The organism is Streptomyces sp. PL-25, from assembly GCF_058344915.1.
Genome location: NZ_CP136997.1, coordinates 2,165,853 through 2,222,912, shown reverse-complemented (window position 1 = coordinate 2,222,912; position 57,060 = coordinate 2,165,853). Strand labels below are relative to the sequence as shown.

46 protein-coding genes and 3 tRNA genes (1 of these 49 cut by a window edge) are annotated in these 57,060 nt (G+C 73.7%); 19 read left to right on the top strand and 30 right to left on the bottom strand.

Translation table 11 applies throughout. The features are described 5' to 3' along the window. The 3 genes in view from R4Z62_RS09900 to R4Z62_RS09890 are tightly spaced (each overlapping or abutting the next) and all read left to right on the top strand, a layout consistent with a single transcriptional unit that may run on beyond the window. A protein-coding gene (locus tag R4Z62_RS09900) for an ABC transporter substrate-binding protein (protein ID WP_491519598.1) crosses the window boundary here: on the top strand, nt 1-36 show its final stretch. It extends 1,221 nt beyond the left edge of the window; only the last 36 of its 1,257 coding nucleotides appear in the window; its start codon lies off the left edge, out of view; it ends in the stop codon at nt 34-36. After that, the gene (locus R4Z62_RS09895) at nt 33-1,028 is read left to right on the top strand and encodes a carbohydrate ABC transporter permease (protein WP_382851424.1); all 996 of its coding nucleotides are present in this window, start codon (nt 33-35) and stop codon (nt 1,026-1,028) included. The genes R4Z62_RS09900 and R4Z62_RS09895 overlap by 4 nt, the downstream gene beginning before the upstream one ends. Then, nucleotides 1,021-1,854, top strand: coding sequence for a carbohydrate ABC transporter permease (locus R4Z62_RS09890; RefSeq protein WP_385490141.1), 834 nt, complete (start codon nt 1,021-1,023; stop codon nt 1,852-1,854). Before R4Z62_RS09895 ends, R4Z62_RS09890 begins: the two co-directional genes overlap by 8 nt. Nucleotides 1,855-1,880: 26 nt before the next feature. On the opposite strand, the gene R4Z62_RS09885 is transcribed toward R4Z62_RS09890, so the two are convergent. Next, on the bottom strand, nt 1,881-2,666 hold the full coding sequence (locus R4Z62_RS09885; protein ID WP_064533044.1) for an SDR family NAD(P)-dependent oxidoreductase: 786 nt from the start codon (nt 2,664-2,666) through the stop codon (nt 1,881-1,883). Between the two features lie 101 nt (nt 2,667-2,767). Next, nucleotides 2,768-3,349 (bottom strand): TetR/AcrR family transcriptional regulator, encoded by a 582-nt coding sequence (locus R4Z62_RS09880; RefSeq protein WP_355483874.1) that lies wholly within the window; start codon nt 3,347-3,349, stop codon nt 2,768-2,770. A gap of 123 nt (nt 3,350-3,472) precedes the next feature. Between R4Z62_RS09880 and R4Z62_RS09875 the strand changes: the two genes are divergently transcribed. Next, complete coding sequence (locus R4Z62_RS09875) at nt 3,473-4,255, top strand: sulfite exporter TauE/SafE family protein (protein ID WP_491519597.1); 783 nt, start codon at nt 3,473-3,475, stop codon at nt 4,253-4,255. A 25-nt stretch (nt 4,256-4,280) separates the two neighbouring features. Here R4Z62_RS09875 and R4Z62_RS09870 read toward each other — a convergent pair whose 3' ends face one another. Next, nucleotides 4,281-4,901, bottom strand: a complete 621-nt coding sequence (locus R4Z62_RS09870) for a class F sortase (RefSeq protein WP_491519596.1) — start codon at nt 4,899-4,901, stop codon at nt 4,281-4,283. A gap of 138 nt (nt 4,902-5,039) precedes the next feature. After that, nucleotides 5,040-5,609 (bottom strand): GVDTG sorting domain-containing protein, encoded by a 570-nt coding sequence (locus R4Z62_RS09865; protein ID WP_064533041.1) that lies wholly within the window; start codon nt 5,607-5,609, stop codon nt 5,040-5,042. A 334-nt stretch (nt 5,610-5,943) separates the two neighbouring features. Between R4Z62_RS09865 and R4Z62_RS09860 the strand changes: the two genes are divergently transcribed. Continuing rightward, complete coding sequence (locus tag R4Z62_RS09860) at nt 5,944-6,540, top strand: NADPH-dependent FMN reductase (protein ID WP_491519595.1); 597 nt, start codon at nt 5,944-5,946, stop codon at nt 6,538-6,540. 84 nt (nt 6,541-6,624) lie between these two features. Here the strand turns inward: R4Z62_RS09860 and R4Z62_RS09855 are convergent, their stop codons facing one another. The 3 genes from R4Z62_RS09855 to R4Z62_RS09845 all read right to left on the bottom strand — a co-directional run bounded on the left by R4Z62_RS09855 (nt 6,625) and on the right by R4Z62_RS09845 (nt 10,264). Then, nucleotides 6,625-8,271 carry a M4 family metallopeptidase gene (locus R4Z62_RS09855; protein ID WP_491519594.1) on the bottom strand — a complete coding sequence of 549 codons (1,647 nt, stop codon included), beginning with the start codon at nt 8,269-8,271 and terminating at the stop codon, nt 6,625-6,627. Between the two features lie 216 nt (nt 8,272-8,487). Beyond that, entirely contained in the window at nt 8,488-9,459 is a 972-nt protein-coding gene (locus R4Z62_RS09850; RefSeq protein ID WP_491519593.1) for an arylamine N-acetyltransferase family protein, read from the bottom strand. Between the two features lie 109 nt (nt 9,460-9,568). Continuing rightward, nucleotides 9,569-10,264, bottom strand: a complete 696-nt coding sequence (locus R4Z62_RS09845; protein ID WP_385490128.1) for a SanA/YdcF family protein — start codon at nt 10,262-10,264, stop codon at nt 9,569-9,571. A 690-nt stretch (nt 10,265-10,954) separates the two neighbouring features. Here R4Z62_RS09845 and R4Z62_RS09840 point away from each other — a divergent pair. The 4 genes from R4Z62_RS09840 to R4Z62_RS09825 all read left to right on the top strand — a co-directional run bounded on the left by R4Z62_RS09840 (nt 10,955) and on the right by R4Z62_RS09825 (nt 17,189). Further along, nucleotides 10,955-12,301 carry a deoxyguanosinetriphosphate triphosphohydrolase gene (locus R4Z62_RS09840; protein ID WP_385490125.1) on the top strand — a complete coding sequence of 449 codons (1,347 nt, stop codon included), beginning with the start codon at nt 10,955-10,957 and terminating at the stop codon, nt 12,299-12,301. Between the two features lie 223 nt (nt 12,302-12,524). Next, nucleotides 12,525-13,790 carry an NAD(P)/FAD-dependent oxidoreductase gene (locus R4Z62_RS09835; protein ID WP_064533037.1) on the top strand — a complete coding sequence of 422 codons (1,266 nt, stop codon included), beginning with the start codon at nt 12,525-12,527 and terminating at the stop codon, nt 13,788-13,790. Between the two features lie 46 nt (nt 13,791-13,836). Beyond that, nucleotides 13,837-15,747, top strand: a complete 1,911-nt coding sequence (gene dnaG / locus R4Z62_RS09830) for a DNA primase (protein WP_491519592.1) — start codon at nt 13,837-13,839, stop codon at nt 15,745-15,747. Nucleotides 15,748-15,917: 170 nt separating this feature from the next. Beyond that, a complete protein-coding gene (locus tag R4Z62_RS09825; protein ID WP_491519591.1) occupies nt 15,918-17,189 on the top strand; it encodes an RNA polymerase sigma factor in 1,272 nt (423 codons plus the stop codon). A gap of 56 nt (nt 17,190-17,245) precedes the next feature. Here the strand turns inward: R4Z62_RS09825 and R4Z62_RS09820 are convergent, their stop codons facing one another. From R4Z62_RS09820 to R4Z62_RS09805, 4 genes are all read right to left on the bottom strand, one after another. Further along, nucleotides 17,246-19,174: an ABC transporter ATP-binding protein gene (locus tag R4Z62_RS09820; protein ID WP_491519590.1), complete on the bottom strand. Its 1,929-nt coding sequence runs from the start codon at nt 19,172-19,174 to the stop codon at nt 17,246-17,248. Beyond that, on the bottom strand, nt 19,174-20,907 hold the full coding sequence (locus R4Z62_RS09815) for an ABC transporter ATP-binding protein (protein ID WP_491519589.1): 1,734 nt from the start codon (nt 20,905-20,907) through the stop codon (nt 19,174-19,176). The genes R4Z62_RS09820 and R4Z62_RS09815 overlap by 1 nt, the downstream gene beginning before the upstream one ends. Before the next feature lie 197 nt (nt 20,908-21,104). Beyond that, nucleotides 21,105-22,559 carry a xylulokinase gene (locus tag R4Z62_RS09810; protein ID WP_064533032.1) on the bottom strand — a complete coding sequence of 485 codons (1,455 nt, stop codon included), beginning with the start codon at nt 22,557-22,559 and terminating at the stop codon, nt 21,105-21,107. 61 nt (nt 22,560-22,620) lie between these two features. Beyond that, nucleotides 22,621-22,923 carry a hypothetical protein gene (locus R4Z62_RS09805; RefSeq protein ID WP_018570679.1) on the bottom strand — a complete coding sequence of 101 codons (303 nt, stop codon included), beginning with the start codon at nt 22,921-22,923 and terminating at the stop codon, nt 22,621-22,623. Between the two features lie 145 nt (nt 22,924-23,068). Between R4Z62_RS09805 and R4Z62_RS09800 the strand changes: the two genes are divergently transcribed. The 3 genes from R4Z62_RS09800 to R4Z62_RS09790 all read left to right on the top strand — a co-directional run bounded on the left by R4Z62_RS09800 (nt 23,069) and on the right by R4Z62_RS09790 (nt 23,504). Then, nucleotides 23,069-23,141: transfer RNA gene (locus tag R4Z62_RS09800), tRNA-Asn, on the top strand. A 5-nt stretch (nt 23,142-23,146) separates the two neighbouring features. Next, nucleotides 23,147-23,219 (top strand) — tRNA-Asn (locus tag R4Z62_RS09795). Between the two features lie 211 nt (nt 23,220-23,430). After that, a tRNA-Ile gene (locus R4Z62_RS09790) sits at nt 23,431-23,504 on the top strand. Nucleotides 23,505-23,736: 232 nt separating this feature from the next. Here R4Z62_RS09790 and R4Z62_RS09785 read toward each other — a convergent pair. Continuing rightward, nucleotides 23,737-23,991, bottom strand: a complete 255-nt coding sequence (locus tag R4Z62_RS09785; protein WP_018570678.1) for a Txe/YoeB family addiction module toxin — start codon at nt 23,989-23,991, stop codon at nt 23,737-23,739. Then, entirely contained in the window at nt 23,988-24,251 is a 264-nt protein-coding gene (locus R4Z62_RS09780; protein ID WP_381743349.1) for a type II toxin-antitoxin system Phd/YefM family antitoxin, read from the bottom strand. The genes R4Z62_RS09785 and R4Z62_RS09780 overlap by 4 nt, the downstream gene beginning before the upstream one ends. Before the next feature lie 119 nt (nt 24,252-24,370). On the opposite strand from R4Z62_RS09780, the gene R4Z62_RS09775 reads away from it, so the two are divergent. After that, nucleotides 24,371-25,426: a hypothetical protein gene (locus tag R4Z62_RS09775; RefSeq protein ID WP_491519588.1), complete on the top strand. Its 1,056-nt coding sequence runs from the start codon at nt 24,371-24,373 to the stop codon at nt 25,424-25,426. A gap of 35 nt (nt 25,427-25,461) precedes the next feature. Here the strand turns inward: R4Z62_RS09775 and R4Z62_RS09770 are convergent, their stop codons facing one another. The 3 genes from R4Z62_RS09770 to R4Z62_RS09760 all read right to left on the bottom strand — a co-directional run bounded on the left by R4Z62_RS09770 (nt 25,462) and on the right by R4Z62_RS09760 (nt 28,016). After that, nucleotides 25,462-25,626 carry a hypothetical protein gene (locus tag R4Z62_RS09770; protein ID WP_491519587.1) on the bottom strand — a complete coding sequence of 55 codons (165 nt, stop codon included), beginning with the start codon at nt 25,624-25,626 and terminating at the stop codon, nt 25,462-25,464. 25 nt (nt 25,627-25,651) lie between these two features. Continuing rightward, a complete protein-coding gene (locus R4Z62_RS09765; protein WP_385490108.1) occupies nt 25,652-26,398 on the bottom strand; it encodes an ANTAR domain-containing response regulator in 747 nt (248 codons plus the stop codon). Nucleotides 26,399-26,978: 580 nt separating this feature from the next. Continuing rightward, nucleotides 26,979-28,016 (bottom strand): rod shape-determining protein, encoded by a 1,038-nt coding sequence (locus R4Z62_RS09760; protein ID WP_064533029.1) that lies wholly within the window; start codon nt 28,014-28,016, stop codon nt 26,979-26,981. A 330-nt stretch (nt 28,017-28,346) separates the two neighbouring features. On the opposite strand from R4Z62_RS09760, the gene R4Z62_RS09755 reads away from it, so the two are divergent. After that, nucleotides 28,347-32,069 (top strand): S8 family serine peptidase, encoded by a 3,723-nt coding sequence (locus R4Z62_RS09755; protein ID WP_491519586.1) that lies wholly within the window; start codon nt 28,347-28,349, stop codon nt 32,067-32,069. 357 nt (nt 32,070-32,426) lie between these two features. Here R4Z62_RS09755 and R4Z62_RS09750 read toward each other — a convergent pair whose 3' ends face one another. The 4 genes from R4Z62_RS09750 to R4Z62_RS09735 all read right to left on the bottom strand — a co-directional run bounded on the left by R4Z62_RS09750 (nt 32,427) and on the right by R4Z62_RS09735 (nt 37,336). Then, the gene (locus R4Z62_RS09750) at nt 32,427-34,004 is read right to left on the bottom strand and encodes a carboxyl transferase domain-containing protein (protein ID WP_491519585.1); all 1,578 of its coding nucleotides are present in this window, start codon (nt 34,002-34,004) and stop codon (nt 32,427-32,429) included. Nucleotides 34,005-34,006: 2 nt separating this feature from the next. Next, nucleotides 34,007-35,482, bottom strand: a complete 1,476-nt coding sequence (locus R4Z62_RS09745; RefSeq protein WP_491519584.1) for an acyl-CoA synthetase — start codon at nt 35,480-35,482, stop codon at nt 34,007-34,009. 173 nt (nt 35,483-35,655) lie between these two features. Then, nucleotides 35,656-35,850: a hypothetical protein gene (locus tag R4Z62_RS09740; protein WP_491519583.1), complete on the bottom strand. Its 195-nt coding sequence runs from the start codon at nt 35,848-35,850 to the stop codon at nt 35,656-35,658. 373 nt (nt 35,851-36,223) lie between these two features. Further along, complete coding sequence (locus tag R4Z62_RS09735; protein ID WP_491519582.1) at nt 36,224-37,336, bottom strand: MerR family transcriptional regulator; 1,113 nt, start codon at nt 37,334-37,336, stop codon at nt 36,224-36,226. Nucleotides 37,337-37,518: 182 nt separating this feature from the next. Here R4Z62_RS09735 and R4Z62_RS09730 point away from each other — a divergent pair, with 182 nt between their 5' ends. Further along, nucleotides 37,519-38,412 carry an ATP-grasp domain-containing protein gene (locus tag R4Z62_RS09730; protein ID WP_491519581.1) on the top strand — a complete coding sequence of 298 codons (894 nt, stop codon included), beginning with the start codon at nt 37,519-37,521 and terminating at the stop codon, nt 38,410-38,412. Here R4Z62_RS09730 and R4Z62_RS09725 read toward each other — a convergent pair. Further along, entirely contained in the window at nt 38,399-38,992 is a 594-nt protein-coding gene (locus R4Z62_RS09725; RefSeq protein ID WP_491519580.1) for a hypothetical protein, read from the bottom strand. The genes R4Z62_RS09730 and R4Z62_RS09725 overlap by 14 nt on opposite strands. A gap of 217 nt (nt 38,993-39,209) precedes the next feature. Here R4Z62_RS09725 and R4Z62_RS09720 point away from each other — a divergent pair, with 217 nt between their 5' ends. The 3 genes from R4Z62_RS09720 (at nt 39,210) to R4Z62_RS09710 (ending at nt 42,654) form a co-directional block, all read left to right on the top strand. After that, complete coding sequence (locus R4Z62_RS09720; RefSeq protein WP_064533022.1) at nt 39,210-39,983, top strand: IclR family transcriptional regulator; 774 nt, start codon at nt 39,210-39,212, stop codon at nt 39,981-39,983. Continuing rightward, complete coding sequence (locus R4Z62_RS09715) at nt 39,980-40,861, top strand: SMP-30/gluconolactonase/LRE family protein (RefSeq protein ID WP_491519579.1); 882 nt, start codon at nt 39,980-39,982, stop codon at nt 40,859-40,861. The genes R4Z62_RS09720 and R4Z62_RS09715 overlap by 4 nt, the downstream gene beginning before the upstream one ends. A 575-nt stretch (nt 40,862-41,436) precedes the next feature. Continuing rightward, complete coding sequence (locus tag R4Z62_RS09710; protein WP_491519578.1) at nt 41,437-42,654, top strand: IS110 family RNA-guided transposase; 1,218 nt, start codon at nt 41,437-41,439, stop codon at nt 42,652-42,654. A 432-nt stretch (nt 42,655-43,086) separates the two neighbouring features. Here R4Z62_RS09710 and R4Z62_RS09705 read toward each other — a convergent pair whose 3' ends face one another. The 5 genes from R4Z62_RS09705 to R4Z62_RS09685 form a co-directional block, all read right to left on the bottom strand. Next, a complete protein-coding gene (locus R4Z62_RS09705) occupies nt 43,087-44,622 on the bottom strand; it encodes an NAD(P)/FAD-dependent oxidoreductase (RefSeq protein ID WP_491519577.1) in 1,536 nt (511 codons plus the stop codon). Between the two features lie 26 nt (nt 44,623-44,648). Further along, complete coding sequence (locus tag R4Z62_RS09700) at nt 44,649-45,824, bottom strand: MAB_1171c family putative transporter (RefSeq protein WP_355483658.1); 1,176 nt, start codon at nt 45,822-45,824, stop codon at nt 44,649-44,651. Nucleotides 45,825-45,888: 64 nt separating this feature from the next. Then, complete coding sequence (locus R4Z62_RS09695) at nt 45,889-47,280, bottom strand: MAB_1171c family putative transporter (RefSeq protein ID WP_491519576.1); 1,392 nt, start codon at nt 47,278-47,280, stop codon at nt 45,889-45,891. Continuing rightward, the gene (locus tag R4Z62_RS09690) at nt 47,277-47,789 is read right to left on the bottom strand and encodes a hypothetical protein (protein ID WP_064533019.1); all 513 of its coding nucleotides are present in this window, start codon (nt 47,787-47,789) and stop codon (nt 47,277-47,279) included. Before R4Z62_RS09690 ends, R4Z62_RS09695 begins: the two co-directional genes overlap by 4 nt. 322 nt (nt 47,790-48,111) lie before the next feature. After that, nucleotides 48,112-50,892: a glycoside hydrolase family 35 protein gene (locus tag R4Z62_RS09685; protein WP_491519575.1), complete on the bottom strand. Its 2,781-nt coding sequence runs from the start codon at nt 50,890-50,892 to the stop codon at nt 48,112-48,114. A 77-nt stretch (nt 50,893-50,969) separates the two neighbouring features. Here R4Z62_RS09685 and R4Z62_RS09680 point away from each other — a divergent pair, with 77 nt between their 5' ends. Next, a complete protein-coding gene (locus tag R4Z62_RS09680) occupies nt 50,970-51,437 on the top strand; it encodes an RrF2 family transcriptional regulator (RefSeq protein ID WP_064533017.1) in 468 nt (155 codons plus the stop codon). 124 nt (nt 51,438-51,561) lie between these two features. Here R4Z62_RS09680 and mmsB read toward each other — a convergent pair whose 3' ends face one another. The 4 genes from mmsB to R4Z62_RS09660 all read right to left on the bottom strand — a co-directional run bounded on the left by mmsB (nt 51,562) and on the right by R4Z62_RS09660 (nt 56,927). Further along, nucleotides 51,562-52,806, bottom strand: coding sequence for a multiple monosaccharide ABC transporter permease (mmsB, locus tag R4Z62_RS09675; protein WP_064533016.1), 1,245 nt, complete (start codon nt 52,804-52,806; stop codon nt 51,562-51,564). Continuing rightward, on the bottom strand, nt 52,803-54,443 hold the full coding sequence (mmsA, locus tag R4Z62_RS09670) for a multiple monosaccharide ABC transporter ATP-binding protein (protein ID WP_491519574.1): 1,641 nt from the start codon (nt 54,441-54,443) through the stop codon (nt 52,803-52,805). The genes mmsB and mmsA overlap by 4 nt, the downstream gene beginning before the upstream one ends. A 66-nt stretch (nt 54,444-54,509) precedes the next feature. After that, complete coding sequence (chvE, locus tag R4Z62_RS09665; RefSeq protein WP_491519573.1) at nt 54,510-55,619, bottom strand: multiple monosaccharide ABC transporter substrate-binding protein; 1,110 nt, start codon at nt 55,617-55,619, stop codon at nt 54,510-54,512. A 339-nt stretch (nt 55,620-55,958) separates the two neighbouring features. Continuing rightward, on the bottom strand, nt 55,959-56,927 hold the full coding sequence (locus R4Z62_RS09660) for a hypothetical protein (RefSeq protein WP_491519572.1): 969 nt from the start codon (nt 56,925-56,927) through the stop codon (nt 55,959-55,961). Nucleotides 56,928-57,060: the final 133 nt, after the last annotated feature.

The window sequence follows — 57,060 nt, the reverse complement described above, 5'->3', positions numbered from 1 at the left end:
GCCGAGCTCGACCGCGTACGGAACAAGAAGCCGTGAGCAGCCGTACGGTGGCCGGCCCCGCCACGGGCCCCCGGGCGGGCGGCGAGCGCGCACCGGGCGACCGCACGGCGGCGGCCCGCCGCGGCCTCACCCGGCGGCGCACCCTGTGGTTCTGGGTGTTCGTCGGGCCCTTCGCCGCCGGGCTCGCCCTGTTCACCTACGTCCCGCTGCTGTGGAGCGTCGGCCTCAGCTTCTTCGACGCGCACAACACCGTCACGCCCACCCGCTTCGTCGGCCTCGGCAACTACACCGCGATGCTGTCGGACGGCGCCTTCACCGGCAGTCTGCGCACCTTCCTGCTGTTCACCGCGTTCATCGTCCCGGCCACCTATGTCCTGTCGCTGGCGCTCGCCCTCATGGTCAACCGGGTGCGCCGGGCGCAGGCGTTCTTCCGGTCGGTGTTCTTCCTGCCGGCCGCGTGCAGCTATGTCGTGGCCGCGCTGATCTGGAAGATGTCGATCTTCAACGGGGTCCGGTTCGGCCTGGCCAACACCGTCCTGGACGCCTTCGGCGCCGAGCCGGTGGCCTGGCTGTCCACCACCCACCCGCCCTGGTACTGGCTGGTCATCGTCACCGTACGGCTGTGGCTCCAGGCGGGCTTCTACATGATCCTCTTCCTGGCCGGGCTCCAGCGGATCGACCCGGTGCTCTACGAGGCCGCCGCCGTGGACGGCGCCCGGCCCGGACCGCAGGTGCTGCGCCACATCACGCTGCCCCAACTGCGCGCCACCTCCGTCGCGGTGGTGCTGCTCCTCGTCGTCAACGCCTTCCAGTCCTTCGACGAGTTCTACAACCTGCTCTCCGACGCCCGCGGTTACCCGCCCTATGCCCGCCCGCCGCTCGTCTACCTCTACTACACCGCCCTCGGCCAGGGGCAGAACCTCGGGACGGGCAGCGCGGGCGCGGTGATCCTCGCCCTGATCATCGCGGTCGTCACGGTGGGCCAGGCCCGCTGGTTCGGACTGGGAAGGACGGATGCCGATGGATGACGCCCTGGTCCGGGCCGGGCGGGCGCTGCGCCTCGTGCTGCTGATCGCGCTCGCCCTGCTCTTCCTGGTCCCCTTCTACCTGCTGGTGCGCAACGGCCTGTCCAGTGAGCAGGACATCACCTCGCCCGACTGGACACTCTTCCCCTCCGAGCTGCGCTGGGGCAACGTCCGCGAGCTGTTCGACGACACCTCCGTGCCGTTCGCCCGCTCGCTGCTGAACTCCGCGCTGATCGCGGTCGCCACCACGCTCGGCACCCTGGTCCTCGCCTCCCTCGCGGGCTACGGCCTGGCCCGCATCCCCTACCGGCACGCGAACAAGGTCTTCTACGCCGTCCTGGGCACCCTCATGGTCCCGGCCGCCGTCACCTTCGTGCCCAGCTTCGTGCTGGTGTCGTCGCTGGGCTGGATCTCCACCCTGCGCGGACTGATCGTCCCCACCCTGTTCTCCGCCTTCGCCTGCTTCGTCTTCCGGCAGTACTTCCTGGGCTTCCCGCGCGAGCTGGAGGACGCCGCGCAGGTCGACGGGCTCGGCTACTGGCGGACCTACTGGCTGATCGTCGTGCCGAACGCCCGGCCGGTGTTCGCGGCCGTCGGCACGATCGTCTTCCTCGGCGCCTGGAACTCCTTCCTGTGGCCGCTGGTCATCGGCCAGGACCAGAGCGCCTGGACGGTCCAGGTCGCCCTGTCCTCCTTCACCACCGCCCAAGTGGTGCGGCTGCACGAGCTGTTCGTGGCCGCGGCCGTCTCGATCCTGCCGCTGCTCGCGGTGTTCCTGTGCTTCCAGCGGTGGATCGTGGCGGGAGTGGAGCGCTCCGGGATCGACTGACGCCGCGGCCGGGGCGCGCCACGGCGTCACAGCGAGCCGCCGCTGTCCACGACCAGATCGGTGCCGACGAGCGAGGCCGCGTCGTCGGAGGCCAGGTAGAGGATGGCGGCGGCGACCTCCTCGGTGGCGGAGACCCGGCCGAGGGGGAGGGTGGCGCGGGCCCGCTCGGTGCGGCCCTCCTCCGTCTCGCCGGGGCGCAGCGACATCCCGGTGGCGGTCGCGCCGGGGCTGACCACGTTGACGCGGACGCCGTCGCCGATGTGGTCCAGGGCCGCGCCCCGGCTGAGCGCGGTCACGGCGGCCTTGGTGGCGGAGTAGGCGGCGGCGCCCGGCGAGGTCGTGTGCGGGCCGAAGGTGGAGGACACGTTGACGATCGCGCCGCCGGACGGCTGGGTCCGCATCCGGCGGATCTGCGCCTGGAGGGCCAGGTGGACGCCGGTGACGTTGACGGCGAGCTGGGTGTGCCAGTCGTCCTCGGGCAGCTCGGCCAGGGGCGTGCCGCCCCGGAAGACGCCCGCGTTGTTGACGGCGACGTCGAGCGAGCCGAAGCGGTCCACGGCGGTCCGGACCAGCGCCTCGGCGTCGGCGGCGCGGGAGACGTCCGCGGCCACCGCGAGCGCCGTGCCGCCCGCCTCCTCGATCAGCGCGACCGTCTCGGCCAGCGGCTCCGGGCGGCGTCCGGCGACGACGACCCGGGCGCCCTCGGCGGCGAACGCGCGGGCCGTCGCCCGGCCGATGCCCGAGCCCGCGCCGGTGACCAGCACGGTCCGGCCGTCGAAGCGTCCGGCGGGCCGGGTGCTCTGGGTGGTCATGATCTCCCCTTTGGGCAGCTCTGGGTGGTGGGTCTTTATTTGACCGAACGGTTCAGTATGAAGGCCGAAGAAAACGCCCCCGCGTGCGAGGGGGCGGCGGATCAGCCGAGCAGGGCCAGGGCCTGCTCGGTCGCGTCGCGGACCCGGGCCGGGTCGCGGGTGGCCTTGCCCACCACCCGCATGCCCTGCATCAGCACCAGCAGCATCCGGGCCAGGGCGCGCGGATCGCGCTCGGCGCCCAGCTCGCCCTGGGCCCGCGCGCGGGTCAGCGCCGAGCCCAGCAGCGTCTCCATGTAGTCCCAGCGCTGCTCGACGCGGCGCGCCGCCTCGGGGTCGTGCGGCGCAAGCTCGGCCGCCGTGTTCGTCACGAAGCAGCCGCACTCCCGCTGCTCCGAGGTGGCCTCGCCGGCGAACCGCCGGATCACCGCCCGCACCGCGGGCAGCGCGGGCCCCGGCTGGGACAGCTCCCGCAGCAGCACCGCGTCGCTGTTCTCGCAGTACCGGTCGAACGCCTTGAGGTACAGCTCGTGCTTGCTGCCGAACGTCGCGTACAGACTGGCGCGCCCGATGCCGAGGTGCGCCACGAGGTCCGCCATCGACGTCGCCTCGTAGCCACGCCGCCAGAACAGCTCCAGGGCCGACTGCAACGCGGCGTCCGGATCGAACTCCTTGGTCCTGGCCACGTACGGAAGGCTAGCCCTTTCTGAAACGCACGGTCAAGTAAGCGGCCGGTCGAGGGAGGGGCGGACCTCAGAAGTCGCTCAGATGCATGGATCACGCACCCGCCCTTGCCTAGGGTCATGATCATGCCCGACATATCGCTGACCGTGATCGCCCTGCTGTGTCTCGCCGCGCTCGCGGCGGGGTGGATCGACGCCGTGGTCGGCGGGGGCGGGCTGCTGCTGTTGCCGGTGCTGCTGCTGGGGCTGCCGGGATCCACACCGGCCGCGTCCGCGCTGGGCACCAACAAGGCGGTCGCGATCGTCGGGACGACCGGCGCGGCGGTCACCTACGCCCGCCGGGCGCCCGTGGACGTGCGCACGGCGGTGCGCATCGGACTCGCGGCGCTCGCCGGGTCCTGCGCCGGTGCCTTCTTCGCGGCCGGGATGAGCACCGATGTGCTCAAGCCGCTGATCATGGTGGTGCTGCTCGCGGTCGGGGCCTTCGTGATCCTGCGGCCCGCCTTCGGCGCCGCCCCGGCGCCCGGCCCGGCCACCCGGCGGCAGATCCTGGCGGCGATCGGCCTGGCGGGCCTCGGCATCGGCTTCTACGACGGCTTCATCGGCCCCGGCACCGGTACCTTCCTGGTGCTGGCGCTGACCGCCGTCCTGCACCTGGACCTGGTGACCGCCTCCGCCACCGCCAAGATCGTCAACTGCTGCACCAACGCCGGTGCCCTGGCCACCTTCGCCTGGCAGGGCGCGGTGCTGTGGGAACTGGCGGCCCTGATGGCGGTGTTCAACCTGGCGGGCGGCATGCTGGGCGCCCGCACCGCGCTGAAGAAGGGCAGCGGCTTCGTCCGCGTCGTGCTGCTGACGGTGGTGTGCGCGCTGGTGGTGAACCTCGCCTACGAGCAGTGGGTGGCGTAGCGCGGCGGACCGCCTGCCCGCGGAGTCAGCGGCTGCCCGTCAGATGGGCGAAGACGACCACGTTGCCCTGGTAGCCGGTGGCCCGGGAGTAGCCGCCGCCGCAGGTGATCACCCGCAGCTCGGGGCGGGGCGCGGCGCCGTACACCTTCTGGTCGGGGAAGTCCTTCGCCGCGTACACCTCGATCGCGTCCACGGTGAACACCGCGACACCGCCGTCGCGGCGGTCCACCTCGATCACGCTGCCCTTCTTCAGCGCGCCGAGGTCGTAGAAGACGGCGGGGCCCTGGGTGTTGTCGACATGACCGGCCACGATCGCGGTGCCGCGCTCGCCGGGAGTGGTCCCGGCCTCGTACCACCCGGCCAGGTTCTTGTCGGCGGCCGGCGGCACGGCGAGGCTGCCGGAGGCGGTGAGGCCCAGGCCCGTCAGGGGAGCGTCCACCCGGATCGAGGGGATGCGGATCCGGACGGGCGGGGAGGGCGGCAGCGCGGGCGCGCTCAGCCGCTCCTCGCCCGGGTCCGGGGTGCCCTCGGCCGCGGCGGGCTGGGGCGGGGCGTGCGTGGCGCCCTCACCGTGCAGCAGCCACACGCCGCAGCAGAGGCTGACGACGGTGACGGCGGCTATCGCACAGTCGCCGATCCTGCGCATGCGTACCCCTCTCCGTATTTCCTCGTGTCGGGGCGGGTCCTGCGGTCGTGTCCCCTTCCCCTCCGGGCCGCGAGGGGCGTCGCACCCGGAGGGGGAGGGGACGTGCGGTACCGGCCGACGGACAGCGGAGGGTGTCCGTCAGATCCCGTCGCCTCTCGCCCGGCGATGCAGGAGCCAGGTACCGCCCGCGGCGGCGACGGCGAGAGCCGCCACGCCGGCCGCGGTCTGCACGGGGTCGTGGCCCAGAGCGCCGCCGACCCCCGTCTTCACACTTCCGCGGGGCTGCACCTGCTGCCCCTGTGCCGCCGTCAACGTGACGACCAGGTCGCCCTTGATCTCCCGGCCGCCCTCGGCGCACTCCGCGACGATCTCGTACGTCCCCGGCTGCGCGCTCTCCGGCACCCGGAAGCGGCCGATCGCGTCGTCCCGCTCGCTCGGCGCCAGGGTGAAGGGACCCGCGCCGACCGCGCTGGCGTCGCCCGCCGCGGAGGACTTCCCGCCGCACGCGGTGGTGTTCACGGTGACCTGCCCGCCCGGCACCACCGAGGTGGGGTACACCTCCAGGCCGCTCGCGGCCGAGCCGAGGGGGCGCGTGGCCACGGGAGCGGTGTCCGCGCCGTACGCGGGCGCGGCGAGGCCGCTCACGGCGGCGACGGCGAGCGCGGCCCCGGTCACGGCCCCGGCCGGCAGACGTGCGGTACGTCGCATCGGTGCTCCTTAGAGCTGCTCAGCGGTCGGGACACGGCCGCGGCACCCGCATGTGCCGCCGTCGTCGCGTCCCTGCCCTTCCGAGGTAAGTGGCACAGCCGCCCACGCGCTTCCTGAGGGGCCGTCAGAAATACGGTGAACGGGTGCCGCCGCGCCCGCCTCGGGCGCCGGAAGGTGCGACGTTCCCGCAGGTCAGGGCGTATGCCCCTGACGGTGTGTCGGAAATTTCCCGAAGGGTGCCCGGTGCGGGGGTGAACGGGTGACCGGGGTGCGCGGACCGGGCGCCGGGCCGCCGCTTGACCTCAACCTTGGTTGAGCTACCAGGCTGTGCCGCATGGACACCACCACCGCGCCCGGCGCGCCCCTGAAGGTCACCCTCGTCCTCGGCAGCAACCGGCACGGCCGCTTCGGACCCGTGGTCGCCGACTGGCTCCTCACCCATCTGCGCGCCCGCACCGGCCTCGCCGTCGAGGTCGTGGACGTGGCCGACACCGCCGCGCTCCCGACCAGCCTGGACCCCGGCCCGCAGGCGCGGGCCGCGCTCGCGGAGATCACCCCGAAACTCGTGGGGGCGGACGCGTTCGTCGTGCTGACCCCCGAGTACAACCACTCCGTCCCGGCCGGCCTCAAGAACCTCATCGACTGGCACTTCACCGAGTGGCAGGCCAAGCCGGTCGCCCTCGCCTCCTACGGCGGCCTCGCCGGCGGTCTGCGCGCCGTCGAGCACCTGCGGCAGATCTTCGCCGAGCTGCACGCGGTCACCGTCCGCGACACCGTCTCCTTCCACAACGCCGGCGCCTCCTTCGACGACACCGGCCACCCCAAGGACCCGACCGCCCCCGACGCCGCAGCCAAGGCCATGCTCGACCAGCTGACCTGGTGGGGCCACGCCCTGCGCGAGGCGAGGGAGCGGCGGCCGTACGGGAGTTAAGGGGCGGGGCGGGCCCTCGTGTGCACGACGACGGCCGCCCGGACGTGTGGTCCGAGCGGCCGCTGTGGCCGGTGGGGGCGGGTGTCAGTTCACGCTCACCGCGCTCCAGGCCGCCGCCACCGCGTTGTACTCCGCGCTGCCGGAGCCGTAGAGGTCCTTGGCGGCGTTGAGGGTGGCGGTGCGGGCGGCCGCGTAGTTGGTGGAGGAGGTCATGTAGACCGTGAGGGCGCGGTACCAGATCTTGCCGAGCTTGTCGTGGCCGATGCCGGTGACCGTGGAGCTGTTGCAGGTGGGGGAGTTGTAGGAGACGCCGTTCACGGTCTTGGCGCCGCTGCCCTCGGCGAGCAGGTAGGCGAAGTGGTTGGCGACGCCCGAGGAGTAGTGGACGTCGAGGTTGCCCACCGAACTGCTCCAGCAGTCGGCCGAGTTGCCGTCCCTGGAGGGCTTGTCCATGTAGCGCAGGGCGGTGCCGCCGAAGCCGGAGCGGACGATCTCCTCGCCGATCAGGTAGTCGCCGGGGTCGGCGGGGTTGGCCGCGTACCACTCGACCAGGGTGCCGAGGATGTCGGAGGTGGCCTCGTTGAGCCCGCCGGACTCGCCCGAGTACGTCAGCGCCGCCGTCTTGGACGTCACGCCGTGCGACATCTCGTGCCCGGCGACGTCGAGGGCGACCAGCGGACCGAAGGTCGTGCCGTCACCGTCGCCGTACGTCATGCAGAAGCAACTGTCGTCCCAGAAGGCGTTGTTGTAGTTGGTGCCGTAGTGGACGCGGTTGTACGAGCCCTTGCCGTCGCCCGCTATGCCGGTGCGGCCGTGGACGTTCTTGTAGTAGTCCCAGGTCTCGTCCGTGCCGTACTGGGCGTCCACCGCCGCCGAGGCCCGGTCCGCCGTCGCGCCCGTGCCCCAGTGGTTGTCGGCGTCCGTGAACAGGGTCGCGGGGGCCCGCTGGAAGCAGATGCCGAAGATGCACAGGTCGGTCTTGTTCTCCGCGTCACCGGTGTACGTGTTGCCCCGCGTCGGGTCCTTGAGCTGGTACGACGAGCCGGACTGGGTCGTCTCCAGCGCGACCGTCCCGCTGTAGAGGGACTTGCCGTCGCCGGTCGCCGTCTCGATGCTGTCCCAGGCGTCGATCTGCGCCCCGGTGTGCGCGTCGGTCAGGACGGTACGGGCGACCGGGTTGCCGAGCGAGTCCAGACCGGCGGCGACCGTGCGCCAGGCCAGCCGCGGACTGCCGTGCAGGGCGTCGACGACCAGGCTCGGCCGGGCCTTGACCTGCTGGAACCGGGTCCCGGCGTGCGCGCCGCGCAGGGCGCGCTCGGCCAGGTCGGCGGCCTTCGGGGCGGTGAGCGCCGGGGTGGTGGTCGCCAGTGCGATCGTGCCGTGGGTGGCGCGGTCCGCGCCCCGGTACGCCCCGTCCGGGGCCAGGTGGACCACGAAGTCGCCGCCCAGCACGGGCAGTCGGTCGTAGGTGCGGTCGTAGCGGACGTGCTGCGTGCCGTCCTTGTCGACGATCACGTCCCGCACGGCGGTGTGCTCGGCGGAGGTGAGCCCCAGGGCGCCGGCGTGGCCCGCGAGCGCCGAGGCGGCGTTGTGGACGGCGGTGGTCCGGTCGGGTCCGGGGCCCGCGTGCGCGGCGGGGGAGAGTACGGCGGCCAGCAGGGTGGCGGCGGTGGCGGCCCCTGCGGCCGCGGCCAGGCGGGAACCTCGGGTGTGCCGTGTCCGACTGCTCATCGGTCTCCTTGAGCGCGGGCGCCCTCGGGGGGCGCGTGGGGGTGGCGCTGACGGTGACTGAGATTTAAGTGGGCATGACATGTCATGTCCATAGCGCCCGCACGGTCGGATGAACGGGGAGAGCGGTTCGGGAGAGGGATCGGAAAGAGGGGGTGGGCGGGTGGCGGAGGCATGCCCCCGCCACCCGCCCACCCGCCGGGATCGGTTCAGCTCAGCTCAGCCCAGCAGCCGCAGCCCCTCGGGCACGGCGATGCCGAACTCCTCCTCGGCCACGCGCCGCGCCTCCGCCTCGTCCGTGAGCGTCCGCCCGGTCACCGTGCCGTCGGCGAGGGTCTCGGTGAACCGGGCGCCGTCCAGGCAGACATGGCGCCCGGCGGTGGTCCGCTGGAGGTAGGCGCGGCGGGTGAAGGGGGAGCGAGGATGGGTGGCGACGTACCAGTTGGCCACCTCGAAGTCGGTGGCGACGAACCGCTCCTGCGTGAAGGCGTACTGGGCGATCCAGTCCGCCGCCCCGGGGTCGTACGCCTGTAGCGCCCACAGCTCCAGCGGGCCGCCGTGCGGCAGCCGTACGAGCCGGTGGCGCCGCCCGGCCCCCGCGAACTCGGGCCCTACGGCCAGCGGCACCGGCTCCAGCAGCGCGCCGGTCGCCCCGAAGCCCACGTCCGCCAGATACGGCCGCGCCTCGCCCGGCACGGCCACCCGCAGCATCATGTGCGTACGCGGCCGGCTCTCCGGGTCGTCGGCGCCCAGCACCACGCGCCCCGCCAGCCCGGACACCTCGAAACCGAGCGCCCGGAGGGCCAGCGCGAGCAGCGTGTTCTGCTCGTAGCAGTAGCCCCCGCGCCGGCCGCGCACCATCTTGGCCACCAGATCGGCGGGCGCCAGCGAGGGCGCCCGGCCCGCCAGCGCGTCCAGGTTCTCGAACGGGACGGACAGGGCGTGCGCCAGGTGCACCTCGCGCAGCGTCGCGAGCCCGGCGCGCCGCTCGCCCCGCAGGCCGATGCGCGCGAGATACGCGTCGAGGTCGAACGGCTCACCCGCGGGGGCGGCCGAAGCGGTGTCGGTCTCGCTGGTCTCGCTGGTCTTGTCGGTCGCGCTGGTCGCGCTGGTCGCACTGGCCGCACTGGTCGCGCTGGCCGCACTGGTCTCGCTGGGCTCGGAGGTCTCGCTGGTCTCGGCGTGGGACATGCCCCGAACCTACGCCGACGCGCCCCGCCGACGCCCGGACCCCCGGTCCCGACCGGTCTCCTCCGGTGGACCTAGGCCGACACCGGCGTCCCGGCCAGGGGAAGGACGCTCAGCGCGCGTCGGCCAGCGCCCGCGCCACCCCGGGCTCCTTCGGCCCCAGGAAGGTCGGGTCCGGCCGGAAGACCGCGTCCAGCGCCGCCTTCCCGGCCGCGAACACCTCCCGCGCGCCGCCGTAGTACCAGGTGGCGTCGTGCACGGCGTCCACCCCGACACCGTAGGAGTCGATGCCCGCCGCCTCGCACAGCGCCACCGCCCGCCGGATATGGAAGCCCTGGCTGACCAGCACCGCCCGGTCCACACCGAAGATCTTCTTCGCCCGCACACAGGAGTCCCAGGTGTCGAAACCCGCGTAGTCCGTGACGATCCGGCCGGCCGGTACGCCGTGCCCGGTCAGGTACGTGCGCATGGCGTCCGGTTCGTCGTAGTCCTCCCGGCTGTTGTCGCCGGTCACCAGGACGACCTTGATCCTGCCGTCCCGGTAGAGCCGCGCCGCCGCGTCCAGGCGGTGCGCCAGGTACGGCGACGGCTCGCCGTGCCACAGGCCCGCGCCGAACACCACGGCGACGTCGGTGCGCGGCGCGTCGGCCGTGGTGCGCAGCCGGTCCCCGGTCGTGACGTACAGCCAGGTCGCCGGCAGCAGCGCCAGCACGCACACCGCCACCACGGCCCGCACCAGCCGCCGCTGCCCGGCCCGCGTGCGCGGCAGCCGCGGCCGCCTCCATCCCGGTCGGCGTGTCCAGTGCATCGCCCGGCCCCCTCTCGTACGGCCGTACGCGCACGTGTGTGCGGTACGGGCCCCGATCAGCAAGGACGAGCCAGGACCCGCCCCGGTTCACCCGCCCGCCCACCTGCACTCTCCTCGTGGCGCACGGCAGCCGCGACGGCACCGGCACCGGCACGCGCGCGCGTGGTGGCCCTGCCCGGCCCGCGTCCGCTGCTCGCGCGGGCGCCGCACGACCGGCCGACCGGCCGACCGAGGCGGCCCGGTGCCCGCCCGCCGACACGGCGCCGCACCGGGGGAACGCGGTCGTGCCGACTGCCACGGGCTCCAGCGCCCCGGGGCACGCGATCGCGCGTCCGGCCCCCGCCGCATCGCCCGGCTGTCGGCCACCCGCCTCGGCATGCCCGCGGTCCCCCCTCACGCCTCGGCCACCGCGCCCACCGTCCCGGCCGCCATGCACGCCCCCACGCCTGCGCGCAGCCGGCACCGGATCGCCGTCGCCTTGCCTCGCCTCGTCCCCTGCCGCACCGCGCCCGGCCGCCTCGCCTACGCGCGCGCCGCCCACGTCCCCGGCCCCGCCGCCCCTCACCCGACCCGCCGCGCCCGGCGAGGCCGCCCCGCCCCGCCCCGCCCCCGCGTGGCCCTCGCCGAGCGGCCCCGCCCGGAGCGCACCGCCGCGTCCCGCTTGTCGGTGGGTGCCCGTACTGTCGAGGCATGGCAGGGATCGCATCCGAGACGGCGGCGCCGTACGAGAACCAGCTTCCGCCCGAGGGCTACGACCCGGCGGCCATCGACCGCTGGGCCGGTGAGCCGGACAAGCGGCCGGGGCGTACGGCGTTCCAGCGCGACCGCGCGCGGGTGCTGCACTCCGCGGCCCTCAGACGGCTGGCCGGCAAGACCCAGGTGGTCACGCCGGACAAGGCACCGCAGGGCGTCGGCGCGTGGGACGCCAGCCCCCGCACCCGGCTCACCCACTCGCTGGAGTGCGCGCAGGTGGGCCGCGAGCTGGGCGCCGCCCTGGGCTGCGACCCGGACCTGGTGGAGGCCGCCTGCCTCTCGCACGACCTGGGCCACCCGCCCTTCGGGCACAACGGCGAACAGGCGCTGAACGAGTTCGCGCACGACTGCGGCGGCTTCGAGGGCAACGCCCAGTCGCTGCGCCTGCTCACCCGGATCGAGCCCAAGCGGTTCGTCACCGGCCCCGGAGCGGACGAACCGGTCAGCGTCGGGCTGAACCTCACCCGGGCCGCCCTGGACGCGGCCACCAAGTACCCCTGGCCGCGCGGCGCCCACCCCACCGACCCGGCCTCGCCCAAGTTCGGGGTCTACGAGGACGACCGGCCGGTCTTCGACTGGGTGCGCCGCGGCGCACCCGGCACCCGCACCTGCTTCGAGGCCCAGGTCATGGACTGGTCCGACGACGTGGCGTACTCGGTGCACGACGTGGAGGACGGCCTGCACGCCGGCCACCTCGACCCCGGCTGCCTGCGCTCCGCGCCCGAGCGGCGGGCCGTCTTCGCGGTCGCCGTCGGCCGCTACGTCCCGGCGGGCACCGAGCCCGAGGAGCTGGCCGAGGCCCTGGACCGCCTCCTCGACCAGGAGTGGTGGCCGCACGGCTACGACGGCTCCGCCATGGCCCAGGCCCGCCTGAAGGACGCCACCAGCCAGCTCATCGGCCGCTTCTGCCTGGCCGCCGAGGGCGCCACCCGGCAGGCGTACGGCGACGGCCGGCTGACCCGGTACGGCGCGGAGCTGGTCGTCCCCAGGAGCACCCGAATGGAGTGCGCCGTCCTCAAGGCCGTCGCCGACCGCTTCGTCATGCAGCGCGACGAGCAGGAGCGGCTCCGCGCCGACCAGCGGATCGTCGTCGCCGAGCTGGCCGCCGCGCTCACCGAGCGCGCCCCCGAGGGCCTGGACCCGCAGTTCCGCGCCCTGTTCACCCGGGCCGCCGACGACCGCGCCCGCAAGCGCGTGATCGTCGACCAGATCGCCTCCCTCACCGATGTCTCGGCCCGCTCGCTTCACGCACGGCTGACGGGGGCCCGGACGGGGCAGGGATGACGTCATGGAACTGACAGCGCGCTTACGGACCGCCGTGATACCGCTGTTACGCATGGGGCCAGGGTGACCCCAGTGCCGGGGCCCGGCGCCCCGGGGTGACCCTGCGTGGCCTGATCGGGCCACTCCCTCTTCCCGCATCACGCTCCGCGCGGGACGCTCGCACGTGGCGGCACCCGCAGTTTCTCCGGGGGACACCCCCCGGCCCCCCGGCAGGAGGCAACAAGTGGTCGACGCGGATCAGACATTCGTCATCGTCGGAGGAGGTCTGGCCGGCGCGAAGGCGGCCGAGACGCTGCGCGCGGAAGGCTTCAGCGGCCGGGTGATCCTCATCTGCGACGAGCGCGACCACCCCTACGAGCGCCCGCCGCTGTCCAAGGGCTATCTGCTCGGCAAGGACGAGCGCGACAGCGTCTTCGTGCAGGAACCGGCCTGGTACGCGCGCCATGACATCGAGCTGCACCTCGGCCAGACCGTCGTCGCCGTCGACCGCGCCGCCAAGACCGTCCACTACGGCGACGACGGCACCCACGTCCGCTACGACAAGCTGCTGCTGGCCACCGGCGCCGAGCCGCGCCGCCTGGACATCCCCGGCACCGACCTGGCCGGCGTCCACCACCTGCGCCGCCTGGCCCACGCCGAGCGCCTGAAGAACGTCCTCACCCACCTCGGCCGGGACAACGGCCATCTGGTGATCGCGGGCGCCGGCTGGATCGGCCTGGAGGTCGCCGCCGCGGCCCGCTCCTACGGCGCGGAGGTCACCGTCGTCGAGCCCTCCGCCACCCCGCTGCACGGCGTGCTCGGCCCCGAGCTGGGCCAGCTCTTCACCGAGCTGCACCGCGAGCACGGCGTCCGCTTCCACTTCGGCGCCCGGCTGACCGAGATCGTCGGCCAGGACGGCATGGTGCTGGCCGCCCGCACCGACGACGGCGAGGAGCACCCCTGCCACGACGTGCTCGCCGCGATCGGCGCCGCCCCGCGCGTCTCGCTCGCCGAGGCGGCCGGCCTGGAGCTGGCCGACCGGGCGCACGGCGGCGGTGTGATCGTCGACGAGCGGCTGCGCACCGCCGACCCGGACATCTTCGCCGCCGGTGACGTGGCCGCCTTCCCGCACGCCCTGTTCGGGACCCGGCTGCGGGTGGAGCACTGGGCCAACGCGCTCAACGGCGGCCCGGCCGCGGCCCGCGCGATGCTCGGCCGGGACGTCGTCCACGACCGGGTGCCGTACTTCTTCTCCGACCAGTACGACCTGGGCATGGAGTACAGCGGCTGGGCGCCGCCCGGCTCGTACGACCAGGTGGTGATCCGCGGCGACGCCGGCAAGCGCGAGTTCATCGCGTTCTGGGTGAAGGAGGGCCGCGTCCTCGCGGGGATGAACGTCAACGTGTGGGACGTCACGGACCCGATCCAGGCCCTGATCCGCGCGAGGACCCCGGTGGACACCGACGCGCTGGCCGACCCGCACGTCCCGCTGGACACCCTCGTCCCGTAGGACCTGTCCGGACGGGAGTGTCACCGCGGCCCCGTAGAATTCACCCGTGGCCGGACGGATCAACGACGAGGACGTGAAGGCGGTACGGGACGCGGTCCCGATCGACGCCGTGGTGTCCGAGTACCTCCAGCTGCGCGGCGCGGGCGGCGGCAACCTCAAGGGCCTGTGCCCCTTCCACGACGAGAAGTCGCCGTCCTTCCAGGTCAGCCCGAGCAAGGGACTCTTCCACTGCTTCGGCTGCCAGGAGGGCGGCGACACCATCACGTTCGTGATGAAGGTCGACCACCTCACCTTCTCCGAGGCGGTCGAGCGCCTCGCCGCCCAGGCCGGCATCACCCTGCGCTACGAGGAGGGCGGGTACAACCCCTCCCACCAGCGCGGCGAGCGCATCCGCCTGATCGAGGCGCACAAACTGGCCGCCGACTGGTACGCGCAACAGCTCGCGGGCAGCGCCGAGGCCGAGACCGGCCGGGTCTTCCTCGCCGAGCGCGGCTTCGACCAGGGCGCCGCCGTCCACTTCGGCGTCGGCTACAGCCCGCAGGGCTGGGACCACCTGGTCCGCTTCCTGCGCGGCAAGGGCTTCACCGACAAGGAACTGCTCCTGTCCGGCCTCGCCCAGGAGGGCCGCCGCGGGCCCATCGACCGCTTCCGCGGCCGGCTGATGTGGCCGATCCGCGACATCGGCGGCGAGGTCGTCGGCTTCGGCGCCCGCAAGCTCTACGAATCGGACAACGGCCCCAAGTACCTGAACACCCCGGACACCCCGGTCTACAGGAAGTCCCAGGTCCTGTACGGCATCGACCTGGCCAAGAAGGAGATCGCCAAGGCGTCCCGCGCGGTCGTCGTCGAGGGCTACACCGACGTCATGGCCTGCCACCTGGCCGGGGTCACCACCGCCATCGCCACCTGCGGCACGGCCTTCGGCGGCGACCACATCAAGATCCTGCGCCGGCTGCTCATGGACAACGGCTCGGCCCGGGTGATCTTCACCTTCGACGGCGACGCGGCCGGCCAGAAGGCCGCGCTGCGCGCCTTCGAGGACGACCAGAAGTTCGCCGCCGAGACGTACATCGCCGTCGCCCCCGACGGCATGGACCCCTGCGAGCTGCGCCTGGCCAAGGGCGACGACGCGGTCACCGACCTCGTGGAGCCGCGCACCCCGCTCTTCGAGTTCGCGCTGCGCCAGATCGTCGCCCGCTACGACCTGGACACCCCGGCGGGCCGCGCCGCCGCCCTGGACGAGGCCGCGCCGGTCGTCGCCCGGATCAAGAACAGCGGCGCCCAGCACGAGGTCGCCGTCCAGCTCGCCGGGCTGCTCGGCATCCTGGACACCCAGTTCGTGGTCAAGCGGGTCGCCCAGCTCGCCCGCTGGGCCCGCGAACGCGGCGGCCGCGGCGGCCCCGAGCGCCGGCAGGGCCCCCCGCAGCAGCAGTACGCCGCCCCCGCGCGGCCCGCCGCGCCCAGCGGCCCCGCCCTGAACCTGCGCAACCCGGTGCACGCCGCCGAGCGCGAACTGCTGAAGCTGGCGCTGCAACGCCCGGAGCTGGTCTCCCCGGCCTTCGACGCGTACGGCGCGGACGAGTTCACCGCCCCGCCCTACGCGGCCGTGCGCCAGGCGGTCCTGGACGCGGGCGGCGCCGAGTACGGCACGGCCGACCCGCAGGAGTACCTGGTCCGCGTCCGCGAGGCCGCCCCCGACGACACGGTCCGCGCCATGGTCACCGAGCTGGCCGTGGAGGCGATCATGCGCCGCGTGGTCGACGAGATGTACGCGGGCGAGGTCCTGGTCCGGGTCCGCCGCCGCGCCGTCGAACGCCGCATCCGCGACCTCAACAGCACCGTGGCCCGCCTCGGCACCGGCGGTGACCCCGCCGGCCTCGCCGCCGCGCAGAACGAGCTGTGGGTCCTCCAGCAGTACGACCAGGCCCTGGCGGTCAAGGGCGCGGCCGCTCTCTAGGGTTCTCCGGGGTCCGAGCGGCCGGAATATCCGCCTCGTGACGGACCGGACGCAAAAAGTCACCGCACGCCCCTCGTGGCGGCGATGTGTCGTACTCCACACTGGGGTCCGGTGCCTGATCCCCGGAGCGCGGCCGGTCCGTCCCCCCACGGGTCTCTCCTCCCGCGGCCGTGCTCATCGCGTACAGGACGGACAGCGGCGAGGCCGTCGACCCCGTCCCCCGAGTACCGCTGCCGCACAGGTCAGCAGCGATCATCCTGGAGGTCGCCCGCGTGCAGACCCAGACCCTCATCACCCCTGCCGACAGCGCCACCGATCTCGTCCTGGCGGCGGCCGTGCCCCCGCAGGACCGGGTCGCGCACCACCCGGACGCGGCGGAGCCCGGCGAACCGGAGGAGCCGCCCGCCGACGAGCCGGAGCCCGGCGCGTCCGAGGCCGCCGAGGCCGGCGAGGCCGCCGAGCCCGCCGAAGCCGGTGAGCCCGACGAGGCGTCCGAGCCCGCCGCCGTCCCGGCCCGCGCCGACAGCGGCGGGCCCACCGCGGACCTGTTCCGGCAGTACCTGCGGGAGATCGGCCGCATCCCGCTGCTCAGCGCGGCCGAGGAGGTGGACCTCGCCCGCCGGGTCGAAGCCGGTCTCTTCGCCGAGGAGAAGCTCAGCGGCGCCCACGACCTCGACAGCGCGCTCGCGGGCGACCTGGACCGGCTGGTCGTCATGGGCCGCCTCGCCAAGCGCCGCCTCATCGAGGCCAACCTGCGGCTGGTGGTGTCGGTCGCCAAGCGCTACGTCGGCCGCGGGCTGACCATGCTGGACCTGGTCCAGGAGGGCAATCTCGGGCTGATCCGGGCGGTGGAGAAGTTCGACTACGCCCGCGGCTACAAGTTCTCGACGTACGCGACCTGGTGGATCCGGCAGGCGATGAGCCGGGCACTGGCCGACCAGGCCCGCACCATCCGCGTACCGGTGCACGTCGTCGAACTGATCAACCGGGTGGTGCGGGTGCAGCGCCGGATGCTCCAGGAGCGCGGCTACGAGCCCACCGCGGCCGAGGTCGCCGCCCACCTCGAACTGCCGCCCGAACGGGTCAGCGAGGTGCTGCGGCTGGCGCAGGAGCCGGTCTCGCTGCACGCCCCGGTCGGCGAGGAGGACGACGTGGCCCTCGGCGACCTCATCGAGGACGGCGACGCCGCCTCGCCCGTGGAGTCGGCCGCGTTCCTGCTGCTGCGCCAGCACCTGGACGCGGTGCTCTCCACGCTGGGGGAGCGCGAGCGCAAGGTCGTCCAGCTCCGCTACGGCCTGGTGGACGGGCGCCCGCGCACCCTGGAGGAGATAGGGCGCCTGTTCGGCGTGACCCGGGAGCGGATCCGCCAGATAGAGTCCAAGACCCTCAACAAGCTGCGCGACCACACCTTCGCCGACCAGCTGCGCGGCTACCTGGACTGAAGGGGGCCGCCCCGCCGGGCGCCCCCCTCCCGCGTACCGGCCGGACCGGTCTGCGCTCAGTCGACCTCCGCGACCGCCTGCGCGAACTGCGCCTTGTACAGGCGGGCGTAGGCGCCGTCGGCCGACAGCAGCTCGTCGTGCGCGCCCTGTTCGACGATGGAGCCGTTCTCCATCACCAGGATGGTGTCCGCGTCCCGGATGGTGGAGAGCCGGTGCGCGATGACGAACGACGTCCTGCCGTGCTGGAGTTTGGCCATCGCCTTCTGGATCAGCACCTCGGTACGGGTGTCGACCGAGCTGGTCGCCTCGTCCAGCACGAGGATCACCGGGTCGGACAGGAACGCCCGCGCGATGGTGATGAGCTGCTTCTCACCGGCGCTGACCCCGCTGCCCTCGTCGTCGATCACGGTGTCGTAGCCGTCGGGCAGGGTCCGCACGAACCGGTCCGCGTGCGCGGCCCGCGCCGCCTCCTCGATCTCGCCGCGCGTCACCTCGCGGGGGGCGCCGTAGGCGATGTTCTCCGCGATGGTGCCGCCGAACAGCCAGGTGTCCTGGAGCACCATGCCGATGGCGGAGCGCAGTTCGTCGCGCGACATCCGGGCGATGTCCACCCCGTCCAGGGTGATCCGCCCGCCGGTGACGTCGTAGAACCGCATCAGGAGGTTGACCAGGGTGGTCTTGCCCGCGCCGGTCGGGCCGACGATCGCGACCGTGTGGCCCGGCTCGACCGTCAGGGACAGGTCCTCGATCAGCGGCTTGTCCGGCTCGTAGCGGAAGGACACGTGCTCCAGCGCGACCCGCCCGCGCAGTTCCTCCGGCCGCACGCCCGGCACCGGGTCGGCCTCCTGCTCCTCGGCGTCCAGCAGTTCGAAGACCCGCTCGGCCGAGGCGACGCCCGACTGCACCAGGTTCGCCATCGACGCGACCTGGGTCAGCGGCATCGAGAACTGCCGCGAGTACTGGATGAACGCCTGCACATCACCGATGGACAGCGTGCCCGAGGCGACCCGCAGCCCGCCGACGACCGCGACCAGCACATAGTTCAGGTTGGACACGAACATCATCAGCGGCTGCATGACACCGCTGTTGAACTGCGCCTTGAACCCGGCCTCGTACAGCGCCTCGTTCTGCTCGGCGAACTGCCGCGCCGACTCCTCCTGGCGGCCGAACACCTTCACCAGGGCGTGCCCGGTGTACATCTCCTCGATGTGCGCGTTCAGCTTGCCGGTGGAGCGCCACTGCTGCACGAAGTGCGGCTGGGAGCGCTTGCCCACGCGGGTGGCCACGACGAACGACAGCGGCACGGTCACCAGCGCGACCAGCGCCAGCAGCCAGGAGACCCAGAACATCACGATGAGCACGCCGAAGATGGTCAGCAGCGAGTTGATGAGCTGGCCCATCGACTGGTTCAGGGTCTGCCCGATGTTGTCGATGTCGTTGGTGGCGCGGGAGAGCACCTCGCCGCGCTGGCGCTTGTCGAAGTAGGACAGCGGCAGCCGCGACAGCTTGGTCTGCACGTCCTCGCGCATCCGGAACATGGTCCGGTTGACCGACCGGTTCACCAGCCGGGTCGCCACCGCCATCAGCAGCCCGGCCACCAGGAACGTACCCAGCGCGAACAGCAGCACCTCGCCGACGGCACCGAAGTCGATGCCCTGTCCGGGCGTGAAGTCCGTGCTCCGGAGCATGTCGGCGACCGAGCCCTGGCCGTGCGCGCGCAGCGAGGCCAGGGTCTCCTCCTTGGACATCCCGGCCGGGAACTGCCGGCCGATGATGCCCGCGAAGACCAGGTCGGTGGCCTTGCCGAGGATCTTCGGCCCGATCACGCTGAGGGTGACGCTCACCACCACGCACGCCAGCAGGATGCAGATCGTGGCCCGTTCGGGTCGGAACCGGGCGATGAGCCGCTTGCCCGACTTCTTGAAGTCCATCGAGCGGCTGTCCGGGGAGCCCCCGGCCATCATCCGCCCCATCGGCCCTGCCATCAGGCGGCCTCCGCTTCCGTCAGCTGGGAGAGCACGATCTCCCGGTACGTCTCGTTGCCCGCCATCAGCTCGTGGTGGCGGCCGGTGCCGACGACCCGTCCCTCGTCCAGGACGATGATCCGGTCGGCGTCCCGGATGGTCGCCACCCGCTGGGCGACGATGACGACGGTCGCCTCGGCCGTCTCCCGGGTGAGCGCGGCGCGCAGGGCCGCGTCGGTGGCGTAGTCGAGGGCGGAGAAGGAGTCGTCGAAGAGGTAGATCTCCGGGCGCTGCACCAGGGTGCGGGCGATGGCCAGGCGCTGGCGCTGGCCGCCGGACACATTGGTGCCGCCCTGCGAGATCGGCGCGTCCAGGCCGCCCTCCAGCCTGCTGACGAAGTCCTTGGCCTGCGCCACCTCCAGCGCGTGCCACAGCTCCTCGTCGGTGGCGTCCGGATTGCCGTAGCGAAGGTTGGTGGCGACCGTGCCCGCGAACAGGTACGGCTTCTGCGGCACCATGCCGACGGTCCGCGCCAGCAGCTTGGCGTCCAGGGTGCGCACATCGGCGCCGTCGACCAGGACCTCGCCGTCGGTCGCGTCGAACAGCCGCGCCACCAGGCCCAGCAGGGTGGACTTGCCGCTGCCGGTCGAGCCGATCACGGCGGTCACCTCGCCGGGCCGGGCGGTCAGGTCCACGGCCTTCAGCACCGGCTCCTCGGCGCCCGGGTAGCGGAAGCCCGCCCCGCGCAGCTCCAGATGACCGTGGCTGCGCAGCTCGCGCACCGGCGCCAGGGGCGCGACGACGCTGGACTCGGTGTCCATGACCTCCTGGATGCGCTCGGCGCAGACCTCCGCGCGCGGCACCATCATGAACATGAAGGTGGCCATCATCACGGACATCACGATCTGCATCAGATAGGCGAGGAACGCGGTGAGGTCGCCGATCATCATGCCGCCGCTGTCGATGCGGTGGGCGCCGAACCACACCACCGCGATGGACGACACATTGACCACCGTCATCACGATCGGGAACATCAGCGCGAGCATCCGGCCGGTGGCCAGGGACATCTCGGTCAGCTCGCCGTTGGCCGCGCGGAAGCGGTCGTTCTCGTAGGTGTCGCGGACGAAGGCGCGGATGACGCGGTTGCCGCTGATCTGCTCGCGCAGCACCCGGTTCACCGTGTCCAGGCGGGTCTGCATGGACCGGAACAGCGGGCGCAGCCGGCGCACGATCAGCGTCACGGAGAGGCCCAGCACCGGGACGACGGCGACCAGGACGCCCGACAGCGGCACGTCCAGGCCGAGGGCCAGCACGACACCGCCCACGCACATGATGGGCGCCGACACCATCAGGGTGAACGTCATCAGGGCCAGCATCTGTACCTGCTGGACGTCATTGGTCGTACGCGTGATGAGCGAGGGCGCGCCGAACTGGCCGACCTCGCGCGCCGAGAAGGACTGCACCCGGTCGAAGACGGCGGCCCGCACGTCCCGGCCGAGCGAGGAGGCGGTCCTGGCGCCGTAGTACACGGCACCGATGTTGCATCCCACCTGCGCCAGCGAGATGGCGATCATCACGGCGCCGAACGTCAGGATGTAATCCGTGTCACCTTTCACCACGCCCTTGTCGATGATGTGGGCGTTCAGCGTGGGCAGGTAGAGGGTGGCGCAGGTCTGGAGGAACTGAAGCAGCACCAGAAGAGCGATGGGTTTCCTGTAGGGCCTGAGATAGGTCCGCAGAAGTCGTATGAGCACGCTGGGTCTCTCGGAGTCGGCGGTGGGGGCGGTCGATGTCCCCTGGCACCTATCGTCGGACACTCCGCCCGTGTTACCTCAACTGATTAACCCGATCGGAGCGCGCGGCGGCCGGACACCCCGGCCGCCCCGCGCTCGGGCCCGCGCGCCCCGTACGGGTGTCCCGTACGCGTGTCCCGTACGCGGCGCACCGCGCACTACGCGCCGAACGCACCCGGATGGGTCTGTTCGCGCACCGCCGTGTACTGCTGGCGCACCGCCTGGCCCACCGCCAGGTCCTCGCCCGGCTCCAGCACCTGGGCCGCCGCGCCCTGCCAGGCGGGCGGGTCGCGCGGGTCGAGGGTGCCCTGCGAGACGCCGAGCGCCCACGCGGCCTGCCGGGCGGCGCCGATCGCCGCGTAGTCGGCGGGCTGCGGCACGACGACCTGCGCGCCGAACAGCGCGGGCGCCGCGGCCTGCACCGCGGGCAGCTCGGCGGCCGGCCCGAGCAGGAAGACGCGCCGCACCTCCACGCCCCGGCCGCGCAGCACGTCCAGCGCGTCCACGAGCCCGCACAGCATGCCCTCGAAGGCGGCCCGCGCCAGGTGCTCGGGCTTCATCGACTCCCGCCGCAGACCCGACAGCGTCCCGGCGGTGTGCGGCAGCGCGGGGGTCCGCTCACCTTCCAGATACGGCAGCAGCACCAGCCCGTGCGAGCCCGGCGTCGACTTCGTCGCCAGCTCGGACAGGGCCTCCAGATCCGGCAGGCCCAGCAGCTCCGCGGTGCCGCGCAGTGTCCGTACGGCGTTCAGCGTGGTCACCACCGGCAGATGCATGCCGGTGGCGTCGGCGAGCGAGGTGATCATCCCGCTCTGGTCCACCAGCGCCTCGGGGTGCACGGCCATCACCGACCCGGAGGCGCCCAGCGACACCACCGCGTCCCCCCGCCCGAGGCCCAGGCCGAAGGCGGCGGCCATGGTCTCCCCGGTGCCGGCCGAGATCAGCAGCCCCTCCGGAGTCGTACCGGCCGCCTCGGCGGGGCCGATCACCTCGGGCAGCACCGCCTGGTGGCCGAGCGCCAGCTCGACCAGGTCGGGTCGGTAGGCGCCGGTGGCCGCCGACCAGTAGCCGGTGCCGGAGGCGCCGCCGCGGTCGGTGGTCCGCCGCGCCGGGCGGCCCAGCAACTGCCACACCAGCCAGTCGTGCGCCTGCATCAGCACGGCCGTGCGGCCGGCCGCCTCCGGCTCGTTCTTCGCGAGCCAGCGCAGCTTGGTGACCGGCTGGGCGGCCTGCGGCACGGAGCCGACCGCCTGCGCCCACGCCTCCCGGCCGCCGAAGGAGTCGACGAGGTCCGCCGCGGCGGCCTGGGCCCGCCGGTCGCCGCCGACCAGCGCCGGGCGCACGGTGGCGCCCTGGCCGTCCAGTGGCACCAGCGCGTTCTGCTGGGCGGAGACGCCGATCGCCTGCACGCCCTCCAGCAGTCCGCCGCCCGCGGCCTCCCCGAGCGAGAGCAGCCAGGCCTGCGGATCCACGTCCGCCGGACGGCCGCCCCCCTCGGGGCTCTCCACCGGATGCGGTGCGTAGCCCTGCCGGAGCACGGCCCCCGTGTCCGTGTCGCAGACCACGATGCGAGTGAAATCAGGTGAGCTGTCCAACCCGGCGACTATCCCCATGCGGAAAATTCTGCCGCATCCCGGCACCCGTGTGGGGCGGGGGCCGGATGGTTCCCCCGGTTCAGGTGTTGCTGGTGCCCCAGTCGTCCGCGCCGTTGCCCCCGGCCCGCTCGCGCAGGGAGCGGACCCGCTGCGCCACCGAGTCCGGGACATGGTCGCCGACCCGGTCGCTGACCGCGTGGTACGCCTTGCCCGCGAACTGCCGCCCCTGCTGGGCCGCCGTCTCCGCGGTGTTGCGCACGGCGGGGTTCTGCGCCACCTGGCGGGCGGACTTGCGGAGCTGCTCGTAGCGCTCACGTCCCGCCTTGGTGCCCAGTACGTAACCCAGAGCCAGCCCTGCGATGAACACGAGCCGGTAGCGCATGGTGGCCACCCTTCCTTGCCTCGACGTCGGAGCCCGGGGGAACCGATTGGCGGAGCACCCCCCTGCTTGCGCTAATGTATGTGTCGCAGCGAGCGCGCGCTCACCGGGGACTACCCCGGAAGACGCGTCCGATGCGACGAGGCATTCCTCCGTAGCTCAATTGGCAGAGCAGCCGGCTGTTAACCGGCAGGTTACTGGTTCGAGTCCAGTCGGGGGAGCTCGGTCCTCCGTAGCTCAATTGGCAGAGCAGCCGGCTGTTAACCGGCAGGTTACTGGTTCGAGTCCAGTCGGGGGAGCATGCTGAACGAGGACCCTCCGGGGTCCTTTTTCATGTCCGGCCCCGCACCCGGGTACCCACCGGATCCATGTTCGGGGGAACCGCCGTGACCTCGCAGGAGTCCTCAAGGTCAGGAAGACCGCGGCGAGCCGACCACGGCGAAGCAGGAGATCGTATGAGCGGCTATGCTGCGGCAGACGGCGCGCACACGTGTACGCGACGCGCCGGACGGGGCGGTAGCTCAGCCGGTTAGAGCAGCGGACTCATAATCCGTCGGCCGTGGGTTCGAGTCCCACCCGCCCCACCGCAAGGTTCTCCCAGAGAACCGTTTCTATCTGCGGAAGCGTGAGAACGGGGGTCGCCACTCCAGGGTGGGGCCCCCGTTCATTCGTTCAGATCAAGGTCCAGGGGACACCCAGGGGACACGGTCAGGCGACAGCGGCCGGCGTGTTCGCACGGGAGCGCCCGCACTCCGCCGTCGGCTCGGCCCATCGCCACGAACGGGACGAGCCGTCGCCGGTGAGGGCTTTTCGGTGTCAGTAGTGGTACCGAGCCTGGACGATCATCAACTCGTCGCCGGATGGCTTGTACACGAGCCGGTGCGTGTCGTCGATCCTCCGAGACCAGTAGCCCGACAGATCGCCCTTCAGGGGCTCCGGTTTGCCGATGCCCTTGAAGGGATCGCGCATGGTGTCGTCGATCAGCTTGTTGATGCGCTTGACCATCTTGCGGTCGTTCTCGGCCCAGTAGGTGTAGTCCTCCCAGGCGTGAGACGTGAACGAGATCTTCACGCATGCTCCGCGTCGGGGTCGATCAGCTCGCGGTGCTGGGCCTTGCCGGCCTCCGCCTCGGCGATGGAGTCGAGCAGGCGACGGGCGTTCTTGGGGGAGCGCAGAAGGTGCACGGTCTCGGTCCAAGAGCTGAAGTCCTCTTCGGACATGAGGACGGCGTTCCCCTTGCGGGAGGTGATGTGAACCGGGGCGTGGTCCTCGTTGACCTGCTCGATCAGCGGGAACAGGTTCTGGCGCGCCTCGCTGGCGGTGATGGACATATTTGCTGCCTCCTCTCTCGACTTGTACAAGATATGGTACGGGTCTTGATCGTGTCCACAGTTCCCGGCGCGCATGCTGGAGTGCTGTGTCGCCCTGGTGGCTGCCGAATGAAGGGCGGATGGGGGGCGATCTGGACCGCGTGCCGTGGGCCCTCGCGCCGTCCTCCGGCCTCAGGGAGCTGTCGGAGGCGGCGCACCGGAGGGCGGCCGCGCTTCCGGCTCAGTTCTTCCTGATCTTCTTCCGTTCCCCTTTGGGGTACGCGACTTTGTGGTTTCCGGTGGCTGTGATCATCTTGTGCGGGGGGACCGCGCATGCCCGGGCCGTCGCAGGGGTCATGATCTGCATCCTGCCTTTCGTGAGCTGGCCCTTCCTCGGCTACCGCGTTCTTTTCTTGCGCGCCATTTTCCCGCTGGTCACCGTACTCGTTCTCTGGATCGTGTGGCTTTCTCTGCTGCCGACTCCGATGTTCGAAGGCTTTGTGCCGCGCGTCGCCGACGCGGCTCTGTCGCTTCTGTTCCTCGGGAGTCTTCCGGCAGTCCTGATCATGTACGTGCGGTGGCGCCGTGAGATCGCGGAGAGGGTGCACGCCTACGACAAGGAAGCGCTGGTGATGCTTCGCCTCGTCGCGGCCATGCATGACGGCCGGGAGCTCTGGTGGCAGCGGGGGACGGTACGCCAGTGGAGCGAGTCCCTTGAGGTCGCGGCCGTCGAGACGGCCAGGGCCTTCCTGCTGAGGGGGCGTTTCGACCCCGTCGACTTCGAGTTGAGGCGTGAACTGGAAGAAGAGTCGTTGCGTGCGGCGGCGACGGTGCGGATGTACAAGCGCAAACTGGCCAGGCTGCAACAAGCGGACGATGTCGACGTCGTCGTGAGCGAGCTCTTCGAGAAGATCGACGCGCTCGTGCGCAGTGACCGGCAGACTTTTCTCTCCGGTGCGCCTGAGGTGGCATCTGCGGCGAACCGGATGTGGCGGCGTGTGCTTCGAATGTGGCCGGGATGCCTTCTAGTGGCTGCGGGAGGTGTCCTCCCGTTGGTTCCCGGAGTTTCTGACCAATATGCCGGTCCAGGTAGGTGGATGCTGATCGCGGTGGGGATCAGTTCTCTTCTTTCCGCGAATCCCGAAGTGGCCGGGAACGTGCGAGATGTGATGTCGCGGGTGCTTCCTTTCCGCTGAGTTCCCGTACTCGGGCGGCGGCGGCGGAACCGCTCTCAGATGCCGTCCGCCGCGTCCGACGTCTCCGGGAGGTCGTCGCGGTCGCCCTCGGCCTGGGAAGGGGTCGGGTAGGGCGGTTCCGGGGTGTCGGCCGTGCGGCGGGTGGGGGTGTCGTCGCGTTCGCCCTCGGCCTGGGAGGGGGTGTGCTCTCGCATGTTCATGGTGGCTCCTGCGGACCTGGGGTGGTCACTCGGGGTCCGGGTACCCGTCGTTCCCTCCTCCGCACGCGGTCGTCCGGGCCAGCGCGGCGCGCAGGGCCGCGCGGATCTCCTCCGGGGGCGGGGGCCCGTCCGGCAGGGCGCCCGCGGTGACGGCGGCGGCCACGGTCCGCAGCTTGGTGTTGGAGCGCTGGGACGCCTCGCGGAGGATGTCCCAGGCCTGCTGCGGGGTGCAGGCGTGGGCGGCCATCAGGATGCCGCGGGCCTGGTCGATGACCGGGCGGGAGTCGATGGCCCGGCGCAGCTGCTCGACCTCCCGCTGGAGTTGGAGCAGCCGCTCCCCGCGCTCCACGGCCACCGCCGAGGCGGGGGTGGGGGCGGCCGGTGCGGGGGGCGCGGGTTCCTCCGGGGACGGGTTCAGCGGGTCGGCGGTGTCCAGGCCAGCCAACTCCAGGACGCGGCGCGGCTGCCCTGTCCAGCCGGTGGCCGTGACGGGGACGAGATGGCAGCGGCCGTGGGCGTCGAGCGCCTCCAGGAAGCCGAGACCCGCCGAGTCCATGAACGTCACCCCGGCCATGTCCAGGTCGATCCGGCAGGTCCGGGGCGGCAGTTCGGCGAGCGTCTTGGCCAGCGTGTCCGCGCAGCCGTGCACCAGCTCCCCGCTCGGGGCGAGCCGGGCCCGGCCGTCCGGGCGGACGTGCGCGGCGATGGCCAGCGGAGCGGCCGGCGCGTCCAGCCGCCGCGCGAGAGGTGGAGGTGGTGTCCCTGAGGTCATGTCCCGCCCTGTCCCGCCCGTCGTCCCGCTCGTCTCGTCGCCCCCCTGCCTTCCCGGTCTCCCGGTGCTCCGGTCCTCCAGTCCTCCGGTTCTCCGTGGCTTTTCGGGAGCCGGGGCCCGGTGGTCTGTTCTGCGCCTGCCCTGTGCTCCGCCGCGTACACCTGGCGGGCGGCGCGCGGGCCGGTTCGGTCGGGCCGGTGGGGTGCCGGGCAGCGGGGTGCCGGTATTGCCTTCGCCGGGGCGGGGCGGGGCCGGGGGTCCGCACGGCCGGAGCCCTTCCAGCGCCCTGCCCTCCGCATCCAGCACGAGGCGCTGATCAAGCTGGCGTTTCGGGGGCGCGAGGTGACGGTCCTGTGCCCATATGACGACGCCGTGTGCCTTGGCGCGCTGCTCGGTCCTGCCGGGCGACGGCTGGAGGACCGGGTGCCGGTCGCCGCCGAGCTGACCGCCAACAGTGAGGTGCACGGCGGCGGTTCGGGCGAGGTACGGGTGTGGGCGGCGGACGGGCGGGTGCTGTGCGAGGTCCGGGACGCGGGGCGGTTCCGGGGCGCCGCCGTCGCCGGGGCGCCGTCGTCGGCGGCTACGCCCCGATCGGGTCCAGTACCAGCGGTTCGATCCGGCCCTCCAGCATCTCGCCCAGGCCCTGCACCGCGCACACGTCGGGGCGGTCGGCGATGTGCACCGGCATGCCCGTGGCCCGGCGCAGCATCTGGTCGAGGCCCGGCAGCAGCGCGGAGCCGCCGACCATCATGATGCCCCGGTCCACGAGGTCGGCGACCAGGTCGGGCGGGCACTCCCGCAGCACCGTGTAGATGCCGTCGAGCACGGCGGTCAGCGGGGCCTGGATGGCTTCTCGCACGGCGGCGGTGTCCACCAGGACGGAGCGGGCGAGCCCGGTGGCCACGTCCCGGCCGTGGATCTCGGTGGCCGCCGGGCCGTGCGCCGTGAGGCCGTTGTCGTGCAGGGCCAGTTGCAGCGGGCGCACCGACTGGCTGGGCAGCACCAACGCGTGTTCCTGGCGCAGGTGCTGGACGATCGCGTGGTCGACGGCCTCGCCGCCCACCGGCATCCGTACGGCGGCGACGATCGAGCCGAGGGAGAGGACGGCCACCTGGGTCGCCGCGGCGCCGCACACCATGATCATGGTGGCCTCGGCGCGTTCCACGGGCAGTCCGCAGCCCACGGCGGCGGCGATGAGCGTGTCGACGAGCTCCACCCGGCGGGCGCCGAGTCCGACCAGGGTCTCGACGGTGGCGCGCTGGGCCAGCGGATCGGCGTCGTGCGGGGTGCAGGCCGCCGCCCGCAGCCGGGCCTTGCGGCGCAGCGAGCGGCGCATCTTGTCGCCGAGCAGATGTCGCAGCATGCGCTGGGCCATCTCGATGTCGATGACGGTGCCGCCGGAGACCGGGCGGACCACGCGGATGTAGTCGGGGGTGCGGCCGGTCATCTTCTCCGCGAACTCGCCGACCGCGATCAGCGCGCCGGTACGGGTGTTGACGGCGGCGACCGAGGGCTGGTCGACGACGAGTCCCGCGCCCTTGACGTACACACGGGTCCGGGCCGCTCCCAGGTCGACGGCGAGATGACAGCGGCGCAACTGCTCCAGACTGGCGGACATGACGGATCCTCCCGAGAGCGCGGACCGTGGCGGTCGCCGGGCGGCGGCCTCCTGTGCATCGTGTGCGGGACGGGGGAGCGGGCGCCTGTTCAAGGGGGCCGGGCGGGGGGCCGCTGGACGAGTGCTTTTCCTGGCCGCCCGCTGAACAAGTACCAGGTATGCGCACAGTGGACCGCCTTGTCCTGGCGGGAACCTGCCACGGCGACCATCCGCCACCGCTCGTCAACTCCCTTGCCACACAAGTCTCCTGACACTCTTCCCAGCACCGACGCAGCACTCGACGCAGCACTCGACGAAGCGGACCGCCGCTTGCGAGGAAGAGAGGCACGGATGAGCAGAGGACCAGGCAGACGGAGAGCGACCCTCCTGTCGGCCGGGCTCGTGATCGCCCTGCTGCCCGCCGGGCAGGCCGCCGCCGGACAGGCGGCCGCCCACGACACCGGATCCACCACCCCCACGACCAGCGCGCCCCGGGCCGCCGCGGCGGCCGGGAAACCGGCGGACGGCCCCCGCACCGTCACCCTCGTCACCGGCGACCGGGTCACCGTCACCCCGCTCGGCGGCGGGAAGAGCACCGTCACGGTGCGGCGGCCGGCGGACGCCACCGGAGCCGTCCGCACCACCGTGGCCGACGGCACCGTCACCGTCGTACCGGACGAGGCCCGGCCGTATCTGCGCGCGGGCCGGCTCGACCCGCGGCTGTTCGACGTCAGCGAGCTGCTGCGGCAGGGACTCGCCGACACCCGCACCGGAGAACTGCCGCTGATCGTGACCTACGGCAAGGACCGCGCGGTGCGCACCCCGCGCGGCGCCGCGCGGACCCGGGACCTCGCCAGCGTGCACGGCGCCGCCGTCGAGGCGGGCAAGGGGCGTGCGTTCTGGCGGGAGTTCACCCGGCCCGGCGGCGCGCGCACCCTTTCGCCGGACGGCGCGCGCACCCTCTCGCCGGACGGCGTCGACAAGGTCTGGCTCGACGGCCGGGTCCGCGCCGACATGGCCGAGTCCAACGCCCAGATCGGCACCCCGGAGGCGTGGGAGGCCGGGCTGACCGGCAAGGGCGTCACCGTCGCCGTCCTGGACACCGGCGTCGACACCACCCACCCCGACCTGGCCGGCCGCGTCGCGCGGACCAAGAGCTTCATCCCGGGCGAGGAGGTCGCCGACCGCAACGGCCACGGCACCCACGTCACCTCCACCGTGGGCGGCAGCGGCGCCGCCTCCGACGGCAGGGAGAAGGGCGTCGCCCCCGACGCCGTGCTCGCCGTCGGCAAGGTGCTCGACGACCAGGGCACGGGCAGCGAGTCGCAGATCATCGCCGGGATGGAGTGGGCCGCGCGGGACGTGCACGCGCGGATCGTGTCCATGTCGCTGGGCTCCACCGAGGCCAGCGACGGCACCGACCCCATGGCGCAGGCCGTCGACACCCTCTCGGCCGAGACCGGCGCGCTCTTCGTGATCGCCGCCGGGAACACCGGCGCGCCCTCCTCCATCGGCTCGCCCGGCGCCGCCGACGCGGCCCTGACCGTCTCCGCGGTCGACTCCGCCGACCGGGCCGCCTACTTCACCAGCGCGGGACCGCGCCTGGGCGACAACGCCCTCAAGCCCGACCTCGCGGCCCCCGGCGTCGACATCCTCGCCGCCCGCTCCCGGCTCACCGAGGGCAGCGGCGACTACACGACCATGAGCGGTACGTCCATGGCGACGCCCCATGTCGCCGGGGTCGCCGCCCTGCTCGCCCAGGAGCACCCGGACTGGGGCGCGGCCCGGCTCAAGGACGCGCTGATGTCGACGTCGAAGCAGCTCGACGCCTCCGCCTATGTGCTGGGCGCGGGCCGGGTGAGCGTGCCGGACGCGGTGGCCGCCCAGGTCACCGCCACCGGCAGCGCCGACCTCGGCTTCTACGGCTGGCCCTACGACGGGAACAAGCCGGTCACCCGCACCCTCACCTACACCAACTCCGGTGACCGGCCCGTCGAGCTGACCCTGGCCGTACGGGGCGCCCCCGACGGCGTGGCCGCCCTCGCCGACCGGCAGCTCACCGTGCCCGCGCACGGCACCGCCTCCACCACGGTCACCGGCGACGGCGCCAAGGCCCCGGTGGGCAACACGAGCGGGCAGATCGTGGCCTCGGCGGCCGGCACAGCCGTCGCGCACACCGCGTTCGGGCTGGTCAAGGAAGGCGAGCGGTACACGCTCACCGTGCACGTCAAGGACCGCTCCGGAGCCGCCACCGCCGCCGACCTCGCCGTGCAGCGACTCGTCGCGGACGCCGACCCGTTCAGCGCCCACGTCGACGACTCGGGCACCCTGCGGCTGCGGCTGGACCCGGGCACGTACAGCGTGTCCTCCTTCCTCGACGTGCGCGGCAGCCACGGCGCCGACTCCCTCGGGCTCGGCTTCCTCGCCGCCCCCGAGATCACCCTCGACCGGGACCGCGAGATCACCCTGGACGGGCGGCGGCTGCGCGAGGTCCGCGCCGACGTGGGCCGCCGCACCGAGCGGCGCCAGCTCCTCATGGAGTACGACCGCAAGGCGGGCGGCGCCGACCTGTTCGGCGCCGTGCAGGTGCCGCTGACGTACGACAGCGTGTTCGCCGCGCCGACCGAAAAGGTCCGGCAGGGCTCCTTCGAGTACCGGACGGTGTGGCGGCTCGGCGCACCCCTGCTGGCGGTCAAGGGCGTCGGTGACGCGCTCGTCCAGGCGGGCAGCACCCTCACCGCGGGCCGCAGCAGGCTGCCGCTGGTCGACATCGGCACCGGCGGCCTCACCGGCAGGAACGTACGCGGCAAGGCGGTCCTGGCCCGCGTCACCGACACCACCGACCCCGGCGCGCTCGCCCAGGCCGCGCAGGACGCGGGCGCCGCCGCGCTCTTCGTCACGGACGACGCGCCCGGCCGGCTCAGCCTGTGGTGGGGCACCGACGACAACGCCGACCGGCCGCTCCTGATCGCCTCGGTGAACGCCGCCGACGCCGCCCGGCTGCGCGCCGCCCGCCGCGTCAACATGACCGGCACCCCGCACACGCCGTACGTCTACGACCTCTCGGACGGCCACCCGGGCGCGGTCCCCGACCACGACCTGACCTACGCCCCCGGCAAGCGCCGACTGGCCGCGCTGGACGTGAGGTTCCACTCCGGGCAGGCGGCGAGCGGCGGGGAGTTCCGGTACTCGATCACCGACACCTTCCCCATCGGCCTGGGCTTCCCCGAGAGCGCCGACTACCCGGCCACCCGCACCGACTACGTCTCCACCGGGCCCGGCCAGCTCTGGCACGAGTCGGTGACGCTGGGCGAAGGCACCCTGGAGGAGCGCAGCGGCCTGGTCCGCTACACCGGCGGCTCGCGCCGGGAGCTGGACTGGTTCAAGCCCGTCTGGCACCCGTGGCTGGGCACCGGGCTCGGCTGGGGCCAGCAGCGCGCCGGGAACACCCTCCAGTTCAACGCGCCCGGCTGGGGCGACTCCGGGCCCGACCACACCGGCTTCGGCGACGTGTGGAGCGCGGAGAGCGGCATGACCCAGACGACGGTGGCCTATCTGGACGGCAAGGAGGTGGACCGCGGCACCAGTTCGAGCGCGTACGTCCGGGACGCGCCCGCCGACGCGCACACGTACAAGCTCGTCACCGACACCGCGCTGGACCCGGCCCGCTGGAAGCTCGCCGGGCGGGGTCACGCCGAGTGGACGTTCCGTTCGGCCGCCACCCCCGAGGACCACTGGAGCTTCCTGCCCCTGATCAACCTCGCCCTCGACGTCGACACCGACCTCGCGGGCACGGTGCGGGCGGGCAGCCGGATCCCGGTGGGCCTGAGCGCCGCGTACGTGGCGGGCGCCACCGGCACCGGCACCCTCTCCGGGGGCCGGCTGGAGGTCTCCTACGACGAGGGCGCGACCTGGCGGCAGGTGCGGCTCTCCGGCGGGCACGCCTCCTGGAAGGGCACGCTGAGCGTGCCCCGGGGCGCGGCGTCCGTCTCGCTGCGCGCCTCGGCGGGCGACGACCGGGGCGGCTCCGTGCACCAGGAGCTCGTCCGGGCCGTGGGGGTGCGGCAGCGGTGAGCTGAGCGCCGCGCGCACACGCGGGCGGCGCCGCCTCCCTGGGACGGGGAGGCGGCGCCGCCGTGCTGCTTCGCTGCCGTCAGATCAGCCAGCCGACGATGTGGATCAGGCCGGCGAGGACGTCAGTGAGGAAATTCATGATCGTACTTCTCCTTGTGTTGCCACGTGTGGGACCTGCGCCGACCACGGTCTGCAGCCCGTCGCTTGCGCACCGTCAGTATCGTCCGCCCCGCGGGCCCCGTACCGATCACTTCTGCGACGATCACCTGTTCCAGGGAACAACTGATCTCTTGTTCGGATGTTCGGATGTTCAAATGTTCCGAACGGCTGATGGACCTCCTGGCTCTCCACGGCCCGCTACGGCTCCACCACGCCCCGCACCACGCCCAGTTCGACCAGATCCTGCGGGCGCAGCCGCAACTGCTCGGCCGTGGCCGGTGCCTGCTCGGGCGGGCGCTTGAGGATCGCGGCGGCCAGTTCCGGAGCGATCACCGAGAAATAACTGTCGGGCACGGCCCAGGTGTTGCCCGGCGCGGCCAGCGCGAGCGCGCCGCCCGAACCGCCCTCCCCGATCACCAGCGTGGTCACCGGTGTCCGGGCGGCGGCCACCGCGCCGAACAGGTCGGCGATGGCCGCGCCCGCGCCCTGCCGCTCCGCTTCGGCGTCGTTGGCGGCGCCCGGGGTGTCCACCAGCGTCAGCACCGGGATCCCGAGCCGGTCCGCGAGCCGGACCAGCCGGGCGGCGGTGCGGTACCCGGCGGGCCGCGTGGCGGTGCCGGTCTGGGCGGCGTAGGCGACGGTACGGCCCTGGTGCGTGCCGAACCCGCAGAGCACGCCGCCCACTTCGCCCCGGCCGCCGGTGTCGGTCTCGGCGTCGGTGGCGGCGCCGGTCTCGGGGGAGGGGCCGCCGCCGCAGCGGTCGCCGCGCAGGGCCACGCGGTCGGAAAAATAGGCGTCCAGATACCGTTCGGCGCGCGGGCGTTCGGGGGCGCGGGCCCGCCGGACGGCCTCCCAGCCGGTGGCGGGCAGACCGGTGCCGGGCAGATCGGTGCCGGGCAGCCCGGTCGCGGCCGCCGTAGCCGTCGTACTCGCAGTAGCCGCCGTATCCGCAGTCGTCGTCGTGGTCGTGGCGGTCGTCGTGGTCGTGGCGGTCGCCGCCGTCGGCAGTGCGCGCGGCGGGGGAGCGGGGGCGGACGAGGGCGCGGTCAGCAGCCGCAGCCACCGGCCCAGCGTCGCGCGCAGCTCCCCGGGCGGTACGACGGCGTCCGCCGAGCCCGCCGCCACCTGCGCCTCGGCCGTGTACGCCGCCGGGTCGGCGTCCGGCGGCCGGACCCGGGAACCGGCGAAGCCGACCTGGGCGCCGGGCAGCGCCAGCACCACGTCGGCGCCCGCGCCCAGCGTGGCCCAGCCGCCGCCGGTCGTCGGATCGCGCAGCACCGCGATCTGCGCGAGACCGGCCGCGCGGGTCAGCGCGGACTGCCGTGCCACGCGCTGGAGCTGCGTCAGCGCGAGCATGCCCTCCTGCATGCGGCTGCCGCCGGTGGCCACCAGCGGTACGACGGGCAGCCGGTGCGCGCGGGCGTAGGCGTACGCGGCCTCCAGGCGGTCGCCGGTGCGGGTGCCCAGCGAGCCGCCGAGGAAGCCGAACTCGAAGGAGATCAGCACCGCGGGCGTGCCCTCGATCCGTGCGGTGCCGCACACGACGGACTCCTGTTCGCCGGTGCGTGCGGCGGCGCGGGCGCGGGAGGCGTCGTAGCCCTCCCAGCCGAGCGGCCCGTCGGGCCTGTCCGGGGCGGCGGCGCGCGGGGCGGCGGCGTGCGGGGCGGCGGTGTCCGGGGCGCCCGTGGAGCCGGACGGCGCCGGGGCGTCGGGCAGTTCGGTGAAGTCGTCGGTGACCAGGGCTATCGCCTGCCGGGCGGAGTGACGGCCGGGCATGGTCAGCGCCCGCCTTCCGCGGCCGGGCCGCCCTGCGGCAGCGCCCGCTTCATGATCTTGCCCATGTCGTTGCGGGGCAGCGCGTCGAGCAGCCGGACCACCCGGGGCCGCTTGTGCGGGGCCAGCCGCCCGGCCACGTGCCCGGCCAGCTCCTCGGTACCGGGCGGGGCGGCCGGGTCCGCCGGGACGATCCAGGCGACGATCCGTTCGCCGAGGTCGGCGTCCGGCTCCCCGGTGACGGCGGCCTCGCGGACACCGGGATGCTCCAGGAGCGCGTTCTCGATCTCGCCCGCGCCGATCTTGTAACCGCCGCTCTTGATCAGGTCGGTGGCCTTGCGGCCGACGATCCGGACATAGCCGTCCGGGTCGCGCACCGCCATGTCCCCGGTGCGGAACCAGCCGTCGGCCGTGAAGGCGGCGGCCGTCGCGTCGGGCCGGTTCAGGTACTGCGTGAACAGGTTCGGGCCGCGCACCTGGATCTCGCCGACGCTCTCGCCGTCGTACGCGGTCAGGGGCGTCCCGTCCTCCTCCACCAGCCGCAGACCGACGCCCGGCAGCGGCGGCCCGACCGTGCCCGCGCGGGCCTGGCCGTCCGCCCGCACACTCGTGTTCATCAGGGTCTCGGTCATCCCGTACCGCTCGATCACCCGCCGCCCGGTCGCCGCCGCGATCCGCTCGTGGTCGTGCACCGGCAGCGCGGCCGAACCGGAGACCAGCAGCCGGGCGCCCGCCAGCGCCCCGGCCAGCTCGGGGGAGTCCGGCAGCGCCTCCGCGATCCGGTGGTACATGGTCGGCACCCCGAACAGCATCGTCGCCCCGTCCGACAGCTCCCGGGCCACGCCCTGCGTCGTGAACCGGCCCAGGTGCCGCACCGAGCCGCCGTGCCGCAGCGGGCCGAGCGTGCCGAGGACCAGGCCGTGCACATGGAACAGCGGCAGCCCGTGCACCAGCACGTCCCCGGCGGTCCACGCCCATGCGTCCGCCAGCGCGTCCAGGGTGTGGGCGACGGCCCGGCGCGGGATGACGGCGCCCTTGGGCGGTCCTGTGGTGCCGGAGGTGTAGACGACCAGCGCGGGATCCTCGTCGCCCGCCCGGCCGTCCTCGGCCGGGACCGGCCCCCGCTCCCGTACGTCCACGTCGACGCGGTGCGATCCGGCGAGCACGCCGGGCAGTTCGTCGCCGGGGGCGGCCAGCACCAGCGAGGGGGCGCTGTCGGCGAGGATGTGCCCCAGCTCCTTCCCGCCGGACCTCGGGTTCAGCGGTACGACGCTCACCCCGGCGAGCAGCGCGCCCACCACGGCCACGGCCGTCTCCAGCGCGGGCGTCGCCCACACGGCGACCCGCTCCCGGCCCCGCACCCGCGCGCCGACGGCACCGGCCGCCGCCGCCAGTTCCGCATACGTCAGCGCCCGGTCGCCGAACCGCAGGGCGGGCCGGGGCCCCGGGGCATCCGTCAGGGCCGGAAAGAGGGAGGACACGCGGCGGACTCCTTCGTCGTGTACATCGTGTACGTGGTGTTCATCGTGTTCGTCGTGTTCGTCTGGGTCACCGGACGGGCCGGCCGGTCACCTGGTCAGTGTCCCGGCCGCCGGGCCCGGCCACCCCTCGGTACCGGGGCGGCCGGACCGGTCGTGGGACCCACAGCACCGTCCTACCCCGGACGCCGTCGCCCCACGACCGCGCTCAGGCCGGCCGCGAGCCGGACTTCGGCGGCGTGCGGCGCGGGACGCTCCAGCCAGTGCAGCCGGGCCCGGCCCACCGCGCCCTCGTGCCGGGGCGGCCAGGAGGCGGCCGGGGTGAAGCCGTCGACGACGACCGTGCCGCCGGGCGCGAGCAGCCGGCGCACGTCCGCGGGAGCATCCCCCCGGGCGCCTTGCCCTGCCCGCCACCGTCCAGGACGAGCAGGTCGTAGGGTCCGTACTCCTCGATCCGCCGCCAGTCCCCGACGAGCACCTCCGTCCCGGGCCGCCCGGCGAACACACCGGCGGCGACCCGGGCGCGCTCCGGGTCCCGCTCCACGCTCACCAGGCGGATCCCGGCAGGAGTGGGCGAAGCCGTGGGCGCGGACGGCGGCCACGGCCCGCCCGGCCAGGGGCGGCAGCGGGCCCGCCGCGGGGCGATCCTGCCGTACGCGCCCGCCACCGGCCCACGGCCGCCGCGCGTGCCGTGCGCCACGCCGGGGCTGTGCCGCAGGTCCCCTCCTCTCCCCCCTCGCTTCCTCAGCGGGCCCCCACCACGTCCGCGACCACACAGCTGACGTTGTCCGGGCCGCCGGATGCGTTCGCCGCGCCGACCAGGGACCGTACGGCCGCGTCCGGGCTCTCGGCGGCGGCGAGCAGGGACCGGATCCGGTCGTCGGGCACGACGGCGGTCAGGCCGTCCGAGCAGAGCAGATACCGGTCGCCGGGCAGGGCGTCGTGCAGGCGCAGGTCCGGGACGGGCGGGGTGGCGGTGCCGTCCAGGGCCCTGAGGAGCAGCGCGCGCTGCGGGTGGCTCACCGCCTCCTCGGGCGTCAGCCGCCCCTCGTCCAGCATCGCCTGGACCACCGTGTGGTCGTGGGTGACCCGGAACAGCCCGCCTCCGCGCAGCAGATACGCCCTGCTGTCCCCGATGTGCACCAGGGCGAGCCGGGAACCGGTCCACAGCAGCGCGGTGAGCGTCGTACCGGCCTCCGCGTCGCCCACCGCGTCCGCCACCGCCCGGGTCGCGCCCTGGACCGCGTCCTCCAGCAGGTTCAGCACGCTCCCGGCGGGCGGTTCGGCCGTGTCCAGCGCCTTCAGCGCCGTCACGGCCGCGCCGCCCGCCCGCGCCCCCGCGGGCCCGTACCCGTCGGCCACGGCGAGCAGCCGTGTCCCGGCGTAGGCGGTGTCCTGGTTGGCGGGGCGCACCCGGCCGCGGTCCGAGCAGGCGGCGTAGCGCAGTTCCAGCATGGTGGTGTCCTTCCTCGGCGGTGCCGAAGAGCGGTCAGACAGGCGGTCAGACCTGTCCGAGAGGTGGTCGAGGTGGTCGGCGAGGAACGCCGCGAGGTCCCGCCGTACGGCCGTCTCCGCCTCCACCCGGCCCCAATGGGCACGGATCTCGCGGGCGGCGGCGTCCGGTGCGAGCGCGCACACCCGGCGGATGCCGGCCAGCGGCATTCCCAGCCGCCGCAGCCACGCCACCAGCCGCGCCTGCTCCAACTGGTCCGGCGCGTAGTAGCGGTACCCGGTGTCCGGGTCGACCCGCGCCGGGCGCAGCAACCCCAGCTCGTCGTACAGCCGCAGCGCCTTCGGCGAGAGCCGGGACGCCTTCGCAAAGGCGCCGATCGTCAGCATGGCCGTGCCCGTGTGCATGTGGACCTCGATTCCGTTCCCGCCACCGATGCTGGGGCTTCCCCGAAGGTGAAGGTCAACAGGGGTGTTCCGGTTGCGGCGGGGGTTGTTAGCGTGCGGGCGGTCCGCCGTCCGTTCCGATCCGTACTGTGCCGTGCCCGCCTCCGATCCGTACTGTGCCGTGCCCGCCGAAGGAGCCCGCCGTGTCCCGTGTCGCCCTCGCCACCTACGACCCCGGCACCGCCCCGAGCCGGGACCGTGACCTCGGGCCGCTGGTCGCGGCGCTGCGCGCGGCCGGAGCGGACGCCGAGGCCGTGCACTGGGACGATCCGGACGCCGACTGGGCCGGGTACGACCTGGTCGTCATACGGTCCACATGGGACTACAGCGGGCGCGCGGCGGAGTTCACCGCCTGGGCGGAGCGCTGCGCGAAGGCGACGCGGCTCGCCAACCCGGCCGCCGTCGTGCGCTGGAACACCGACAAGCGCTACCTCGGGGACCTCGCCGCCGCCGGGGTGCCGGTGGTGCCCACCCGGTACGTGGCGCCCGGGGAGCCCTGCGGGCCGCGGGACCTGCCCGGCGGCCACGACTTCGTCGTCAAGCCGGTCTTCGGCGCGGGCGCCCGGCTCGCCGCCCGCTACACGCCCGCCGAGCGCGGGACGGCCGCCGCGCAGGTGGCCCGGCTGCACGCCGGGGGCCTGACCGCGATGGTGCAGCCCTATCTGGAGCGGATCGACGTCAGCGGGGAGCGGGCGCTCCAGTACGCCGGGGGCCGGCTGCTGCACGCCAGCCGCAAGCGGGCCGTGCTCTCGCCCGGCACCGCCTACGACGCTCAGAAGACGGCCCACCCGGGCCTTGAGCCGTGGACCCCGACCACCGCCGAACTCGCGGTCGCCGAGAGCGCGTTGGCCGCCGTACCCGGCGCGCCCGAGCTGCTGTACGCCCGGGTGGACCTGGTGGACGGACCGGACGGCGCCCCGTGCGTGATGGAACTCGAACTGGTCGAGCCGAACCTGTTCCTGTGGCTGCACCCGGGCTCGCTGGAGCGGGTCGTCGCGGAGATCCTGGCCGCCGCCGCGGTGCCTACGCGTCCTTGACGCGCGTGCGCTGGAGCAGCCCCCAGGTGAACTCTGCGGCCACCTCGTGCGCCGCGCCCCGCGCGTCGGGCGCGGTGAAGAGGAGCCCCCACCGGGTGGGCGCCGTGCCCTCCAGGGGGCGGGCCGGGGCGAAGGCGCGGGCGGCCTCGTCGACCGTGCAGGACCAGGGGGTCAGGTCGTCGAGCGTGCGCAGGACGGGCGCCGGGGCGCCCGGCGCCCGTACCAGCCAGGCGTTCCAGACCCGGCCGCGCGGTCCGCTCAGCACTTCCAGGCGCAGCGTGGGCCACAGCGGCAGCGGCCACTGCCGCGCCTCGCACTCCACGTCGCCGACGCGGCGGGCCGCCGTGGACTCGGGCGCGCCGAGCGCGCCGCGGAAGACGGCGTCCGAGTGGCCGCGCGGTGTGTGCGCCATCGCCTGCCACCGCTTGTTCGCCTCCCGCATCTCCGCCGCCGTGGCGCCCAGCTCGCGGCGCGCGTCGGCCACCAGGTCCGGCTGGTGGTCGGCCATGCGGCGCAGCAGCACCAGCTGGACGTCGCGCGCGGTGAACGGGGGCCGGGAACCGGCGGCGGAGGCGGTCATACGCTCCATGATCGCCCACCCGGCGGCAGACGTTCCGCGGTCGGCGGTCCGGCGGCGGACGCTCCTCGATCGCCCACCCGGCGGCATGCGCCCCGCGCGCCACCGCCGCCCCATTGCCCCGCCCCACCCCCATGGCTAGCCTGTGAATGTTCCTCGTTCGCCATGTCGGTCGCCTGTTGAAATCTCGAACAGGCCGGATTCAGGGAGGGGGCCGGCCGTGGGACGTCTCGTACCCGCCGTGACCCGGGCTCTGGACATACTGGAGCTCTTCCTCGACGGGGACGGCACGCTCTCCGCCCCGGACATCGTGCGCCGGCTCCAGCTGCCGCGCACCACGGTGCACGAGCTGGTCACCACGCTCGCCGCCCGCCAGTACATCGTCCCGGTCACCGGGCAGCCCGGCCGCTACCGGCTCGGCGTCCGCCCGTACCAGCTGGGCAGCCGCTACGCCGAGCAGCTCGACCTGGCCGCCGAGGGCCAGCAGGTGGCCCGCTCGGTGGCCGAGACCTGCGACGAGACGGTGCACGTCGCGATACTGGAGGGCACCGACGTCATCTACATCGCGAAGGTCGACTCCACCCACGCGGTGCGCATGGTCTCCGCGGCCGGCCGCCGCCTGCCCGCGCACTGCACCTCGGTCGGAAAGATGCTGCTCGCCTCGCTGCCCGAGTCCGAACTCGCGGCGCGCGTCCCGGACGACGCGGTGCTGGCCGCGATGACGCCCGACAGCATCACCGACCCGGCCGTGCTGCGCGCGGCGCTGGCCGGGATAAGGCAGCGCGGGCTCGCCGTGGAGAACCGCGAGTCGAACCCGGACGTCAGCTGCGTGGCCGCCCCGGTGCGCGACCGCACCGGCGAGGTCGTCGCCGCCCTGTCCATCTCGGTGCCGATGGTCCGCTGGAGCGAGGAGCGCACCGGCGAACTGGAGCGGCTCGCCGTGCGGGGCGCCGCCGAGCTCTCCGAGCGCCTCGGCCACCGGAGCGCGGCATGAGGCGGCCGGAGTACGAGGCGGCGGCGCCGGAGCGGGCCGAACTGGGCGAGGGGCCCACCTGGGACCCGGTGGCCGGGCACCTGATCTGGATCGACATCCTCTCCTCCCGGGTGCACACCTGGGACCCGGCCACCGGCCGGCGCACGGTCCGCGCCACCGGGCAGCACGTGGGCGCGGCCAAGCCGCGCACCGGCGGCGGCCTGGTGCTGAACCTGCGCGACGGGGTGGGCCTGGTCGACCCGGGCCCGGACGGCGCGTTCCGCTGGCTGCACCGCGACCCGGTGCCCGGCCGCCGGGGCAACGACGCCGCCGTGGCCCCGGACGGCTCCCTGTGGGCGGGCACCATGCGCTACGACGAGGCGCCGGGCGGCGGCACGCTGACCCGCGTCACCGGTGACGGCACGGCCGAACCCTTCCTGACCGACGTGACGGTGAGCAACGGCATCGGCTGGAGCCCGGACGGCCGCCGGATGTACTACGCCGACACGCCCACCGGCCGGATCGACGTCTTCGACGTCCTGGACGGCGTCGACGGCGTCGACGGCGCCCGGCAGGCCGTGAACCGGCGCCCGCTGGCCCGGGTGGAGGAGGGCGCGGGCTTCCCGGACGGCCTGACCGTCGACGCGGACGGCTGTGTGTGGGTGGCCCTGTGGGAGGGCGGGGCGGTACGCCGCTACACCCCGGACGGCACGCTGGACCGGGTCGTGGAACTCCCCGTCGCCCGGACCACGGCCTGCGCGTTCGGCGGCGCCGCGCTGACCGACCTGTACATCACCTCGGCCAGCACCGGCCCCTCCGCCCCGCACCCCCTCGCGGGCGCCCTCCTGGTCGTCCCCGACGCGGGCCACGGCCTCCCCCAGCCCGCCTTCGCGGGCTGACCACGGCGCAGCGGGCGCGGACGGGACCGGCCCTCCGACCGGCCCCGGCGGCCGGTCCGTCGGCCGCTCTGCCGGGTCCTGGGGCGGGGACGCCGGGGCAAGGGACGCCGGGGCAAGGGGCGCCGGGCCCCAGCCGTGCTGCGCTGTGCCATGCCGGTGGCGAGGGCGGGGGGCCGTTCGCTGGCTGCCCTGGTGGGCTGTTCCCGGCCCGCAGGCCGGAGGGCGGCAGCGGCCCTGGGCCCCGGCCCCGACCCCGGCCCCGGCCCCGGCCCTGGCCCGCAGACGGGTCCGCCGGTCCGCCGTCCCCGCCGCCCCCGTTATGTTTTTCGCGGTCCTGCAACGGGATCGCTGGCCTCCGGGCCTGGCATGACTGTTGCCCCCTGTCGAAGGCATGACCTGGGGGGTGGTGTCACCGGGTCTGGGGGTGTTCGTCGGAGACGCTGATCAGAGGTCCGGCCACCGTCCGGCCCGGCGCAATGCCGGACAGTTCGCGGGCGGCAGGTCTGCATAACGTGGATGCGCGAGCACGACACCCGAGCCGAGGCCGGCACCGTCAAAACCCCTGGAAGGGTGCGATGTTCGAGATCGAAGACGTGGGCGTGTTCCTCGGCCTGGACGTCGGCAAGTCCGCCCATCACGGGCACGGGCTCGCCCCGGCCGGGAAGAAGGTCTTCGACAAGCCGCTGCCCAACAGCGAGCCGAAGCTGCGGACCGTGTTCGACAAGCTGACCGCGAAGTTCGGCAGCGTCCTGGTGATCGTGGACCAGCCCGCCTCCATCGGCGCCCTGCCCCTGGCCGTCGCCCGCGACGCCGGCTGCCGCGTCGCCTACCTGCCCGGCCTGGCCATGCGACGGATCGCCGACCTCTACCCCGGCGAGGCCAAGACCGACGCCAAGGATGCGGCCGTCATCGCCGACGCCGCACGCACCATGCCCCACACTCTGCGCTCGCTCGAACTGACCGACGAGATCACCGCCGAGCTGACCGTCCTGACCGGCTTCGACCAGGATCTGGCCGCCGAGGCCACCCGCACCAGCAACCGGATACGCGGCCTGCTCACCCAGTTCCACCCGTCGCTGGAGCGGGTCCTGGGACCCCGTCTGGACCACCAGGCCGTCACCTGGCTCCTGGAACGTCACGGATCCCCGGCCGCTCTGCGCAAAGCCGGCCGGCGCCGCCTCGTCGAGCTGATCCGGCCCAAGGCCCCGCGCATGGCCGCACGGCTGATCGACGACGTTTTCGACGCCCTGGACGAGCAGACCGTGATCGTTCCCGGCACCGGCACCCTCGACATCGTGGTCCCGTCCCTGGCCCGCTCGCTCGCCGCCGTCCACGAACAGCGCCGGGCCCTTCAAGCCCAGATCAACACCCTGCTGGAGGCCCACCCTCTTTCCCAGGTCCTGACCTCGATGCCCGGCGTCGGCGTCAGGACCGCCGCAGTCCTGCTGACCACCGTCGGCGACGGCACCAGCTTCCCCACCGCCGCCCACCTCGCCTCCTACGCCGGCCTCGCCCCCACCACGAAGTCATCCGGGACCTCGATCCACGGCGAACACGCACCCCGAGGCGGAAACCGGCAGCTCAAACGGGCCATGTTCCTCTCCGCCTTCGCCTGCATGAACGCCGACCCCGCCTCCCGCACCTACTACGACAAGCAACGAGCCCGCGGCAAAACCCACACCCAAGCCCTCCTCCGCCTCGCCCGCCAACGCATCAGCGTCCTGTTCGCCATGCTCCGCGACGGCACCTTCTACGAGTCCCGGACACCGAAGGACGTCGAACTCGCCGCATAACCCCCATCCCGAACCATCCCAAACCCGACAGGGATGCCTTGACGAACGACATAGAGGCACCCCCCCGGGGGGCCGGTCGCCGCCCGGCGTCACCATGCCGCACCGGGTGTCTCGGGCCCGGGGGCCTTCCCGGCAGCCCCGGCGGGCTGCTCCCGGCCGCCAGGCCGAAGGGAGGCAGGGGTCCAGGGCCCCCACCTCGGCCTCTGGGCCCGCTGGCCGGTCCGTCGGCCGCTGCCGCTGTCCTGGCCCGCCGCCCGGCCTCAGCCGTACCGCACCTGTGTCTCGGGCCGGGGCATTTCCCGGCCGCTCCGGGGGAGCTGCCCCCGGCCCTCAGGCTGGAAGACGGCAGCGGCCCAGGCCCCGACCCCGGCTCCCGGGCCCGCCCCCGGCCCGCCCTCTCGGGCGCGACCGCCCTCCCGGCCCAGCCCCGCCTCAGCCCCGTCGTGCCGGAGGCGCGGACGGTGTCCTCGGGCCGGGGCGGTCCAGGGTGTCCAGGGTCTTGCGTTCGGACGGGGTCAGTGGGGGGCCGGAGAGGGGTGGGAGGAGGGGGCCGCAGGCGACGTCCAGGAGGGTGGTGGGGCGGAAGAGGCGTTCGGGGCCCGTGCGCATGCTGGTCACGTCCCACAGGGCCGCCGCCGCCCGGTAGGAGCCGGTGGCCGAGCGGGTGAGGCGGCGGCTGTAGGCGGTGGCGAGGCGGTCCGCCGGGGTCGGCCGGGCGCCGCGTGTCTGCGGGTACCAGACGTCCTGGCCGACCGCCGCCGCCCAGGCCGCGTCGACCGACCGGGCGGCCCCGCGCTGCACCCGCCGGGACAGGCCGGGCGCGTCCGGGCCGCCGCGCCGCAGCTCCCGGGCGAGCAGCCGCGCTCCCAGCGCGGCCACCGACATGCCCTGCCCGTAGGCCGGGTTGAAGGTGGCCAGCGCGTCGCCCAGCACGACGAAGCCCTCGGGCCAGCGCGCGGTCCGCTCCAGATAGCGCCGCTCGTTGCTGGTGCTGCGGCTGAGGTGCACCCCGGTCAGCGGCTCGGCCCCGGCGGCGAGCCGGCCCACGATCGGGCTGGCGAGGGCGAACGCGTAGGCCAGGAAGCCGTCCGGGTCGGCGGGCGGCTCGCCGCCGCCGCGCGTCCCGGCGAGACTGACCATCCAGCGGTCCCGCTCGATCGGCAGCAGCATGCCGCTGCGGCCGGGCGCGGACCGGTAGGGGTCCGCCTGCACGACCGTCAGCGGGAACTGCTCGGCACCCGCCGGGGTCCGGTAGACGCGGGTGGCGTTCACCAGCCCGCAGTCGACGCTTCTGGTCCGCACGTCCGTGATGCCCGTCTCCGCCAGCCAGGTGACGACCCGTGAGCCGCGCCCGCTCGCGTCGACCACGAGATCCGCGGCCAGTTCGGTCTCCTCGCCGCCGCCGGCCGTCCCGCCGCCGGCCGTCCCGCCGCCGGCCGTCCCGCCGCCGGCCGTCCCGCCGTCGGCCGTCCCGCCCCCGGCCGGCGCGATCCGCACCCCGCGCACCCGCCGCGCGTCGCCCGTGAGGCCCACCGCCCGCGCCCTGCGGATCTGGGTGCCGGTGCGGGTGAGGACCAGGTCGCGCACGGTCCAGTCCAGCAGCGCGCGGGTGCAGCTGAGCACCCGCGGACCGTCGTGCCGCCAGCGCCGGAACCAGCCCTCGGAGGTCAGGGCCAGCATGCCCGAGCCGAGCGGGATCTCCCGGGCGCCCGCCGCGAGCAGCCGCTCGCGCACCCCGCCGCCCGGTACCAGTTCCTCCATCGCGGCCAGGCCCCCGGCCATCAGCAGATGGGCGTGGCGGCCCTGGGGCAGCCCCTTGCGGTGTTCAGGGCCGTCGGGCAGGTCGTCCCGGTCGAGGACGACCACGTCGTCCACGGCGGAGGACAGCGCCGCGGCGGCCAGCATGCCGGCCAGACCGGCACCGACGACCACGGCTCTGCGCGGACGGTGACTGGGGGAGGGGGACATCGGACTCCTCGGAGTGGGTCGCGGGCTCAGCCGGGGGAGGTCCGTACCGCCCCTCCCCGCACGGGGGTTCCGGCGGGCGGCCTGACCAGTGCCTGCGCCAGTTCCACCAGACCCCCCGTCCCGGACACCTCCGTGGCGTGCAGACGGTAACCGCTCGGCGTGGGCAGCGGCTCCTCGCGTGCGGCGGCGCGGCGCGCGGCGTCGGCGAGCATCGCCGCCTCCGCCGCGATCCGCGCCTCGTGCCCGGTGCGGCCCGCGCGCCGGGCGGCGGCCAGGGCGCGTTCGCGGACCTCGTCGTCGAAGTACGGGGCGAGGCCGAGCAGCGCGTCGTGGATGGACACCTCCCGCCAGTGCAGCCGGGCCCGCGGCAACTGCCACCAGCCGCTGGGCGGTTTGGGCGCGGTGGACACGAACCGCACCCGTGCCCACAGCGGCGCCAGGCTGCGGTAGTCGTCCAGGCTGCGCACCTGCGCGAGGACCGAGGGCAGCAGCCGGGGCAGCGCGAAGCCCGCGGAGCACAGCAGCGCGGCCAGCGACGCCAGCGGCGGGGCCACCTGCGTGGACAGCACGTCCAGGTCGTGGCCCGACCAACGCGCCACCACCGCCGTGTACTTGGTCAGCTGGAATCCGGCCACGTCCAGCGCCGAACCGGCCAGGATCAGCCGCAGCCCGGCCCGCAGCAGCCCGGTCACCTCCCGGCTCCACTTCACGCACAGCGTGCACATCGCCAGGGTCGCCGCGCTGTGCCCGATCAGGTAGAGCAGGATCATCTCGCACAGGTACGGCGTGTTGGCGTAGTACGTGTCGAGGTCGTTGAGCCGCTCGGTGCGGGCGTCGCCCAGCAGGAACAGCACGACGATCACGGCGATCAGCGCCACGTACGCGGCGACGCTGCGCAGCACCATCCGCCGCACCTGCCGCCGGGGCCCGCCGCGCCAGTGGACCAGCAGGATCAGCAGCGAGCAGCTGTACGCGCTGATCATGCCGTAGGTCAGCGGGGCGCCGAAGTTGGGGATGCCCGTGAGGCGGTTGACGGCCGCCAGCGTCAGCGGCGCCGAGCAGACGAACACCAGCGAGGCCAGCAGGATCGACACGCACGTCGACACGGTCAGCGGGTCCCACCCGGCGCGCGGCGGGCGGCGGCACAGCACGATCGCGGCCAGTCCCAGCAGCCCGGCCGCCAGATACACGACGAGACTCACGGACACCACCCCCGCCGCGTCGGGGACACGGTGCGCGGGAGCGGCGGCGGTGCCGGGCGCCTGCTCACGCCGCCCCCGAGGGCCGGGAGCCGGGCGCCGGGGGCTCCGGGGCCCGCAGGGCGTCGGCGATCCGCAGGAGCAGCGCGGGGCCGGGGGTCCGCCCGCCCGGCCGGGCCCCCTCGCCCTGCCCGGCGTCCAGCGGGGCCGGGGGGCGGCCGACACCGTCGAGCAGGACCGGCCACGGGCCGCCGATGCCCTCGGGGCCCGCCGTGGGGCCGATCCCGTCGAGCAGGACGAGGTGCTGCCCGGCCGCTCCGGCGGCCTCCGCCGCCCGGCCGGTCCCGCCCGCCGGCGGCGAGGGCGCCGGTCCGCGGACCGCCGCCTCCAGCGCCGTACCGCCGCCGCCGTGCGGGTGCGGGGACCGCGGGCCGTCCCCGGACGGCTGCCCCAGGGCCGCGGTGATGACCGCCGCCCAGGCGGCGGCCTCCGCCCGCTCCTGGTCACCGGTGGCCGCCAGGGCCGTGGCCCGGGTGCGCTCGTACAGGGCGCCGTCGAAGAACGCGTCCAGATAGCCGAGCGCGTTGTGGATGCTCGTCTGGCGCCACATCAGCCGGGTCGTCGGGGAGCACCAGCGCGGGCGGGGCAGCCGGAGGGCGTGGCGGGTGAGCAGGCCGTCCAGCAGCCGTTCCAGCGGCGCCAGCCGGTTGTACGTCCGCCAGGACCGCCGCCACCGCGTCAGCCGCGGCCCCGCCAGCGGTACGAGGATGCCGACCGTGGTCACCAGCGCGCCCAGGCCCGCGGCGGCCGGTGACACGTCGGTGCCGAGCGAGGACCAGTCGCGCCCGGACCAACGGGCCCCCACCGCGACGAACTTGGTCACCGCGTAACCGGCGCTGCACAGGGAGCCGAGACCCAGCATCACCAGCCCCGCGCGCAGCCAGCCGTGCACCGTGCGGGCCCAGCGCAGCGCCGAGACCGTGGTGACGCTCACCGCGACGAGGTGCCCGGCCAGGTACAGCACGATCATCTCGGCGATGAACGGCGTCGTCGCGTAGTACGTGTCCAGATCCGTACGGCGCTCCACCGGCGCCTCGCCCAGCGCGAACAGGGCGGCGATGCCGACGAGCACGCAGGCGTAGGCCGCCACCCAGCGGCGGGTCACCCGGCGCACCCGCCCCCCGCCCCGCCAGTGGACGACGAGGACCTGGGAGGCGGCGCTGTAGGCGGTGATCGACGCGTAGGTGAGCGGTGCGGCGATGTTCGGCACGCCGCTGAGCCGGTTGACGGCGCCGACCGTCGGCGCGGCGCCCAGGACGAAGCAGGTGCCCGCCAGGGCCAGCACCACGCAGAGCGCGCGCAGATACGGATCGTGCCGGCGGCGGACCAGATCGGGGGTCTTCACCGCCAGGCCCAGCCACAGCGCGCCGCAGCTGACGTAGTTGATCATCCCGCTCATGTCCTGGGTGTTCCCCGGTAGTTGAGTGCCGATCCGATGCGTCCGGCGATGTCCTCGTCGGCGCCGGGGGCCGCGGCGGACGCGCCGCCCGCCGGTGCCTCCTCCAGCCAGCCGCGCAGTCTGCCGCCCATGAGCATGCCGAACCGGTCGGCCTCCTGCTCGTCGGCCAGGCTGAAGTCGGTGCGGGCGGCGACCGGCCGGGGCGGACCGCCCGCCGGGACCGGGCCCGCGGCGTCCGCGTCCCGCCGGCTCATGTGCCACACCTCGTGGCAGAAGATCACGATCTGGTGCCACGCGGCGGCCCGCCGGTCGATGACCACCACGTCCTGTGTCTCGCCCTCCAGCCACAGCCCGCTCGCGGTGTGCGGCGGGAAGATCTCCCGGCGGACGACGACCGGCCGGCCGCGCCAGGCGGCGACCGAGTCGACGAGGGCGGCGAACAATGTCTCCGGGTCCGCGGGGACCGGTACCCGGAGCGGGCCGATGAGAGTCTCGGCGAGGCGCCGCATCTCCCGTTTCCTACGCACTCATCTCCCTTTGTCGCCCCCCTCGGTCTGCCGGACCCCCCATCCTCTCCGGCCGACCGGCCCGGGGAAAGGTTCTTTCGCGGCGCTCTCGCCCGGATCGCGCCGCCCGGATCACGACGCCCGGCACCCGGGTCACGATGCCCGGCGTCCGGATCACCATGTCCGGTGTCCGGGGCACGGCGTCCGGCGTCCGGATCGCGGTGCCCCGGGCCCGGAGTGCGGGGCCCCGTCCGGGGACGGACCCCGTCCGGGGACGGACCCCGTCCGGGAACGGCGGCGGCCCCCGCCCGCCGGGACCGGGGACTCAGCGGCCGGGGGAGGACACCGGCGCCACCGGCACCCCGCCGGCCGCGGATCCCAGCAGCGTCAGCCGCACCCGGCCGGGCCCCGCCTCCGTGTCCGCCCCGGACAGGACGGCCAGGGCCAGGGTGTTGGTGTCCCGGGTGCGCAGGATCCCGTCCGGCAGGACGAGCGGGCGCCGCCCGGCCGCGCCGTTGACGTACTCGCCCAGGTTCCAGCCGTTCAGGAAGACCTGCGCCCGCCACTCGCGGTGCGGGTCGTCGTCGAGCACCAGCCCCACCGAGGCGTCCGTGCCCGCCGCGACCGACGGCTTGAACGTGGTCCGGTACCAGGTGACCCCCTGGCGCCGCACGGCACGCGGGAAGGACACCTTGTCCCAGCCGCCGTCCGGGAAGCCCGGCAGGTGCCAGCCCTCCCGCTCCCCGTGCAGGCCGCCGTTGTTCAGCGGTCCGCGCACCGGGTCGGCCGGGCCCGCGCCCTGGATCCGCCAGCGCACCCGCGGCTCGCCCCCGGCGAAGTCCACCGCCGCCAGCCCGCGCGCCGCCCCGGCGGCCGTGCCGGGCGCCGTGTCGTCCTGCGCCCGCGCCGCCGGCCGCACCAGCACGGCCAGCACATGCCGGCCGCCGGTCCGCAGGTGCGGCGGCACGGCGAGAACGGCGGTGCCCGCGTCGGCGCCGCCCTCGTGCCCCGGGTCCGGCACCTGGTGCGTGCCCAGCGGCTCCCCGTCCAGCCACGCCATCAGCAGCCCGCCGGGGCCCGCGCCGTGCTCCAGCGACACCGACCCGATGCCCGAGGCGTCCGTGAAGGCGCCCCGGTACCAGACAGCGCCGTAGTGGAAGCCGTAGGCGTCGGCGGACAGCACCGGCTGCTTCCGCGCGCCGGCCGTGCCGCCGTCCGCGGAGGCCAGGTCGGCGGTCCGCCACGCCGAGTCGTCGAAGCCGGGGGCGGACTCGGGACTCTCCGCCCGCGCCCGCCAGCCGCCCAGCACGGGCAGCTCCACCTTTGCCACCCCCGCCAGCGGCGCGACCGAGCGCAGACTGCCCGAGCCGGTGCGGACGGTGCGCACCGGGCGGCCGTTCCACGTCACCGCCGTCACTCCGTGCGGGGGCCAGACCTCCAGCCTCGTCGCCTCGACGGTGTCGCCGGTGAGGTGGAGCGTGGCCCCCTGGACGGCGGCGGTGCGCAGCAGCCTCGGCCCGCAGACCAGCAGCGAGCCCGACGGAGTCTCGTACGGCCACAGCCGCGACGACGTCCTGTCGTCGGCGAACAGCATCAGCACCGGCCGGTCGACGGTCTCGCCCGCCTCCACCCGGGCCCCGGCGAGGCCGGTGCCGAAGGGCACCGTGATCCGTACCAGACGCCGCTCGTACACATAGGCGACCTGCTGGCTGAGCCGGGTGACCATCGGCTCTCCGGCCGCCTCCAGCGCCAGCCGGGCCGAGTCACCGCGCCGTCCGCAGAACACGACGATGTCCAGCGGCCCGGCCGAGAGGTACAGCATCGGGTGCGCGGTGGAGTACCGCACCCTGAGCAGTCCCAGCCGCATCTCGGTGACCGCCAGCCGGGCGTCCCTGGCCGGGACCGTCACCGGCAGGTCCTCACCGGCGGCGGGCAGCAGCGAGGAGACGTCCTTGTCGCTGTCGTTGCGCAGGATGTGGACCCGGCCGCCGGTGTCGGGGTTGCGCAGGTGGTACGTCGTGAGCCCGCGCGCGCTCGCGCCCCCGGCCCGCTCCAGCTTGGCGAAGTCGGGCAGATGCCGCAGCATGTGCCCGATCTGGTGCGCGGGCACCATCTCCGCGGTCACCTGGCGTCCCTCGTCGATGGCGGCGCCGTGGTCGTAGGACGCGGGCATGCCCGGTCCGGGCAGCCAGCCCCAGGAGGTGCCGCCGAAGGCCGGGTACACGTTGTGCAGGGCGATGCCGCCGGCCAGGTCCGTGAGCTGGGCGCGCCGCACGGCGGCCGCGTCCCGTGCGTGCGGTGCCCCGGTGCCGTGCCCGCCGCCGGTGTCCGACAGGAACCCCGCGGGGCGGGGGAAGGACTGCGGCATCCACCGGCCGCCGCGGTCGCCGTGGAAGAGGGGGACGTCGATGCCGTCGGCGCGGACCTTGTCGAGCAGCCGGGACACCAGGGCGCCGCCGGTGTCCGCCGCCGCCCCGCTGTCCACCTGGTAGAGCAGCACCGTGCCGTCGCCCCGGGTGTACAGGTGCCGGGCGGCGATCGCGTCGACCCGGCCCAGCCACTCCTCGGCGTGCCGCGCGTACCCGGGGTCGGCGGTCGGCGAGGCGCCCGCGGCCGCGGGCAGCCAGCCGGGCAGGCCGCCGCCGTCCACGTCGGCGCCGATGCGCGGGCCCGGCCGCAGCACGACGTAGAGCCCGGTTTCGGCGGCGGTGCGCAGGAACAGCCCGAGGTCCCGCACGCCCGTGAAGTCGTACGTGCCCGGGGCGGCGGAGTGGTAGTTCCACGCCACCCGCGCGGTGACCGCGTTGTAGCCGTGCGCCCGCATCTTCTGGAGGACGTCCCGCCACAGGCCGGGGCTGGGCAGCCGGAACGGGTGCATCTCGCCGGACCACAGCACCAGCCGCCTGCCGTCCACCAGCAGCGAGTAGTGGTCGAAGGCCACGGTGTGGCGCCGCCCGTCGGCGGCCGGAACAGGCGGCGGCGGACCCGTCGGCACCCCGCGCGCGGCGAACGCCGCCGGCGCCCCCGGCCCACCGCTGCCGCCCAGTGCGAGACCGAGCGCGGCGGAGCCCGCGAGGGCGCTGAATGTACGTCTGCTGAGCGCCAAGGTGAGTGCCTCCCGGGCGGATGGTACGGGGCGCGGGCACCGCCATTCTCCACTGTCCCGGGCCCCACAATGGACCCATGAGGATCTCGGCACGGGCGGACTACGCGGTACGGGCGGTTCTGGAACTGGCCGTACGAGGGGTGCAGGACCAGGCGGGCCCGGTGAAGGCGGAGACGGTCGCCGCCGAGCAGGGCATCCCGCACAAGTTCCTGGAGGGCATCCTCGGCGACCTGCGCCGCGCGGGCCTGGTCACCAGCCGGCGCGGCGGGGGCGGCGGCTACACCCTGGCCCGGGACGCGGCGCAGATCACGGTGGCCGACGTCATCCGCGCGGTGGACGGCCCCATCGTATCCGTACGCGGCGAACGCCCCACCGGCCTGACCTACACGGGCTCGGCCGAGCCGCTGCTGCCCCTGTGGATCGCGCTGCGCGCCAATGTCCGCCGGATCCTGGAGGGCGTCACCCTCGCCGACATCGCCTCGGGCGCCCTGCCGGAGACGGTACGGACCCTGGCGGCGGAACCGGCGGCGTGGGAGAACCCGTGACCGCGCGGGCGGCCCGTGCGGTCACGGGTTCTCCCACGCCGGTGGGAAAGCCCGCGGGCACGGGCCGCCCGCCGGTACGGACGTCCGCGGGACGGTGCGCGGCGGGCGGGGCGGGCGCCCGGTCTCAGGAGCCGGACCTGCGCTTGTTCCACACGTCGAAGCCGACCGCCGCGAGCAGGGCGAGGCCCTTGATGACCTGCTGCCAGTCGGTGCCGACGCTGAGCAGGTTCATGCCGTTGTTGAGCACGCCGAGGACGAGACCGCCGATGATCGCGCCGAGCACGGTGCCGACACCGCCGCTCATGGAGGCGCCGCCGATGAAGGAGGAGGCGATGGCCTCCAGCTCGTAGTTGACGCCCGCCTTCGGCGAGGCCGCGTTGAGCCGGGCGGCGACGACCAGGCCGGCCAGGGCGGCGAGCACACCCATGTTCAGGAACACCTGGAAGGTGACCCGCCGGTCCTTGACGCCGGACAGCTTCGCGGCCGGCAGGTTGCCGCCGATCGCGTAGATGTGGCGGCCGAAGACCGCGTTGCGCATCACATAGCCGTAGCCGACGACCAGCGCGCCGAGGACGATCAGCACGATCGGCGCGCCCTTGTAGCTGGCCAGCAGCAGGGTGACGACCAGCACCGCGGCGACCAGCGCGACGAGCTTGAGCGCGAACAGCCGCGCGGGCAGCACGTCCAGGGAGAACTCCTGCTGGCGGCGCCGGTCGCGCACCTCCTGCCAGACCACGGAGGCGACGAGGACGAGGCCCAGGAGCAGGGTCGGATTGTGGTAGTTGGTGTGCGGGCCCGCCTCGGGCAGGAAGCCGTTGCCGAACTTCTGCAGGCCGTCCGGGAACGGGCCGAGGGTCTGCCCCTTGAGCAGGATCTCCGTCAGCCCGCGGAAGAGCAGCATCCCGGCGAGGGTGACGATGAACGACGGTATCCCCAGATACGCGATCAGAAATCCTTGCAGCGAGCCCGCCGCCGCGCCCACCAGCAGGCACAGCACCACCGCGACGGGCCACGCGAGATGGTGGCTGACGGTGAGCACGGCCGCCACGGCGCCCACGAACGCCGTGAGCGAGCCGACCGACAGGTCGATGTGCCCGGCGATGATCACCAGCATCATGCCGATGGCCAGGATCAGGATGTAGCTGTTCTGGAGGACCAGGTTGGAGACGTTGCGCGGCAGCAGCAGATCGCCGTCGGTCCAGATCTCGAAGAGGACGACGATCAGGCCGAGCGCGATCAGCATGCCGTACTGGCGCATGTTGCGGCGCAGCCCGCCCAGCATCAGCTGGAGCAGTCCGCCGCCGGACTCCGCCCCGGCCCGGCCCGGCGGCGCCGGGGCCGGGCTCTTGGCGCTCACATCCGTACTCATCGCGATACCTCTTCGTCCTGAGAGTCCTGAGAGTCCTGAGAGTCCTGGGAGATCCGGGCGGCCCGGGGGTCCTGCGGGTCCTGCGGGTCCTGCGGGTCCTGCGGGTCTTTCGTCATACGGCGCATCAGCACCTCCTGGGTGGCCTCGGCGCGCGGCACCTCGCCGGTCAGTCGGCCGGCGGCCATGGTGTAGATCCGGTCGCACATGCCGAGCAGTTCCGGCAGTTCGGAGGAGATGAAGACGACCGCCTTGCCCTGCGCGGCCAACCGGTCGATCACCGTGTAGATCTCGTACTTGGCGCCCACGTCGATGCCCCGGGTGGGCTCGTCCAGGATCAGCACGTCCGGCCCGGAGAAGATCCACTTGCTGAGGACGACCTTCTGCTGGTTGCCGCCGGACAGCTTGCCCGCCGGCTCGAACACGGTCGGCGCCTTGATGTTCATGGAGGTGCGGAACCCCTCGGCGACCTGCCGTTCCCGGTGCTCGTCGACCACGCCCCGCCGGGCGACCTTCCGCAGCGCGGTCAGCGAGATGTTGCGGTTGATGGTGTCGATGAGGTTCAGGCCGTAGTGCTTGCGGTCCTCGGTGACGTACGCGATGCCGTGCCCGACCGCCTCCGCGACGGTCTTCGTACGGATCTCGGTGCCGTCCTTGAGGACCGTGCCGGCCGCGTAGCGCCCGTAGGAGCGGCCGAAGACGCTCATGGCCAGCTCGGTGCGGCCGGCGCCCATCAGGCCCGCGATGCCGACGATCTCCCCGCGCCGCACCTGGAGCGACACGTCGTCGACGACCTTGCGCTGCTGGTCGATCGGGTGGAACACGGTCCAGCCGCGGATCTCCAGGGCCGGTGCCGCGCCCTCCTCGGGCCGGTGCGGGGTGCGTTCGGGGAAGCGGTGGTCGAGGTCGCGGCCGACCATCCCGGAGATGATGCGTTCCTCGGTGGTGGCGGCGGCCCGCACGTCGAGCGTCTCGATGGTGCGGCCGTCGCGCAGGATCGTCACCGAGTCGGCGACCTTGCGGATCTCGTTCAGCTTGTGGGAGATGATGATCGAGGTGATGCCCTGGTTCTTCAACTCCAGGATGAGATCGAGGAGTTTGCCGCTGTCCTCGTCGTTGAGCGCGGCCGTCGGCTCGTCCAGGATGAGCAGCTTCACCGACTTCGACAGCGCCTTGGCGATCTCCACGAGCTGCTGCCTGCCGACCCCGATGTCGCAGACCCGGGTCTCCGGGTGGTCGTCGAGGCCGACGCGGCGCAGCAGTTGCGCGGCGTGCCTGAGCGTGTCGTTCCAGTCGATGAACCCGCGCCTGGCGTGTTCGTTGCCGAGGAAGATGTTCTCCGCGAGGGAGAGATGGGGCACCAGCGCCAGTTCCTGGTGGATGATGACGATGCCGCGCTGTTCGCTGGCCCGGATGTCCCGGAACCGGCAGGTCTCGCCCTCGAAGAGGATCTCGCCCTCGTAACTCCCGTGCGGATGCACGCCGGAGAGCACCTTCATCAGGGTGGACTTGCCGGCGCCGTTCTCACCGCAGATGGCGTGGACCTCACCCCGGCGGACGGTCAGGGTGACGTCCGACAGCGCTTTGACACCGGGAAAGGTCTTGACGATCGAGCGCATTTCCAGGACGGGTCCCGCCATGGTCGTGCCTTCCGGTCGGTGGTCGGTCGGTTCGGTGGTGGTCGTACCGGTGGGTGCGGGAGGGGGCTACTTGCCCAGTTGCGCGTCGGTGTAGTAGCCGCCCTTGACCAGGACGTCCTCGTAGTTCGTCTTGTCGACGCTGACCGGCTGGAGCAGGTAGGACGGCACCACCTTGGCGCCGTTGTCGTACGATTTGGTGTCGTTGACCTCGGGCTTCTTGCCGTTGAGGACGTCGTCGACCATCGTCGAGGCGACCTCGGCGAGCTTGCGGGTGTCCTTGTAGACGGTCTGCGTCTGCTGCCCGGCGATGATCGACTTCACCGAGGCCAGCTCGGCGTCCTGGCCTGTGATGACGGGCAGCGGCTTGCTGCGCGAGCCGTAGCCGTCCGACTTCAGCGCGGACAGCACACCGATGGAGATGCCGTCGTAGGGGGACAGGACGGCGTCGACCCGGGCGCTCTTGTAGGCCGAGGTGAGGATGTCGTCCATGCGCCGCTGGGCGGTGGCGCCGTCCCAGCGCAGCGTGGTCACCTGGTTCAGCTTCGTCTGGCCGGACCTGACGACCAGCTTCTTGCCGTCGATGTACGGCTTGAGGACGCTCAGCGCGCCGTCGAAGAAGTACTTGGTGTTGTTGTCGTCGTTGGAACCGGCGAACAGCTCGATGTTGAAGGGGCCCTTGCCGCTCTTCAGACCGAGCTGCTCGACGATGTAACCGGCCTGGAGCTGCCCGACCTTCTCGTTGTCGAAGGAGGCGTAGTAGTCGACGTTCTTGGTCCCAAGGATCAGCCGGTCGTAGGAGATGACCGGGATCTTGGCGTCGGCGGCCTGCTGGAGCACGTTGTTCAGGGACTTGTTGTCGATGGCGGCGACGATCAGGCCCTTGACGCCCTGGGTGATCAGGTTCTCGATCTGCGAGACCTGGGTGTCCGGGTCGTCCTCGCCGAAGACCAGCTTGGCCTTGTAGCCCTTGGACTCCAGGTTCTTGACAACGTTGTTGCCGTCGGCGATCCACCGCTCGGACGACTTGGTCGGCATCGCGACACCGATGGTGCCGCCCTTGGCGCCGCTCTTGTCCTCCTTGCTGCCGCCCTCGCTGTTCTGCCCGCAGGCGGACAGGGCCAGGAGGAGGCAGGCGGCGGTGGCGGTGGCGGCGAGTGCGGCTCTGCGGTTGCGCATGGTCATCATCCTCGATGTGGGTGCGGGTGGTCCGGCGGTGCGAGCGGTGCGGGGCAGTACATGGCGGTACATGGCGGTGCGGCGACGCTGTGGGGGTGGTGCCGGTGGTGCCGGTGGAGCCGGGAGTGCCGGTCGTGCACGTCTGGTGCGGTGGTGCTGTGCCGGTCGTGCTGTGCCGTGGTGCCGTGGTGCCGAGGAGTTGCCGGGCGGTGCGCGGCGGGCGGTTCGACTGCGGGCGGTGCGACTGCGGGGCACTGCGGGGCCGGATCGGCCCGGGAAACAGATGTGTGGGATTGTGCGCGGCTGTGTCGGCTTCTGTGAAGCTCAGTTTCCGGAACGTTATGCCGGTGTGTCGAAGCGGGTGAGCGGGCCCGGCAGCCGCGAGCCGAGCGGCGCCATGTCACCGGCCGCCCCGTGCCGCTCCAGCAGGTCCAGCGCCAGCCGGCCGCGCCGGACCCGCTCCCGCGCACTGGCCAGGGCGACGTCGCGGACATGGTGCCCGTACGGATAGATGCCGGGCGCCCTGGACAGACCGAACTTCAGGTACAGCGGCGCCCCGCGCCGGATCAGCTCGGCCACCTCGTACATCCGCACATAGCCGCCGAGGTCGTCCGGCGCCTCGATGTACATGTCCATCGGCGCCGCCGACACCCGCCGTATCTCGGTGAGATGGGCGGGCGTCAGATCGCTCGGCACATTCACGGAGTCGGCGCCCAACTGCTCGTGGACGGCGTACGCGGCCGGGTTCACCGGCCCGATCAGCGCGGACACCTTCAGGGTGGTGTCGGCCGGGAGGAGTCCCGCCGTCCGCGCCCGGTGCAGTGTCCACAGCACGCCCTCGTCGGCCACGAGCAGGCATCTCACCCCCAGTCCGGTGGCGCGCAGGGCGTCCTCGACGCACCCGGCGACCGCGTCGTGGCCGCGGGCGCGCGGTCCCGCGCCGCCCGAGTCGGTGCGCACCGAGCCGCCGGTGTCCCAGGTGCCGCGCGGACCGGTGAACAGGCAGAGTTCGACGCCCCGTTCGGCACTCGCCCCGACCATCTCGGTGATCTCGGCGTCGGTCAGCATCCACACGCCGCTGCCCTGGCTGATCCGGTGCACCGGGACGTCGAGCCGCGCGGACTCCTCCAGGACCACCGCCAGTGCCTCCGGGCCCTCGCAGGAGGGGATCTCGGTGCGCCAGCGGCCGCCGCCGGGGAAGGAGTGCGGGGAGGAGTCGGCGGGGTCTGGGCCGGGGGCGGCCAGGCCGAGCGCGGAGAGCGCCGGCTCACCGGGCCTGCGGGCCGCCGTGGCGGAAGCGTCGGTCACGGGCTGTCCTCCGGGTTCGGTTCGAACGAGGCGCTCGTCCGGTATTTCGGACGCCGTTCGCGCCATAGGGTGCGGGAAGCGAGGGAAGCGAGGGAAGCGAGGGAAGCGAGGGAAGCGAGGGGAAGCGGCGCGT

Coding starts and splice junctions, on each gene's coding strand:
- R4Z62_RS09885 (WP_064533044.1), bottom strand. CDS start 2,666: ATGACCACCCAGAGCACCCGGCCCGCCGGACGCTTCGACGGCCGGACC.
- R4Z62_RS09760 (WP_064533029.1), bottom strand. CDS start 28,016: ATGTCCGCCAGTCTGGAGCAGTTGCGCCGCTGTCATCTCGCCGTCGAC.
- R4Z62_RS09845 (WP_385490128.1), bottom strand. CDS start 10,264: ATGCACTGGACACGCCGACCGGGATGGAGGCGGCCGCGGCTGCCGCGC.
- R4Z62_RS09770 (WP_491519587.1), bottom strand. CDS start 25,626: ATGAACATGCGAGAGCACACCCCCTCCCAGGCCGAGGGCGAACGCGAC.
- R4Z62_RS09840 (WP_385490125.1), top strand. CDS start 10,955: ATGGCAGGGATCGCATCCGAGACGGCGGCGCCGTACGAGAACCAGCTT.
- R4Z62_RS09755 (WP_491519586.1), top strand. CDS start 28,347: ATGAGCAGAGGACCAGGCAGACGGAGAGCGACCCTCCTGTCGGCCGGG.
- R4Z62_RS09865 (WP_064533041.1), bottom strand. CDS start 5,609: ATGCGACGTACCGCACGTCTGCCGGCCGGGGCCGTGACCGGGGCCGCG.
- R4Z62_RS09750 (WP_491519585.1), bottom strand. CDS start 34,004: ATGCCCGGCCGTCACTCCGCCCGGCAGGCGATAGCCCTGGTCACCGAC.
- R4Z62_RS09695 (WP_491519576.1), bottom strand. CDS start 47,280: ATGAGCGGGATGATCAACTACGTCAGCTGCGGCGCGCTGTGGCTGGGC.
- R4Z62_RS09735 (WP_491519582.1), bottom strand. CDS start 37,336: ATGCACACGGGCACGGCCATGCTGACGATCGGCGCCTTTGCGAAGGCG.
- R4Z62_RS09890 (WP_385490141.1), top strand. CDS start 1,021: ATGGATGACGCCCTGGTCCGGGCCGGGCGGGCGCTGCGCCTCGTGCTG.
- R4Z62_RS09765 (WP_385490108.1), bottom strand. CDS start 26,398: ATGACCTCAGGGACACCACCTCCACCTCTCGCGCGGCGGCTGGACGCG.
- R4Z62_RS09705 (WP_491519577.1), bottom strand. CDS start 44,622: ATGTCCCCCTCCCCCAGTCACCGTCCGCGCAGAGCCGTGGTCGTCGGT.
- R4Z62_RS09715 (WP_491519579.1), top strand. CDS start 39,980: ATGAGGCGGCCGGAGTACGAGGCGGCGGCGCCGGAGCGGGCCGAACTG.
- R4Z62_RS09860 (WP_491519595.1), top strand. CDS start 5,944: ATGGACACCACCACCGCGCCCGGCGCGCCCCTGAAGGTCACCCTCGTC.
- R4Z62_RS09855 (WP_491519594.1), bottom strand. CDS start 8,271: ATGAGCAGTCGGACACGGCACACCCGAGGTTCCCGCCTGGCCGCGGCC.
- R4Z62_RS09725 (WP_491519580.1), bottom strand. CDS start 38,992: ATGACCGCCTCCGCCGCCGGTTCCCGGCCCCCGTTCACCGCGCGCGAC.
- mmsB (WP_064533016.1), bottom strand. CDS start 52,806: ATGAGTACGGATGTGAGCGCCAAGAGCCCGGCCCCGGCGCCGCCGGGC.
- R4Z62_RS09810 (WP_064533032.1), bottom strand. CDS start 22,559: ATGGGGATAGTCGCCGGGTTGGACAGCTCACCTGATTTCACTCGCATC.
- R4Z62_RS09850 (WP_491519593.1), bottom strand. CDS start 9,459: ATGTCCCACGCCGAGACCAGCGAGACCTCCGAGCCCAGCGAGACCAGT.
- R4Z62_RS09820 (WP_491519590.1), bottom strand. CDS start 19,174: ATGGCAGGGCCGATGGGGCGGATGATGGCCGGGGGCTCCCCGGACAGC.
- R4Z62_RS09805 (WP_018570679.1), bottom strand. CDS start 22,923: ATGCGCTACCGGCTCGTGTTCATCGCAGGGCTGGCTCTGGGTTACGTA.
- mmsA (WP_491519574.1), bottom strand. CDS start 54,443: ATGGCGGGACCCGTCCTGGAAATGCGCTCGATCGTCAAGACCTTTCCC.
- R4Z62_RS09680 (WP_064533017.1), top strand. CDS start 50,970: ATGAGGATCTCGGCACGGGCGGACTACGCGGTACGGGCGGTTCTGGAA.
- R4Z62_RS09710 (WP_491519578.1), top strand. CDS start 41,437: ATGTTCGAGATCGAAGACGTGGGCGTGTTCCTCGGCCTGGACGTCGGC.
- R4Z62_RS09775 (WP_491519588.1), top strand. CDS start 24,371: ATGGGGGGCGATCTGGACCGCGTGCCGTGGGCCCTCGCGCCGTCCTCC.
- R4Z62_RS09870 (WP_491519596.1), bottom strand. CDS start 4,901: ATGCGCAGGATCGGCGACTGTGCGATAGCCGCCGTCACCGTCGTCAGC.
- chvE (WP_491519573.1), bottom strand. CDS start 55,619: ATGCGCAACCGCAGAGCCGCACTCGCCGCCACCGCCACCGCCGCCTGC.
- R4Z62_RS09690 (WP_064533019.1), bottom strand. CDS start 47,789: ATGCGGCGCCTCGCCGAGACTCTCATCGGCCCGCTCCGGGTACCGGTC.
- R4Z62_RS09875 (WP_491519597.1), top strand. CDS start 3,473: ATGCCCGACATATCGCTGACCGTGATCGCCCTGCTGTGTCTCGCCGCG.
- R4Z62_RS09780 (WP_381743349.1), bottom strand. CDS start 24,251: ATGTCCATCACCGCCAGCGAGGCGCGCCAGAACCTGTTCCCGCTGATC.